General features: G+C 66.9%; 53 protein-coding genes and 1 pseudogene (1 of these 54 running past the window's edge). 36 read left to right on the top strand and 18 right to left on the bottom strand.

From position 1 onward, the window contains the following. Nucleotides 1-512, top strand: partial view of a Crp/Fnr family transcriptional regulator gene (locus BM004_RS38650; protein WP_256220268.1) — the 3' portion only. 193 nt of this gene lie to the left of the window's left edge; 512 of the gene's 705 nt are visible here — the last part of the coding sequence; the start codon falls outside the window, past its left edge; the stop codon is at nt 510-512. 4 nt (nt 513-516) lie between these two features. Here BM004_RS38650 and BM004_RS38645 read toward each other — a convergent pair whose 3' ends face one another. Together BM004_RS38645 and BM004_RS38640 are read right to left on the bottom strand one after the other, a co-directional pair. Further along, nucleotides 517-2,646, bottom strand: a complete 2,130-nt coding sequence (locus BM004_RS38645) for a PAS domain S-box protein (protein ID WP_093221924.1) — start codon at nt 2,644-2,646, stop codon at nt 517-519. Beyond that, complete coding sequence (locus tag BM004_RS38640) at nt 2,639-3,373, bottom strand: response regulator (RefSeq protein ID WP_093221922.1); 735 nt, start codon at nt 3,371-3,373, stop codon at nt 2,639-2,641. Before BM004_RS38640 ends, BM004_RS38645 begins: the two co-directional genes overlap by 8 nt. Nucleotides 3,374-3,677: 304 nt before the next feature. On the opposite strand from BM004_RS38640, the gene BM004_RS38635 reads away from it, so the two are divergent. Continuing rightward, nucleotides 3,678-4,862 (top strand): DesA family fatty acid desaturase, encoded by a 1,185-nt coding sequence (locus BM004_RS38635; RefSeq protein WP_093131409.1) that lies wholly within the window; start codon nt 3,678-3,680, stop codon nt 4,860-4,862. On the opposite strand, the gene BM004_RS38630 is transcribed toward BM004_RS38635, so the two are convergent. Genes BM004_RS38630 through BM004_RS38620 form a run of 3 tightly spaced genes read right to left on the bottom strand, consistent with a single transcriptional unit; the run spans nt 4,853 to nt 6,078 of the window. Further along, the gene (locus tag BM004_RS38630; protein WP_093221920.1) at nt 4,853-5,290 is read right to left on the bottom strand and encodes a DUF6691 family protein; all 438 of its coding nucleotides are present in this window, start codon (nt 5,288-5,290) and stop codon (nt 4,853-4,855) included. The two genes, BM004_RS38635 and BM004_RS38630, sit on opposite strands and share 10 nt — an antisense overlap. A 12-nt stretch (nt 5,291-5,302) precedes the next feature. After that, a complete protein-coding gene (locus BM004_RS38625; RefSeq protein ID WP_093221946.1) occupies nt 5,303-5,749 on the bottom strand; it encodes a YeeE/YedE family protein in 447 nt (148 codons plus the stop codon). Next, entirely contained in the window at nt 5,749-6,078 is a 330-nt protein-coding gene (locus BM004_RS38620; RefSeq protein ID WP_093221917.1) for an ArsR/SmtB family transcription factor, read from the bottom strand. Before BM004_RS38620 ends, BM004_RS38625 begins: the two co-directional genes overlap by 1 nt. A gap of 95 nt (nt 6,079-6,173) precedes the next feature. Here BM004_RS38620 and BM004_RS38615 point away from each other — a divergent pair, with 95 nt between their 5' ends. After that, nucleotides 6,174-7,085, top strand: coding sequence for an MBL fold metallo-hydrolase (locus BM004_RS38615; RefSeq protein WP_093221915.1), 912 nt, complete (start codon nt 6,174-6,176; stop codon nt 7,083-7,085). Between the two features lie 42 nt (nt 7,086-7,127). Here BM004_RS38615 and BM004_RS38610 read toward each other — a convergent pair whose 3' ends face one another. Further along, nucleotides 7,128-7,628 (bottom strand): universal stress protein, encoded by a 501-nt coding sequence (locus BM004_RS38610; RefSeq protein ID WP_093221912.1) that lies wholly within the window; start codon nt 7,626-7,628, stop codon nt 7,128-7,130. 113 nt (nt 7,629-7,741) lie between these two features. Here BM004_RS38610 and BM004_RS38605 point away from each other — a divergent pair, with 113 nt between their 5' ends. The 4 genes from BM004_RS38605 to BM004_RS41720 are packed head-to-tail and all read left to right on the top strand — an operon-like array spanning nt 7,742 to nt 10,535. Then, nucleotides 7,742-8,371, top strand: a complete 630-nt coding sequence (locus tag BM004_RS38605) for a hemerythrin domain-containing protein (RefSeq protein ID WP_093131354.1) — start codon at nt 7,742-7,744, stop codon at nt 8,369-8,371. Between the two features lie 50 nt (nt 8,372-8,421). After that, nucleotides 8,422-8,844, top strand: coding sequence for a universal stress protein (locus tag BM004_RS38600; protein ID WP_093221910.1), 423 nt, complete (start codon nt 8,422-8,424; stop codon nt 8,842-8,844). A 12-nt stretch (nt 8,845-8,856) separates the two neighbouring features. Continuing rightward, nucleotides 8,857-10,365: a trypsin-like peptidase domain-containing protein gene (locus tag BM004_RS38595; RefSeq protein WP_256220266.1), complete on the top strand. Its 1,509-nt coding sequence runs from the start codon at nt 8,857-8,859 to the stop codon at nt 10,363-10,365. Next, nucleotides 10,362-10,535: a hypothetical protein gene (locus tag BM004_RS41720; RefSeq protein ID WP_218153061.1), complete on the top strand. Its 174-nt coding sequence runs from the start codon at nt 10,362-10,364 to the stop codon at nt 10,533-10,535. The genes BM004_RS38595 and BM004_RS41720 overlap by 4 nt, the downstream gene beginning before the upstream one ends. A 36-nt stretch (nt 10,536-10,571) precedes the next feature. On the opposite strand, the gene BM004_RS38590 is transcribed toward BM004_RS41720, so the two are convergent. From BM004_RS38590 to BM004_RS38570, 5 genes are all read right to left on the bottom strand, one after another. Next, nucleotides 10,572-11,390 (bottom strand): SDR family NAD(P)-dependent oxidoreductase, encoded by an 819-nt coding sequence (locus tag BM004_RS38590; RefSeq protein ID WP_177206766.1) that lies wholly within the window; start codon nt 11,388-11,390, stop codon nt 10,572-10,574. Next, nucleotides 11,387-12,352, bottom strand: coding sequence for a Bug family tripartite tricarboxylate transporter substrate binding protein (locus BM004_RS38585; RefSeq protein WP_093131346.1), 966 nt, complete (start codon nt 12,350-12,352; stop codon nt 11,387-11,389). Before BM004_RS38585 ends, BM004_RS38590 begins: the two co-directional genes overlap by 4 nt. 490 nt (nt 12,353-12,842) lie before the next feature. Continuing rightward, nucleotides 12,843-14,726: a pYEATS domain-containing protein gene (locus BM004_RS38580; protein WP_093221905.1), complete on the bottom strand. Its 1,884-nt coding sequence runs from the start codon at nt 14,724-14,726 to the stop codon at nt 12,843-12,845. Continuing rightward, nucleotides 14,723-15,886 carry a caspase family protein gene (locus BM004_RS38575; RefSeq protein ID WP_093221902.1) on the bottom strand — a complete coding sequence of 388 codons (1,164 nt, stop codon included), beginning with the start codon at nt 15,884-15,886 and terminating at the stop codon, nt 14,723-14,725. The genes BM004_RS38580 and BM004_RS38575 overlap by 4 nt, the downstream gene beginning before the upstream one ends. 10 nt (nt 15,887-15,896) lie before the next feature. Next, nucleotides 15,897-17,027: a hypothetical protein gene (locus tag BM004_RS38570; RefSeq protein ID WP_143072658.1), complete on the bottom strand. Its 1,131-nt coding sequence runs from the start codon at nt 17,025-17,027 to the stop codon at nt 15,897-15,899. Between the two features lie 434 nt (nt 17,028-17,461). On the opposite strand from BM004_RS38570, the gene BM004_RS38565 reads away from it, so the two are divergent. Continuing rightward, nucleotides 17,462-18,397 (top strand): LysR family transcriptional regulator, encoded by a 936-nt coding sequence (locus BM004_RS38565; protein ID WP_093131342.1) that lies wholly within the window; start codon nt 17,462-17,464, stop codon nt 18,395-18,397. On the opposite strand, the gene BM004_RS38560 is transcribed toward BM004_RS38565, so the two are convergent. The 5 genes from BM004_RS38560 to BM004_RS38540 all read right to left on the bottom strand — a co-directional run bounded on the left by BM004_RS38560 (nt 18,387) and on the right by BM004_RS38540 (nt 22,896). After that, nucleotides 18,387-19,223: an anti-sigma factor family protein gene (locus BM004_RS38560; protein ID WP_093221897.1), complete on the bottom strand. Its 837-nt coding sequence runs from the start codon at nt 19,221-19,223 to the stop codon at nt 18,387-18,389. The genes BM004_RS38565 and BM004_RS38560 overlap by 11 nt on opposite strands. Next, nucleotides 19,220-19,783 carry a sigma-70 family RNA polymerase sigma factor gene (locus BM004_RS38555; protein ID WP_093221895.1) on the bottom strand — a complete coding sequence of 188 codons (564 nt, stop codon included), beginning with the start codon at nt 19,781-19,783 and terminating at the stop codon, nt 19,220-19,222. The genes BM004_RS38560 and BM004_RS38555 overlap by 4 nt, the downstream gene beginning before the upstream one ends. Nucleotides 19,784-19,823: 40 nt before the next feature. Beyond that, on the bottom strand, nt 19,824-21,302 hold the full coding sequence (locus BM004_RS38550; RefSeq protein ID WP_093221893.1) for a YncE family protein: 1,479 nt from the start codon (nt 21,300-21,302) through the stop codon (nt 19,824-19,826). A 61-nt stretch (nt 21,303-21,363) separates the two neighbouring features. Continuing rightward, on the bottom strand, nt 21,364-21,828 hold the full coding sequence (locus BM004_RS38545; protein WP_371271228.1) for a DUF305 domain-containing protein: 465 nt from the start codon (nt 21,826-21,828) through the stop codon (nt 21,364-21,366). A 141-nt stretch (nt 21,829-21,969) separates the two neighbouring features. Further along, on the bottom strand, nt 21,970-22,896 hold the full coding sequence (locus BM004_RS38540; RefSeq protein ID WP_093131334.1) for a LysR family transcriptional regulator: 927 nt from the start codon (nt 22,894-22,896) through the stop codon (nt 21,970-21,972). A 140-nt stretch (nt 22,897-23,036) separates the two neighbouring features. On the opposite strand from BM004_RS38540, the gene BM004_RS38535 reads away from it, so the two are divergent. The 6 genes from BM004_RS38535 to BM004_RS38510 all read left to right on the top strand — a co-directional run bounded on the left by BM004_RS38535 (nt 23,037) and on the right by BM004_RS38510 (nt 30,141). Beyond that, entirely contained in the window at nt 23,037-24,026 is a 990-nt protein-coding gene (locus BM004_RS38535; RefSeq protein ID WP_093131332.1) for a Bug family tripartite tricarboxylate transporter substrate binding protein, read from the top strand. Nucleotides 24,027-24,046: 20 nt separating this feature from the next. Beyond that, nucleotides 24,047-25,111, top strand: a complete 1,065-nt coding sequence (locus BM004_RS38530) for an amidohydrolase family protein (RefSeq protein WP_093221891.1) — start codon at nt 24,047-24,049, stop codon at nt 25,109-25,111. After that, nucleotides 25,108-26,019 carry a VOC family protein gene (locus tag BM004_RS38525; protein WP_093221888.1) on the top strand — a complete coding sequence of 304 codons (912 nt, stop codon included), beginning with the start codon at nt 25,108-25,110 and terminating at the stop codon, nt 26,017-26,019. Before BM004_RS38530 ends, BM004_RS38525 begins: the two co-directional genes overlap by 4 nt. 33 nt (nt 26,020-26,052) lie before the next feature. Continuing rightward, nucleotides 26,053-26,922: a fumarylacetoacetate hydrolase family protein gene (locus tag BM004_RS38520; protein WP_093221885.1), complete on the top strand. Its 870-nt coding sequence runs from the start codon at nt 26,053-26,055 to the stop codon at nt 26,920-26,922. Further along, nucleotides 26,919-28,478 carry a bifunctional 3-(3-hydroxy-phenyl)propionate/3-hydroxycinnamic acid hydroxylase gene (locus tag BM004_RS38515; RefSeq protein ID WP_093221884.1) on the top strand — a complete coding sequence of 520 codons (1,560 nt, stop codon included), beginning with the start codon at nt 26,919-26,921 and terminating at the stop codon, nt 28,476-28,478. Before BM004_RS38520 ends, BM004_RS38515 begins: the two co-directional genes overlap by 4 nt. Before the next feature lie 160 nt (nt 28,479-28,638). Then, nucleotides 28,639-30,141: a GGDEF domain-containing protein gene (locus tag BM004_RS38510; RefSeq protein WP_371271226.1), complete on the top strand. Its 1,503-nt coding sequence runs from the start codon at nt 28,639-28,641 to the stop codon at nt 30,139-30,141. A gap of 58 nt (nt 30,142-30,199) precedes the next feature. On the opposite strand, the gene BM004_RS38505 is transcribed toward BM004_RS38510, so the two are convergent. After that, entirely contained in the window at nt 30,200-30,721 is a 522-nt protein-coding gene (locus BM004_RS38505; protein ID WP_093131321.1) for an Lrp/AsnC family transcriptional regulator, read from the bottom strand. Nucleotides 30,722-30,813: 92 nt separating this feature from the next. Here BM004_RS38505 and BM004_RS38500 point away from each other — a divergent pair, with 92 nt between their 5' ends. Continuing rightward, entirely contained in the window at nt 30,814-34,428 is a 3,615-nt protein-coding gene (locus tag BM004_RS38500) for an indolepyruvate ferredoxin oxidoreductase family protein (protein ID WP_093221881.1), read from the top strand. A gap of 132 nt (nt 34,429-34,560) precedes the next feature. Beyond that, nucleotides 34,561-34,983, top strand: coding sequence for an SgcJ/EcaC family oxidoreductase (locus tag BM004_RS38495; protein WP_093221879.1), 423 nt, complete (start codon nt 34,561-34,563; stop codon nt 34,981-34,983). A 305-nt stretch (nt 34,984-35,288) separates the two neighbouring features. Here BM004_RS38495 and BM004_RS38490 read toward each other — a convergent pair whose 3' ends face one another. Then, nucleotides 35,289-42,011, bottom strand: a complete 6,723-nt coding sequence (locus BM004_RS38490; protein ID WP_093221876.1) for an autotransporter outer membrane beta-barrel domain-containing protein — start codon at nt 42,009-42,011, stop codon at nt 35,289-35,291. 406 nt (nt 42,012-42,417) lie between these two features. On the opposite strand from BM004_RS38490, the gene BM004_RS38485 reads away from it, so the two are divergent. From BM004_RS38485 to BM004_RS41110, 20 genes and pseudogenes are all read left to right on the top strand, one after another. Further along, nucleotides 42,418-43,008, top strand: a complete 591-nt coding sequence (locus tag BM004_RS38485) for an immunity 22 family protein (protein ID WP_093221873.1) — start codon at nt 42,418-42,420, stop codon at nt 43,006-43,008. Then, nucleotides 43,005-43,442, top strand: coding sequence for a hypothetical protein (locus BM004_RS38480; RefSeq protein WP_093221870.1), 438 nt, complete (start codon nt 43,005-43,007; stop codon nt 43,440-43,442). The genes BM004_RS38485 and BM004_RS38480 overlap by 4 nt, the downstream gene beginning before the upstream one ends. Before the next feature lie 106 nt (nt 43,443-43,548). Beyond that, a complete protein-coding gene (locus tag BM004_RS38475) occupies nt 43,549-45,138 on the top strand; it encodes a hypothetical protein (protein WP_093221867.1) in 1,590 nt (529 codons plus the stop codon). Between the two features lie 287 nt (nt 45,139-45,425). Continuing rightward, nucleotides 45,426-45,941 (top strand): hypothetical protein, encoded by a 516-nt coding sequence (locus BM004_RS38470; RefSeq protein WP_093221865.1) that lies wholly within the window; start codon nt 45,426-45,428, stop codon nt 45,939-45,941. A 415-nt stretch (nt 45,942-46,356) separates the two neighbouring features. Beyond that, entirely contained in the window at nt 46,357-46,782 is a 426-nt protein-coding gene (locus tag BM004_RS38465) for an NIF family HAD-type phosphatase (protein ID WP_093221863.1), read from the top strand. A 198-nt stretch (nt 46,783-46,980) separates the two neighbouring features. Continuing rightward, a complete protein-coding gene (locus tag BM004_RS38460) occupies nt 46,981-47,610 on the top strand; it encodes a LysE family translocator (protein ID WP_093221934.1) in 630 nt (209 codons plus the stop codon). Nucleotides 47,611-47,721: 111 nt separating this feature from the next. Beyond that, the gene (locus BM004_RS38455; RefSeq protein WP_093221861.1) at nt 47,722-47,997 is read left to right on the top strand and encodes a hypothetical protein; all 276 of its coding nucleotides are present in this window, start codon (nt 47,722-47,724) and stop codon (nt 47,995-47,997) included. Nucleotides 47,998-48,441: 444 nt separating this feature from the next. Continuing rightward, on the top strand, nt 48,442-49,002 hold the full coding sequence (locus tag BM004_RS38450) for a hypothetical protein (protein WP_093221859.1): 561 nt from the start codon (nt 48,442-48,444) through the stop codon (nt 49,000-49,002). A gap of 133 nt (nt 49,003-49,135) precedes the next feature. Next, nucleotides 49,136-49,492: a GNAT family N-acetyltransferase gene (locus tag BM004_RS38445; protein ID WP_093221931.1), complete on the top strand. Its 357-nt coding sequence runs from the start codon at nt 49,136-49,138 to the stop codon at nt 49,490-49,492. A gap of 87 nt (nt 49,493-49,579) precedes the next feature. Continuing rightward, nucleotides 49,580-49,897: a hypothetical protein gene (locus BM004_RS38440; protein ID WP_143072657.1), complete on the top strand. Its 318-nt coding sequence runs from the start codon at nt 49,580-49,582 to the stop codon at nt 49,895-49,897. Between the two features lie 101 nt (nt 49,898-49,998). After that, entirely contained in the window at nt 49,999-50,667 is a 669-nt protein-coding gene (locus BM004_RS41120; RefSeq protein ID WP_143072656.1) for a hypothetical protein, read from the top strand. 187 nt (nt 50,668-50,854) lie between these two features. Next, entirely contained in the window at nt 50,855-51,400 is a 546-nt protein-coding gene (locus tag BM004_RS38435) for a hypothetical protein (protein ID WP_143072655.1), read from the top strand. A gap of 585 nt (nt 51,401-51,985) precedes the next feature. Next, nucleotides 51,986-52,357, top strand: a complete 372-nt coding sequence (locus tag BM004_RS38425) for a DUF7674 family protein (protein ID WP_093221849.1) — start codon at nt 51,986-51,988, stop codon at nt 52,355-52,357. Nucleotides 52,358-52,649: 292 nt separating this feature from the next. Continuing rightward, complete coding sequence (locus tag BM004_RS38420) at nt 52,650-53,246, top strand: hypothetical protein (RefSeq protein WP_093221847.1); 597 nt, start codon at nt 52,650-52,652, stop codon at nt 53,244-53,246. Nucleotides 53,247-53,567: 321 nt separating this feature from the next. After that, nucleotides 53,568-54,005, top strand: coding sequence for a hypothetical protein (locus BM004_RS38415; RefSeq protein WP_143072654.1), 438 nt, complete (start codon nt 53,568-53,570; stop codon nt 54,003-54,005). Between the two features lie 76 nt (nt 54,006-54,081). Beyond that, the gene (locus BM004_RS41115) at nt 54,082-54,606 is read left to right on the top strand and encodes a hypothetical protein (protein ID WP_143072653.1); all 525 of its coding nucleotides are present in this window, start codon (nt 54,082-54,084) and stop codon (nt 54,604-54,606) included. Nucleotides 54,607-54,964: 358 nt separating this feature from the next. Beyond that, on the top strand, nt 54,965-55,468 hold the full coding sequence (locus BM004_RS38410; protein WP_256220265.1) for a tetratricopeptide repeat protein: 504 nt from the start codon (nt 54,965-54,967) through the stop codon (nt 55,466-55,468). A 115-nt stretch (nt 55,469-55,583) separates the two neighbouring features. Continuing rightward, the gene (locus BM004_RS38405; RefSeq protein ID WP_093221842.1) at nt 55,584-56,087 is read left to right on the top strand and encodes a GNAT family N-acetyltransferase; all 504 of its coding nucleotides are present in this window, start codon (nt 55,584-55,586) and stop codon (nt 56,085-56,087) included. Between the two features lie 111 nt (nt 56,088-56,198). After that, entirely contained in the window at nt 56,199-56,435 is a 237-nt protein-coding gene (locus BM004_RS38400; RefSeq protein ID WP_177206765.1) for a hypothetical protein, read from the top strand. Continuing rightward, nucleotides 56,407-56,528 (top strand): annotated as a pseudogene (locus tag BM004_RS41110) (IS3 family transposase); the annotation flags it as partial. The gene BM004_RS38400 and the pseudogene BM004_RS41110, both read left to right, overlap by 29 nt.

The raw sequence follows: 56,528 nt of genomic DNA, 5'->3' as shown, positions 1-56,528 counted from the left end.
TGGTGGGCCTGAGGTTTCGCGGCGACTGGCTGGGCTTCGACGGCATCGCGGGCGGGCACTGCGCCTGCGACGCGGTCGCCATGGACACCGGCGAGGTCTGGATCGTGCCGTACGACGCGCTGCTGGCCGCCTGCCTGAAGCACCCGCCGCTGCTGCAGGTGCTGCATGCGGCCATGAGCCGCGAGATCGCGAACGACCGAGAGTCGCTGATGTCGGTGTGCACGCTGCCGGCCGATGCGCGCGTGGCCGACTTCCTGCGTTACTGGGCCGAGTCGCTGGCCGAGCGCGGCATGCGCACCGACCAGATCACGCTGCGCATGACGCGCGCCGAGATCGGCAACTACCTGGGCATGACGCTGGAAAGCGTGAGCCGGGCGCTGTCGCGGCTGGCGCGCGACAAGGTCATCGGCTTCGCCGAGAAGGGCCGCCGCGACGTGCAGATTCCCGACGTGGGCGCGCTCTCGGCCTTCGTGCAGCGCTGCCTGGCGCCCGCGCCGGCCCTGCTGCAGTAAGCCTTCAGGGCAACCGCGCGGCCAGCAGCCGCGCGATGGCGCGCGCGAGTTCGGCGCGCGTGCAGGGCTTGGGCAGCAGTTCCCAGCTCTGCGGCACGCTTCGGTCGGCGTCCAGCAGTTCCGACGAGAAGCCCGACATCAGCAGGATCGCGATGCGCGGAAAGCGCTGCTGCACTTCGGCCGCAAGCTGCGTGCCGCGCATGCCGGCGCCGAGGGCGATGTCGCTCAGCAGCAGGTCGAAGGGCTCGCCACGCTGCGCGGAGACACCAGGAATTTTCGACATCGCCGACAGCGCTTCTTCACCGTTGGCCGCCGTCTCCACCTCGCAACCCAGCGTGAGCAGGAAGGTCTGCACCACCTTGCGGACCTCGGCGTCGTCTTCCACCAGCATCACGCGCAGGCCCGCCGGAATGGCTTCGTCGGCGAGTTCCTCGGCCATGGCCGAACCTGCGGCAGGCTCGTCACCGGCTTCTTCGAGCTGCGGCAGGTACAGCGTGACCGTGGTGCCCGCGGCCAGCCGGCTGTCGACGGCCACGGCGCCCTTCGACTGCTTGACGAAGCCGTACACCGTGCTCATGCCCAGGCCCGTGCCGCGGCCCGCTGCCTTGGTGGTGAAGAAGGGTTCGAACACGCGCTCCTTCACCTCGTCCGTCATGCCCGTGCCGGTGTCCGAGATGGAGATGGCGACGAAGCGGCCTTCGGCGTTCGGCTCCACGCCCGGCGCGCTCAAGGTGGGTGGCGGCGACGTGCCGGCCTCGGTGCGAAAGTGCAGCGTGCCGCCCTCGGGCATCGCGTCGCGCGCGTTGATGGCAATGTTCAGCAGCGCCGACTCGAGCTGCACCGGGTCGGCCAGCACCGGCGGGCAGCCCGGCGGCGTGTCGACCGCGATGTGGATGTGCTGGTCGAGCGTGCGGCGCAGCATGTCGGCCAGCGAATGCAGCAGCGCATGGATGTCGACCACGCCGGGCTGCAGCACCTGCCGCCGCGAGAAGGCCAGCAGCTTGCCGGTGAGCTCGGCGCCGCGCCGGCTGGCGCGCATGGCGGCCGCCACGAGCTGCTGCGCGTAGGCGTCCTGCGCGAGCGCGGGCAGTTCCTCGAGCACCTGCAGGTTGCCCTGGATCACGGTGAGCAGGTTGTTGAAGTCGTGCGCAATGCCGCCGGTGAGCTGGCCCACGCTTTCCAGCCGCTGGGCATGCGCGAGCGCCTCTTCGGTCTGCACGCGCTGCAGGCTGGTGGCCAGCAGGTTGGAGAGCGATTCCAGGAAGCGCTGCTCTTCCTCGCCGAAGCGCTTGGCCTCCTTGGAGCGCACCGACAGCATGCCGATCACGCGGCCCCGGTCCGACAGCGGCACCGCCAGCGCGCTGACCAGGCCGGCCTCCAGGTAGCCCGGCGGCACCGCGAAGCGGCGCTCCTCGCGGTAGTCGGCAATGACCACCGGGCGGCCCTGCGACAGCACGAAGCCCGGCGGCGTGTCGGGCCGGTTGGCAATGCGCGCGCCGATCTCCTCGCCGGGCACGTTGCCCAGCGCGCTCGCCACGCGAAATTCGAGCCCGCTGCTTTCCAGCAGCAGCACCATCGCCACCTCGACCTCCAGGCCCGCCGCGGCGATGCGCGGCACCTGCTCGAGCACCACGTTGAGGTCGCGCGTGTCGACGGCCAGGCGGCCGAGCTGTGCCAGGTGGTCGCTGTAGCGCGCGCGCTGCAGCGCCTGCTTCACGCGCGGGTAGGCGCCGATGTCGCGGATCGCGGCCACCACGAAGGGCAGGCCCTGGTCCTGCAGCGGGCTGAGCGCGATCTCGACCATCACCTCGCTGCCGTCCTTGCGCTTGGCCACCAGCTCCATGTCCGTGCCCATGGGGCGCGGGCGCGGCGCGCGGCCGTAGGCCTCGCGGTAGGAGGCATGGCGCGGGCGGATGCTGTCGGGCACCAGCACGTCGACGTTCAGGCCCACGAGCTCGTCGGGGGCGTAGCCCAGCAGCGCCGCGGCCGAGGGGTTGGCCAGCATGATGGCGCCGGCTTGGTCGACCAGCAGCAGCGAGTCGGGGTAGGCGATGAAGAGCGAGCGGAACACGCTGCCTTCCTCGATGCCCGAAGGCAGCGAGAGCGCGGCGAGGTGGCGCGCCGCGTCAACCATGCGAGACCGGCGGCACGAGGATGTAGCCCGCGCCGCGCACCGACTTGATGAGCTGCGGATCGTCCGCGTCGGCCTCGATCTTCTTGCGCAGCCGCCCGACCTGCACGTCGATCGTGCGGTCGAAGGGCGCGGCCTCGCGCCCGCGCGTCTGCTCGATCAGGAAGTCGCGCGACAGCACGCGCCCGGGGTGCCGCGCGAAGGCGCAGAGCAGGTCGAACTCGCCGGCGGTGAGCGCCACCTCCGCGCCCTGCGGGTTGGTGAGGCGGCGCGCGGCGGTGTCGAGCAGCCAATCTGCAAAGCGCATCTTCTCGGGCGAGGCCGCCGGTGCCGATGCCGTTGCCGCCACGGGTGCCGCGGGTGTGAGCCTGCGCAGCACCGCCTTCACGCGCGCGACCAGTTCGCGCAGGTCGAAGGGCTTGGTCACGTAGTCGTCGGCGCCCACCTCGAGGCCGACCACCTTGTCGACCGCGTCGCCGCGGCCCGTGACGATGACCAGGCCGCAGTGCCAGTTTTCGCGCATGCGCCGCGCGATCGAAAAACCGTCCTCGCCGGGCAGGCCGAGGTCGAGCAGCACCAGGTCGGCCGGGTCGGCGGCCATGAGCGACATCAGCGCGCGGCCGTCGTGCAGTTGCGTGACGCGAAAGCCGTGGCTCTGCAGGTAGCTGGCCAGGAGTTGCGTGATGTCGACTTCATCGTCGAGCACCGCGATGTGGGGTGCGGGTTTCATGCGGGAGGGGGAGCATCCGGAATCCGGGGGAGCGTAGCACGCATGTTTGCGCCGTCGGTGCGGGTTCGGCGCAGGTCAGCGCGCCTTCAGCGCCCTTCAGCGCGCCTTCAGCGCCCTTCAGCGCGGTGCCTGCGTCGTGGAAGAACCGGCCCCGCATGAAAGCGGCGGTCGCCTCTCGCATGGATGTGCGTCAAGGCCTCGGCGCCCGTGCGGTTCCCGGGCTGCGGCTGCAACGCGCTTGATCTGGCGCAAGCGTCCCTTGGCGCGCGCTTCGCAGAATCGCCTCTTCGTTCAAGAGGCACGCATGCATTCACTGCTTTTTACCGGCGCTTTCGATCTTCCCTGGTGGGGCTACGTGCTCGTTGCACTGGCGCTCACGCACGTCACCATCGCGTCGGTCACCATCTTCCTGCACCGCCACCAGGCGCACCGCGCGCTCGATCTGCATCCGGCGGTCAGCCACTTCTTCCGCTTCTGGCTGTGGCTCACCACCGGCATGGTCACCAAGCAGTGGGCCGCGGTGCACCGCAAGCACCACGCCAAGTGCGAGACGCCCGAAGACCCGCACAGCCCGCAGGTGTACGGCTTGAGCCGCGTGCTGTGGCGCGGCGTGGCGCTGTACGCGCACGAGGCCTCCAACAAGGAAACGCTGGCGCGCTACGGCCACGGCACGCCCGACGACTGGATCGAGCGCAGGCTGTACACCCGCCACCAGGTGCTGGGCATCGTGCTGATGGGGCTGCTCGACATGGCGCTGTTCGGCGTGGTGCCGGGCCTGCTGATCCTGTTCACGCAGATCGCGTGGATCCCGTTCTGGGCGGCCGGCGTGGTCAACGGCATCGGCCACTACTGGGGCTACCGCAACTGGCCCGCGGCCGACGCCAGTACCAACATCTCGCCCATCGGCATCCTGATCGGCGGGGAAGAGCTGCACAACAACCACCACGCCTTTCCGACCTCGGCCAAGCTGTCGAGCAAGTGGTACGAGTTCGACATCGGCTGGCTCTACATCCGCACGCTGCAGGCGCTGGGCCTGGCGAAGGTGAAGCACCTGGCGCCGAAGCCGCGGCTGGTGGCGCCGCGCACCGACATCGACCTGGACACGGTGCAGGCCGTCATTCGCCATCACTACGACGTGCTGTCGAGCTACACGCGCTCGCTGAAGCAGGCCTATGGCCGCGAGTTCGGCCGGCTGCGCGAGCAGGCGCCGCAAAAGGCGCGCGCGCTGCGCGGCGTGAAGTCATGGCTGGGCAAGGACGAGGGCGCGCTCGGCGCGTCGCGCCATGCGCAGCTGGTGTCGGCCCTGAGCGCCTCGCAGGCGCTGCAGACCATGTACGCCATGCGCCGCGAACTCACCGTGCTGTGGGCACGCTCGGGCGCCACCGGCGAGCAGCTGGTGCGGCGCCTGCAGGACTGGTGCGAGCGCGCGGAAGACAGCGGCATTGCGCCGCTGGCCGATTTCTCGGTGCGGCTGCGCTCCTACGCCTGAACCGGGGCGCGGGCGGCGCGGCGGCGTTCGAGCCATTCGAACACCATCATCCCCGCGAGCATGGCCGCCACGAACGCCGCGGCCTTGGCTTCACCCATGCCCAGCGCGACGAGGCCCGGGCCGGGGCAGAAGCCCGCGAGGCCCCAGCCGGCCCCGAACACCAGGGCGCCGCCGAGCAGCCGCCGGTCGATGCGGCGCGAGGTGGGCAGCTGCATCGGCGCACCCAGCAGCGAGCGCTTGCGGCGTGCCGCAATGAAGAAGGCGACCGTGCCCACGGCCACGGCGCCCCCCATCACCAGCGCGAGCGAGGGGTCCCAGCGCCCGAAGAGGTCGAGGAAGCCCAGCACCTTGGCCGGGTTCGCCATGCCGGAGACGATCAGGCCGATGCCGAAGAGCAAGCCGCTGAGGAAGGAAGTGAATGCGAGCATGGTGCCTCTCCTTCAGCCGGCCAGCAGCTGGCGCAAGACGAAAACCGTCACGAAACCCGCGGCCATGAAGGCGGCCGTGGCGGCCAGCGAGCGCGGCGAGAAGCGCGACAGGCCGCACACGCCGTGGCCGCTGGTGCAGCCCGCGCCGTAGCGCGTGCCCACGCCCACGAGCAGCCCGGCGGCCACCACGGCGCCCCAGCCCGCGTCGATGCGCGGCACCGGCCATGCACCCCACGCCAGGAAAACCAGCGGCGCCGCCACCAGGCCGCCCACGAAGGCCAGCCGCCAGGCCATGTCGCCGCGCGCGGGCCGCAGCAGCCCGCCGAGTACGCCGCCGAGCACGCCGCTGATGCCCGCAACGCGCCCGTTCAGCAGCACGAACATGGCCGCCGCGAGCCCGATCAGCACGCCGCCCGCGAGCGACGACCACGGCGTGAACGCTTGCCAGTCGATGGACATCATGCGGCGGTCTCCTTGGGGCAATAGAGGCGGTAGAGCACCGCCAGGATGTCGAGCAGCGCCGGGTCGGCCACGCTGTAGTAGATGTTCTTGCCCTCGCGCCGCGTGTTCACGACGCCTTCGTTGCGCAGCACCGCGAGCTGCTGCGACAGCGTGGGCTGGCGAATGCCGAGCTGCCCCTCGAGTTCGCTCACGCACAGCTCCTGCTGCGAGAGCTGGCACATCAGCAGCATGCGCTCTTCGTTCGCCAGCACCTTGAGGGCGCCCACGGCGCGGGCTGCGCCTTCGCGCAGGCGTTCGGGATCGATGACGGGAGGCTTGCGGGGCATGAGGTGGGCGAGGGGGCGAAGGGAATTGCGTTGACAACACTATACCAATCAATATATTGTTCTTCAATAGATCGACGATACCCCTGGAGCCCGCGATGACCCAGCGAACCACCACGCACGCCTTCTTCGACGCGCACACCGGAACCGTTTCGTACGTGGTGCACGACCACGCGACGCGGCGCGCGGCCATCGTCGACCCGGTGCTCGACTACGACTTCAAGTCGGGCCGGACCGGCACGCAGTCGCTCGAAGGCCTCATCGACTGCGTGCGCACGCAACAGCTGCAGGTCGACTGGATCCTGGAGACCCACGCGCATGCCGACCACCTGTCGGGTGCGCGCCATCTGCAGCAACTGTTCGGCGGGCGCATCGCGATCGGTGCGCACATCCGCGAGGTGCAGGCCACCTTCAAGACGCTGTTCAACCTGGAGCGCGGCTTCCTGCCCGACGGCAGCCAGTTCGACCACCTGTTCGAGGACGGCGAGACCTTCATGATCGGCGAGACGCCGGCCACGGCGCTGCGCGTGCCGGGCCACACACCGGCGGACATGGCCTACGTGGTCGACGGCGCGGTGTTCGTGGGCGACACGCTCTTCATGCCCGACGTCGGCAGCGCGCGCGCCGACTTTCCGGGCGGCGATGCGCATGCGCTGTACCGCTCCATGCGCGCGCTGCTCGCGCTGCCGCCGGAGACGGTCGTGTATGTCTGCCACGACTACCCGCCGGCCTCGCGCGAAGCCGCATGGCAGACCACCGTGGCGCAGCAGCGCGCGCACAACATCCATGTGCGCGACGGCATCGGCGAGGAAGAGTTCGTCGCCATGCGCAGGGCGCGCGATGCGACGCTCGGCGTGCCGACGCTCATCCTGCCGGCGATCCAGGTCAACGTGCGGGCCGGCCACTTCCCGCCGCCGGACGACAACGGGGTTTCCTACCTGCGCATTCCGTTGAATGCGCTGAATTCGCCGACCTCGCCGACCTCGCCTCCCTCGCCGAACCCGAAGTAGGGCCGGTGGCCTGATGGCCTGACGGCCGGCAACGCGGGTGCGTCACTGGCTCGCGACCTCGCCCACCGGCAGCGTGAACCGCTCCGACTCGGCCTTCGCCAGTTCCTCGGGCGCCCGCACCAGCAGCACCGGCACCGGCGACATGCGCAGGATGTGTTCCGCGCTGCTGCCCATGACCCAGCGGCCGAGCCCGCGGCGTCCGTGCGTGCCGATCACGATCACCTCGGCCTGCGATGCGATGGCCTGCGCGATCACCTGCTCGTGCACCGTGCCCTTGAAGCTGTCGCACAGCACCACGTCGGCGTCCACGCCTTGCGCCGCGGCCTGCGCGCGGCCCTCTTCGAGCAGCTTCGCGGCGCCCGCGCGCAGCTCCTTGAGCCAGTCGCCCGCGTAGGCGTCCATTGCGAGCGCGAACGAGAGCTCGTCGATCACGTGCACCAGGCGCAGGCGCCCGCCGGTGAGCCTGGCGAGGCGGATGGCTTCGCCCAGGCCGCGGCCGGATGTCGAACTGCCGTCGACGGGAACAAGAATTCGCTGGTACATGGCATGGCTCCTGGAGTGGATGGAAGGGTGCGCAACCAGTATCGGGAGCGCTTCGACGCGCGGGCTTGATATCCGTCAAGGGCCGGCGCGTGCGCAGCGGCGAACCTACGGGCATGCAAGCCAAGTCTCCTTCCAGGGCCTCCACGGTTTCCTCGGTCTCCACCCACGTCGCCGTTCGCGTCATCCGCCAGGAGCACGCCGCGCTGGCGGCCATGCTGCGCTCCATCGTCATGCTGCTCGAGCAGCACCGCCGCAAGCGCACGCTGCCCGACTTCGCCGTGCTGCGCGCGATGCTGTTCTACGTGGACGAGTTTCCCGAGAAGCGGCACCACCGCAAGGAGACCGAGCTGCTGTTTCCCAAGCTGCGCGCGCGCACGCCGCTGTCGCGCGAGCTGATGGACAAGCTCGACAACGACCATGCCTGGGGCGAACGCAAGATCCGCAACGTCGAGCACGCGTTGCTCGCGTTCGAGATGCTCGGCGAGCCGCGCCGAGACGCCTTCGAAGAGGCGATGGGGCGGTACGTCGACTTCTACCTGGAGCACATGGCGCAGGAGGAGCGAGAGATCCTTCCGCTGGCCGAACGGGTGCTGAGCGAGGACGACTGGCGCGACCTCGACGAAGCCTTCGCCACCAACCGCGACCCGCTGACCGGCCATGTGGCCGACCTCGAATACAGCGCGCTGTTCACGCGCATCGTGAACCTCGTGCCGGCGCCCATCGGGCTCGGGCCCGCGCTGTAGGCGCCGTGCATCGCGACGCTTTCCAACCGAAACGAGAGAAGGAAAAGACCATGAAGATCCTGCTGGCCGTCGATGGCAGCGAGTACACGGCGCGCATGCTGTCCTGGCTCCTGGCCCACAAGGAATGGTCGGGCGCCGGCCACGCGTTCACGGTGTTCCACGCAGTGCCGCCCGTGCCGCACCGCGCCGCCGCCTTCGCGGGGCGCGAGCTGGTGCAGGGCTACTACGAGGACGACGCCCGCACGGTTCTGGAGCCGGTGCGCGCGCTGCTCGCCGCGCAGGACTTTGCGGCAGGGTTCGTGCACAAGGTCGGGCACGCGGCCGAGGAGATCGCCTCGTTCGCGCAGCAGGGCGGCTTCGACCTGCTGGTGATGGGCTCGCGCGGCCACGGGTCGCTGACGAACCTGGTGCTCGGCTCGGTCGCCACCAAGGTGCTGGCCGCCTGCACCGTGCCCGTGCTGCTGGTGCGTTGAATGGCGCCCGCGATGCGCGCCGTTGCCGCCGCGCTGCTCGGGGTGAGCGCTGCCCTGGCGGGCCCGGCCGGCTGGGCACAGGAGCGTGCTTGCGCGGCGCAGGGCGCCGTCGACTTCGTGGCGGCGGCCGCGCGGCAGGGGCCGGCGGTGGTGGGGGTCAGCGTCGCGGGGCTGGGCGGGGACTGGCGCGGTGCCGCGGACAACGCCAATGACGCCGATGACGCCAGCGCCGCCGATGCCGCGGGAACTGCTGCCCGCAACCTGCGTCCTTCGGCCGCGTGGGGTCAGGGCCAAGGGCAGGGCCAGGGCGGTGGGCGCGGCATGGCATCGGGCTTCATCGTGCGCAGCGACGGCTACATCCTCACCAGCGCGCACGCGGTCATCGGCGGGCGGCAGTTCGTCGTTGCCACCGCCGACCAGCGCCGCTTCGACGCCACGCTGGTCGGCTTCGACCGCCGCACCGACGTGGCATTGCTGAAGATCGCCGGCACCGGCCTGACCGGCCTGACCGCAGTGACCATGGGCCGCAGCAGCCGCCTGTGTCCCGGCGAATGGGTGGCCGCGATGGGCGCGCCCTTCGGTTTCGAGCGCAGCGTGACGGCCGGCGTGGTCAGCGCCAATCCGCGCTACATGCCGGGCGGCAACGGCGTGCCGCTGATCCAGACCGACGTCGCGCTGAACCCCGGCAGCTCGGGCGGTCCGCTGTTCGACGGGCGCGGCGACGTGGTCGGCATGAACTCGATGATCTATTCGGCCAGCGGCGGCTACTTCGGCGTGTCGTTCAGCCTGCCGATCGACACCGCCATGCGCGTGGCGGACGAACTGCGCGCCAGCGGCCGCGTGACGCGCGGCCAGATCGGTGCGCGAACCCAGGCGCTGAGCGCGGACCTCGCGCCGGCGTTCGGCCTGCGTGCGCCGCTGGGTGCACTGGTGGTGCGGGTCGACGCGGGCAGCCCGGCCGAGAACGCCGGACTGCGCAGCGGCGACGTCGTGCTGGCCGTCGATGCGGCCGCGCCCATGGCCTATGCCGACATCCAGGAGCGCGTGTCGTCGTCGCGCCCCGGCAGCCGGTTGACGCTGAGCGTCTGGCGCCGGAAAGCCGCGCTGTCGCTGCAGGTGCCGGTGGCCGCCGGCGCGGCGGACGTGGTGCCGGCCGGCCTGGCGGGCACTGACATGGGCAAGGGCATGGGCATGGGTTCGGACGCGGCGCGCGAATTGCGCCTCGGCCTTGAATTCGCCCAGCGCAAGGGCCCGCTCGGCATCGGGTCTGCCGATGCGGGGCTCTACGTGAAGAGCGCTTCCGGGTCGGCGCAACAGGCCGGCCTGCGCTTCGGCGACATGGTGCTCGCGGTGAACGACACCGGCGTGTCGGGGCTGGACGACTTCGATGCGGCGCTTCGCTCGGTCGGCGAAGGTGACACGGTGGCGCTGCTGGTCATGCGCGGCGCCACGCGCAACTTCGTGGCGATCGCGCCGCGCGTGCGGGCCGCGGACCCGGCGCGCCAGGGAGCGGCCCGATGAGAACGCCAATGACCCGCGCCGTGTGGACCCTGGCTTTCGCCGCCGTCACCTTCGCGGCGACCGGCTTGCTCGTCTTCGCCGGCATGAAGGAAGACTCGCTGCAGGGGCAGGGCGCCCGCGCTGCGTGCCTTGCGCGGTGCCCGGCGTTGCTGGCCGGTGCGCTGAAGTAGGCGGGCCCTATGGGCCGTGTTGCGCGGCCGGCATGCTCAGTTCGCCGTATAGCCCCCGTCGACGGGCAGGATCGTGCCCGTCACGTACCGCGCCTGCGCCGACGCGAGGAACACCACCGGACCGGCAATGTCATCGGGCTCGGCGGCGCGCTTGAGAAAGGTGCGTTCGACCATCGTGCCGAAGCGGTCCGCATCGTTGGCCACGTGCCGCGTCATGGGCGTCATGACCAGGCCCGGCGCCACTGCGTTCACGCGCACGCCACGCGGCCCGAGGTCGCGCGCGAGGAACTTCGTGAGCTGCCCCACCGCGCCCTTCGACGCGCCGTAGGCAATGTGCGCGCGCGTGGCCACCAGCGTGGTGATCGACGCCACGTTCACGACCGCGCCGCGCGTGCGCTCGAGGTCGGCCACGCAGGCGAGCGTCAGGTTGAGCACGCCTTTCACGTTGACCGCCATCACGCGGTCGAGGTCTTCGCCGAGTGCGGCGGCGTCGGCCGAGGTGCTGCGCCCGCCGATGCCCGCGTTGTTCACGAGCACGCCGACGGGCCCCCAGGCCGCGTTGAGGTCTGCCACCACGGCCTCGCACTGCGCGGTGTCGCGCACGTCCAGCGCGTAGGGCCGGCAGCGGTCGGTGCCGAAGCCGGTGTCCTGCGCCGCCTGGCGGGCCGCGTCGAGCTGCGTGTCGGTGATGGCCACGCGGCAGCCGGCCTGCAGCAGCCGGGCCGCAATCGCCTGCCCGATGCCCTGGCCCGCGCCGCTGACCAGCGCCACCGTGCCGTCGAACAAGCCGCTGAACTCGTGGCTGGCCGCGCCATGGGCCACGCCGTGGGCTGTGCCATTGCGCGAGGCGCTCACTGCGCTTCCTTGGCCAGGTTCAGGCTCTGCAGCAGCGGCGCCCAGCGTTCGTGCTCGGTGCGGATGAAGCGGGTGATTTCTTCCGGCGTGCCGCCGCGCGGCTCCATGCCCATGGCCCGTGCGCGGCTGATGAACTCGGGGTCGGTCACGAGCTTGTTGACGGCGCTGTTCAGGCGGTTGACGGCGTCCTTGGGCGTGGCCGCGGGCACCGACAGCGCATACCAGAGCGGCGCCTCGATGTCGAAGCCCTGTTCCTTGAAGGTCGGCGCGTCGGGCACCTGTGGCAGGCGCTGGCTGTCCATCACGCCCAGCACGCGCAGCTTGCCGGCCTTCACGTGCGGCAGCGGGCCGGTGATGGACGTGCCGTGAATGTCGATCTGCTTGCCCAGCAGCGCCTGGATGCCCGGCGCGTCGCCGGGGAACGGAATGTGCGCGGTGCTGATGCCCGCCATCTTCTCGAACGACAGCGGCGCCAGGTTGGTCAGGATGGCCGCGCCCGGCGAGCCGCGGTTGATCTTGCCGGGGTGCGCCTTGGCGTACGCCACCATCTCCTTGATGTTGGTGTACGGCAGGTCCATGCGGCCCACGATGATCGCGGGCTGGTAGGCGATCTGCGTCACGTGCGCGAAGTCCTTCGCGGGGTCGTAGGGCAGCTTGTCGTACAGCACGGTGTTGCTGGTCATCGTGCTCAGCGACGACATGAGCACCGTCAGCCCGTCGGGGCGCGAGCGCGCGACGTAGTCGGCCGCCACGATGCCGCTGGCGCCGGGCTTGTTCTCCACGATGACCAGGTTGCCGCGCTTGGTGAGCTCGGAGGCGAGCAGGCGCACGTACTGGTCGGTGCCGCCGCCGGCCGAGAAGGGCACGACGATGCGGGTGGGTTGCTGCGCATGGGCGGTGCCGAGGGTTGCGGCGCAAGCCAGCGCCATGGCCAGCGCGGGCAGGAAAGTCCGACGGATCATTCCAGGTGTCTCCTTGTAGTTGTCGATGGGCCCCGGATGGCGTATTGGCGTCGTCCGGGTGCTCGCGTCGGTCAGTCTATGGGCGCGTGCGGCCGGTGAAACAGCAGGGAACGAAAAGCTGCTTTGCGCGCGCTGCAGGCGCCGGCTTCGATGACCTGCGCCGATCGCTTGGCCGGCGGGCGACCGGTACGCGCGCCATCGTTGTGCGGCGCGTGCAAGCATGGCGACACCAACGGAAAGTAACGGCACGAATGACGTCGCTTCCAGCACGCGGACTCTCGATCGACAGCAGGGAGTCGACCGCAAGGTGGGCCGGGGAAACACCGCAAGCCGCTGGCCCCGTTCGCGGAACTGCGTCCGGCCCTGGCGACCGCGCCCATTGCCGCGACGGCGACGTCGAAGCCCGCCATCGACAACGCAACTTCCGACAAGCCGCCGAAGCCACCTGCTGTCCGAAGCTCTCGCCCTGTACAGCCCGGCGGTTCTTCAGCTACCGGAGCCTGATGATTCTTGGGGCTCCTTCGATCTTGGCCAGGTCGAGTTCAAGTTCGACACCTGCCTTGGGCAGCCACACGCCCACCGTGAATCCTCCCCATGCCTCGATGCTCATTCGCGCCCGGCCTGCACGAAACGTCGCCTTCAGAACCGCAGGCGAGAACGTGGGATGAAGAATGAACCACGCGACGTCGGCGAGCGCGGTTTGCTCCAGCCGCTCGGCCTCCACCGTGAGGTTGATCGTGACCCGATCACGGCGTTTCGTCGACGCGAAGTCCGCCGTCAGGTGAAATCCCCCGCGACTTGCAGCGCCACCAAACCGGCCTCTGTTCGGATCGGCCGGAGGCCCCGGAGCCCGGCCGAGGGCCGGCATGCGAGAAAGTTCGTCCCAGGCCAGCGCATCTTCCGGATGCCCCGGAACTTCGGAGGCAAGAGGACCTTCTGAAAGCAGGTGTTGAAGAGCGCCTGGAGTTCCTCCGATGAACGCGACCTGGCCCGCGCTTACCTGTCCTTCGAATATGACCAAGGTGTCTCTCGGACGCAGTCTGCCGGACGAGGATCGATTGGGCGTCAGAATCTTGTGCGCCTTCAAGGCCGCTTGATCGCGCGCAAGCCATGTGAACATCGATCCCGCGCCGCGTTGAAGCGGGAGCTCGCGCCGCCAGCGCCCGTAGATTTGTTCGAATCGCTTCACGCAGACCGGATCGACAAAAGGCCTGTTGGTTCTGAGGTATTCAACGATGCCGGAAGCCATCTCTGCGAAGAGCTGGTTGGTGAAGCGGTAGTAAGGTGATCCCGCGACTTGAGCCCTGGCGAGAAATGCAACCGCCTCGGCGACCGCTTCATTCTGGCCTTCCGATGAAGTACCTCGTCCCGCGTTGAGCGCCTGGCTGGCCCGGATGACATGCGTGTCAAAGGCCCAGCCTGCCCGCTCCACGAGCAGGTCGGCCCATGCCCGATCGATTGGCTGAAATATCTCCGGAAAGCGGATCGCGAGAAGGCCCACGAGAATGGCAGCCCAGGGGTCGGCGTGAGGGGACAGCAGGGAGTCCGGATCATCCTTGTCGAGTACGTCGTCGCGAACCGCGGTCACTTCGGCTGAGGTTCCGGCATCCAGCGCCCGTACGAGCGCCCGCAACCTGGGATCGATCGGCACGATGCCGAACTCAAGATCTGACGGAGCGAAAGGCGGAGCCGTTACCGTGATCCTCGTCCCACCGCGATACAGAGGGAGAAGGCATCTTTCGATCCGCACCTTTTCGATGGCGGCCGAAAGCCTCACCCGATGGCCAGCCCAGTGATCGCGCTTCGGGTCGGCAGGGATCTCGATCTCCACCCGGCCGGAGAACAGCTCGATCCTTGGCTGGCCGCAAAACTTGTCGAATGTCTCCCGGCCGCTTTTCTCTTCCGACAGGCCGATGGTGATGCGCCGCTGCTCCTTCGAAATGGGAACCGCCTGCGACTGTCGGAAATCCGAAATGCTCTCGCGTGCGAAGCGAGAGTACGTGGCAGTCCGATGCGCAGCTTGATCCAGGTTTTCTCCGGCATCCGCATTCGCCAGATACGGAGCTTCCGCAACGTTTTTCTGGCTGTCTGTGTCGTAGAAACTCGTGTTGCTTCCCGACGAAGACAGTGCTGAAAAAGGTGGCAGAACCACATTGTTGGCCCGGCCCTCGTGAATCTCGAAAACCACGGACTGAGGAGAGACTCCGGCGGGACCGATCTCGGCCGAGTAGAAGCCCGGTTTCAGATCGTCCTGCTGGAACATGCGGTTGTCAGGGGTCGCGACCCATTCGGCAATTGTCTGACCGTTGCCCTGGATCTGGACACGCCCAACGGAAAGGTCGTTTGGCGCTTCGAAGTACAGGCTTGTTGTCATGGCACTGACACCCACTGGTCGAACAAGGGTTCTTTCGGCTGGAAAAGCAATGGGTAGTGGTTCTGCCCTTGCACCGCGACCGCGTAGAGAGCATCAAGGCCCGGAGGTACGGTTGTGTTCCACGCGCTCGCGTGACCCGCATCCCTGTTCTGCAGCCATGGCGGTGTCGGGTCGTTCTTCTTGCTGATGATGAAGTTGTAGTGCGACATGCGCTCGGGCGGGTCCGTCATGATGACGAGCGGCAATTCGAACTTGTCTGGAAAAACGATCGGAATCGGGTCCGTTTGAGTGACGGATTGATAGGGCTCGAAGGGCTGGTTCTCGCCCCAGTGGCTGAAGAAGACGCGGCGCAGGGATTTGAGATCGCCAAGCAGATCGCGACTGCTGACACCCCATCTGTTCTTGGACCATCGCGCGGAGGAGCCGCTCAGCCCCTTGATCAGCGCCTGCGTGAAGCGCCCGAACATGAGGTCGCTGCCTCCTTTGTCGGCGCCCTCGTAAGCCAGTTGCCCCTCGGGAGCGGCGCATAGCAACGACACCTGGTTGCGGGATATCTCGAACAGGTTCGGCATAGCGAAGAACCGGCAGTCCTGCGCCTTTCCAAGTTCGAACTCAGGCACGAATTGACCGCATGCATCGGAAAACAGGAAGGCGGCCGAGATGGACTGGTTCTTTTGCAACGAATGCGCGAGCATGCCCAAATTGATGTGCGTCCAGACATTCGTCAGGTTCTGATTCAGATCCTCGAGAAACAACGTAGGTTGCTGCAAATGCGATGCGCCATGGCCGCAACAATAGAAAAGCGCCACGTTGCCGGGCTCCGCGACAACACGATTGAACCATTGGAGTCCCCTCGCCGCGACGTTGGCCTCGGTGGCTGCGTCGACTGGCCCCCTTGCCCACGGGTAGCGGTGGTTGGGAGTGATGGGGTCCGATATCAGCACGTCCAGAGTGCCAAGCGGGGCGCAAAGCCGGTCCTGGTTGTCGAGCAGCCAGTTGCACATCAGTTTCGCGCTGTCCGCCGCACTGGGAAGATCGGGCACCCTGCGAAGGTTGTCCTGTACGCCCATGCCTGTCTTTGCATGCGGATACTTGCCCACCCCAATGACAAAAGCGTGGGTCTTCGGGCCCTGAACGGGGCGATCAAGCAGCATCGTCATTGGCGCGGCTTCAAAGAACCCCGAAATCCTGAAGCCGCTTGCGCGCGCGTGCGTAGAACTGCGGGCGTTGGAAGTATTTCGTATGCGCCTGCGTGATTCCCGCTACAGAATTGAATTCGAGGTCGACTGCATTCTCGTAAATCATGTCCGTTCGAAAAGCGAGAGGGTCGATCGGGTCGAAAACATTGAGCCAGTGCCCAACGCAGTCAGGCTTGCGGCGCGCCGACCCGAGCGGCAAGTTTTGCTCGAGGAGATCGAGGGCGGCGAAGAACCCCGGTTGTGACCCGACAGTCAGAAGGGCATCGACGCTGAATCCGTCCGGGAGATTCGCCGAACCGGGATTTGTCAGCATGTCGACAAGAATGACACCCCCCATGCTGTGCCCGACCACCACGAAGGGACCGTTCTGCGCCTTCGTCTTCTCATGGGCCTGGATGAGGGCCTTGCAGATCTCGCTTCTGATTTTCTCGCGGTGCTCGCCTTTCTTCAGGTAGACGAAGACGTCGCTCATGAAGAGACCAATCGCCGGGCTGAGTCTTCCTCTTACGGCGTCGAAACCAAGCGTGGAAGCCGCGTTGCGCACCCGGTCCGTGACAGCCGAGACGGCATCTCCAATCAGACTTCCGAACCCGTATGCTTTGGCCGTCTCCACGGTCAGTTGATCGGCGATCGTTTGAGGACTTGCATCGCCTGCGAATGCCGTTGCGGCACTGTCTGAGGCGATGAGTTCGAACGCTCGACGGAATGCGTCGAGTTCTTCGGGGTTGAGGTGCCGATTCTCACGGTCGGCCCGATCGACAATCTCCGAGCAAATGGCATCAAGGGCCGCCACCGGATCCTGTTTGCCAACGGCACCGATGGAAACATCGGACGCAGCCGCGGCTTGACCATCCCCCATCAGGCCGCCGCCAAAAGCTGGAGGAGCGCCTACATTGATGGAAAAGGTCGCGACTCCTCCGTTGGTGTCGAAAACCCCACCCGGAATCGCCGGCACGAACTGGCCCCACATCGGCGAGTGGATCGTGGCATCGTGTCCGGCAAACAGAAGCTCTTGAAAAAGCTTGTCGCGATTCTTGACTGCCGTCTGATATTCCGGTGTGTCGCGAGTAGCGACACCATGAACAAAAACCAGTTGTGCCATCTGCAGCTCCCTCAGTGTGGATTGGGATCCGTGCGCTCGGATCGATGCTTCAAACTTCTTCCGTCGTATCTGTGATCTCGGCGGCAGCAAGCGTCTTGAAGCACTTCAGTTGGTGCAACACCGCTCGCCTTCTTCTCGCGCCTCCGGAGCTTGCAGGATGCATGCACAAGCCGCAATCCCTCGAACGTGGGAGTACTTTCAGCCACTGGAGGCGCATCGCGATGAGTGATTCCCCCAATTACCTTGACGATCGCGGCGATCGCTTCTGCGATGGGGAGATGAAGGGGTGCCCGAGGGTTCGATCGGCGCAGCACCGATTCCATGGCATGCCAAGCGCCCAGTCCTTCACAGGCCAGGTGCTCGGCTGCCGCGCCGCCCTGCCCCGGGCCCACGAACACCGCAGGCGCGCACCGCACTTGCGCTAGCCTCGCGCCATGAATCTGCGCCAGATCGAAGTCTTCCGGGCCGTCATGACCACCGGCTCCACCACCCATGCCGCGCGCCTGCTGCACGTGTCGCAGCCCGGCATCAGCCGGCTGCTGCGGCATTTCGAGCTGCAGCTGGGCGTGGCGCTGTTCGAGCGGCGCAACGGCCGGCTGGTGGCCACGCCCGAGGCGCACACGCTCTACGCGGAAGTGGAGAAGGTCTACCTCGGCGTGCACCACCTGCAGGACGTGGCGGCGCACCTGCGCTTCGGCGACCACGCCACCTTGCGCGTGCTGGCCAGCGCCAACACCGGCCTGCAGCTGGTGCCGCGCACCACCGCGCGGCTGCTGGAGCGCTTCGCCCAGTCGAAGGTGTTCTTCGAGACATTGCCCACGCGCGAGATCGTCAAGCTGCTGGTGGCCGAGGAGGCCGACGTGGCCATCACCAGCGCGCCGCTGGACCACCCCGCGCTCGACGTGCGCGAGATCGGCCGGTGGACCTTGCTGTGCGCGCTGCCGCAGGCGCATGCGCTGCTGCAGACCCGGCCTTTCGACCTGGCCGCCGCGTTGCGCCAGCGGCTGGTGGTCTACAGCCCCGAGGCGCCGCAGACCCGGCTGATCGACCAATGGCTCGAACAGCAGGGCATCGCGCGCCAGGTGGGCGCCGAGGTGCGATCGGGCTACGCCGCCTGCGCCATGGCCGCGGCGGGCGCGGGCATCGCGTTCGTCGACGACCTCTCGGCGCGCGCGCACCGGCAAGAGGGCCTGGCCTTCGTCGAGGTGCCGGGCGCGCCGCAGTTCCCCATCTACAGCGTGAGCAACGTCAACCGGCCGCTGTCGCAGCTGGGGCAGGGGTTCCTGGCGCTGGCCGAGGAGGAACTGGCCGCGTTGCAGGCCACGGGGCTCGGCACCGCACGCGGGCCTGGCCAGCCAGTTAGCTCTTGACCTTGACCTTGAGGTCCGCGCCGATCTGGCGGCGCATCTCGTCCGCCAGCGGGTGCAGCGCGTCCGCCTCGTTCGCGCCGACCACGCCGTAGCCCAGCCCCTGGTCGGCCCATGCATAGCCGGCGCGCGGGCCGTCGATCTTCCGCATCACGGGTGTGTCCTGGTCGACCGCCATTGGGCGCACCATCAGCGCCAGCCGCGTGCCGCCGGCATCGTCGTACATGAAAAGTCCGGCCGGGCCGTGCTCGGTCATCACCAGCCGCCCGCCCATGAAGCTGTAGCCCGAGGGCGTGAGATCGGGAATGGCCACCTTGCGGCCCAGGCGTGAAGAAACCCAGCTGACCAGCTCCGCGCGCTGCGACGGCCCCATCTCCACGGGCCGCGCGGTGTCCGATGCATAGACGTCGTAGCTGCGCGCCGCTTCGCGGCCCAGCGCGAAGATGCCCGCGTCGCCGCTGCCCGGCGCGCCGCGCACCGACCATCCCGCGCCGGCGCCCACGCCGAGCGAGAGCACCACCGCCGCGGCCATGCCCCAGGGCCAGCGGCGATGCGGCGCGCGCCGTTCGTCCTGTTCATGCCGTTCATGCTCGGCCACCATGCGCGCAAGGTTCAACCCGGGCGGCAGCGGCTCGTCGGCAATCGGCGCCAGCGCGGCGCGCAGTTCCTGCCGGTGCAGCGCGTGGGCCTCGACCTCGCGCGCGGCTTCGGGGTGTTCCAGCAGGTAGTCCCGCACCTCGCGGCGGCGCTGCGCATCGAGCGCCTCGTCGACGTAGGCATGCAGGTCCTCTTCGAGGATGGGACGTCCGTCAGGAGGATCGCCGTTCATTTCAGTCTCCGCAGGTGAGGGTGTGCCGAGGGTCCGGTCGTCGGTGGGCCGGCCGCGGGCATCGCGTCGACGCCGTCGAGCATGCGATGCAGCCGCTGGCGCGCGCGGGCCAGGCGCGACATCACGGTGCCCACCGGAATGTCGAGCGCCGTGGCGGCCTGCGCATAGGACAGGTCTTCGACCGCGACCAGCAGCAGCACCGCGCGCTGGTCCTCGGGCAGGCCGTCGAGCGCGCGCATCAGCTCGTGGTGCCGCACGCGGTGCTCCTGCGGCGCGGGCGTGCTGAACGCGGCCTCTTCGGCCTCGTCGATCTGGTCCATCGCCAGGTGCAGGCCGCGGCGCGACTGCTGGCGCATGCGCTGCACGGCCAGGTTGTGCAGGATCGCGAAGACCCACGAGCGCGTGTCTTGCGCATCGCGGCGCTGCGCCCAGCGCGCGATCACGCGCTCCAGGCAGTCCTGCACCAGCTCGTCGGCCAGGTCGCGGTCCCGCAGCAAGGCGCGCGCATAGCGCCGCAATGCGGGGATCATCGGCTCGACGAGCAGGATCAGGTCGCTCATGGACGCACGGTGCCGTCAATCGCGCGAAAGCGCAATGCCCTCAAAGGGCCTGCACCTGCACCGGCGCCGCCGGCTTGCCGCCCGCCTGCGGCGCGATCACCAGGTAGCGCCGCGCTTCGCCCGCGGCGCCGTCCTTCACCTGCTGGCGGATCGGCCCGATCGCGTTCACGATCGCGGCGCCCGCCGGGTTGGTCGTGAAGTTCGCCAGCGGCTGCAGCGCGCCGCTGCCGTCGGGCTTGTCCGCCAGCGCCAGCACATAGGGCTGCCTGGGTTCCAGCCCGGTCGCGGAGGCCTGCAGCACCTGCAGCAGGCCCTGGTCGAACAGCGAGACGCTGGTGGGCGCATTGGTCGTGGCGGCTTCCTTGCGCGCCGCCACCGGCACCAGCGTGAGGTGCGCGACCTGGCCGGCCAGCCCCGGCGGCTGCAGGCCCTGCGTGCCGTCGCCCGCATCGGCCGGCACCGCGTTGGGCACATAGGCGATGGCCTGCGGCGCCTGGCCGACCGGCACGTTCGCCACCACGGTGTTCGTCGCGGTGTCGATGGCGGCCAGCGCGTCGGCGTTCTCCAGCCCCACGTACACACGCTTGCCGTCGCCCGAGGGCCAGATGCCGTGCGGCAGCTTGCCCACGGGAATGGTCGCAACCTGCGAGAAGTCGTCGGTGCGGAACACCTTGACGACGTTGAGGCCACCGATGGTGACGTAGGCGAAGCTGCCCCTGGCGGTGGCCGCAAAGTTGACGTGGTTGGTGATCGGTCCCGTGTCGAACGACTTGATCACCGCGAACGGCGGCTTCGCGTCGAACACCATCGTGCGGCCGATGTCCTTGAGCGTCATCCACACCTGCTTGCCGTCGGGCGTGGCGGCGATGTTGGGGCAGAAGGGGCTGTCCTGCTTCACCCGGCCGACGATCTGCTTACTGGCCGTGTCGATCACCACCGTCTCGGGGTTGAACGACGAGCACACGTAGCCGTACCTGCCGTCGGGCGAGAAGATCTGCATGCCCGGCCCGTTGGGCGTGGTGATGCGGGTCTTTTCCTCGAAGGTGGCCGCGTCGAGCACCGACACGTAGTTTTCGCCGCGCACCGTGACCCACACCTCCTTGCCGTCGGGCGTGAAGAAGGCCTCGTGCGGCGAGCGGCCCACGTAGGTGGTGTGCTTCACCGCGTTGGTAGCCGTGTCGATGAAGCTCACCGAGTTCGAGCCGATCGACACGATGGCCAGCGTGCGGTGGTCCGGCGAGAAGCCCATGCCGTGCACCAGCACCTGGCCGCGGTACAGCGGGCTGAAGTTGCCGGGCGCGGGGTCGCCCAGGCGGATCACGCCCAGCAGCCTGTTGTCGACGGGGTCGGTGACCGACACGGTGTTGGAGAACTGCTCCGCCGTGTACACGCGGTCGCGGTGGCTCATGGGAATGTCGGCATCGGCCGCCGCGAGCGGCGCCTGGCCGGCCTGGGCGCAGGCGGCAATGGCGGCCAGCGCGGTGGCGGTGAGCCAGCGGGAGAGGGTGTGCTGTTTCATGTTGTGTGGTGTCTTGCGTCGAGGGGATACGGTGGGGGTACGGTGGGGATGCCGCGGGTCTTCAGAGGCGCCCGGTCTGCGTGGGCGCGGGCACGGAGGGCGGCAGCGGCTGGCCGAGCGCCAGGCGCATCGCGGCGATCTCCTGCTGCTGCTCCACGATGATTTCCTGCGCGATGCGCCGCAGCTGTTCGTTGGCGCCGTGGCGCAGCTCGGCCTGCGCCATGTCGATGGCGCCCTGGTGGTGCGCGATCATCATTTCGGCAAAGTCGCGGTCCACGCTGCCCGACGGCTTGATGCTCATGCCGGCCATCATCCGGGCCATGGCCGCATCGTTCTCGGCGGCAAAGCCCGCCAGCGCGGGGTCGCCGGAGGTGCAGACGTCCATGAAACGCGAGATGGCATTCGCCGCCGCGGACTCGGGCGGCGCGTGCATCGCGGCGAAGGCGGCCGCCGCGCAGGCGAATGCCGCGGCGCCCAGGGCCAGTGCGCCGGGGCGCAGCAGCCGGCGTGGAAACTTCATCTGCATCGGGTGTCCTCGTCGGGTCGGCTCAACGGGGTTGTTGGTGGGCCGTTGCAGACGTAGACGCCGCAGGGGGCGGCTTATTCCGGTGCGATGAAAATTTTTTCGATGAGGCCTGCGGCTCCATCGAAAGCGCCCGGAAGGCGCCTACAGCGGCATCTCCGCGTTGGCGTCCCGCCGGTTCACCTCGTAGAACACCTTGCGCAGCCAGCGGTTGGCCGGGTCGCTGTGCAGCCGGCGGTGCCAGTACTGCTGCACCTGGATCTGCGGCGGGCGAAACGGCAGCTCGATCTTCTTCAGCGGCACATGCCGCCCCACCACGGTGGCGATGTCGTCGGGCACGGTCGCGATCAGGTCGCTGCCAGGCAGCAGCGCCAGCAGGCTCATGAAGTGCGACAGCTCCATGGTCACGTGCCGCTGCCAGCCCTTGGCCTCGATCAGGCGGTCGATGTGGTGCTCGCGCCCGTCGGGGCGCACCACCACGTGGCGCGCCGACAGGTACTGCTTGAGCGTCATGCGCGGCCCGGCGGCGCTGTTGCGCGCGCAGGCGATGCATGCGTACGACGTCTTGAACAGCGCCTGCTGGAAGTAGCCGGCCTTGTGCAGGTCGGGGAAGAAGCCCACGGCCAGGTCGGCCTCGCCCGCCTCCAGCGCCTGCGCCGCCGCGAGCCGGGGCTTGGCCAGCGCGCGCAGCGTGACGTGCGGCGCCTCCTGGCGCAGCCGCCGCAGCACGCCCGGCAGGAAGGCCACCTCGCCGATGTCGGGCGTGAGGATGGTGAAGCCGCGCCCGGTATGGGCCGGCTCGAAACCGGCGGGCTGCAGGATGTCCGACTGGATCATCTGCACCACGCGCTGCACGGCAGGCGCGAGTTCCTGCGCGCGCGGCGTGGGTTCCATCTGCGCGCCCGCGCGCACGAACAGCGGGTCGTCGAACACGGCGCGCAGCCGCGCCAGCGCGGCGCTGGTGGCGGGCTGGCTCAGGCCCACGGCCTCGGCGGTGCGGTTCACGCTGCGGTGCCGCGCCATCGCTTCGAAGATCACGAGCAGGTTCAGGTCGATCGATCGAATATCCATGGCGTGGATTCTATGTATCCGTCTTATCTACTTACCGGATTCGGTCCGCGCTCCTACGATCGCCGCTGACCGCTGCAACAAGGCGCGTCGCACGACTTTCTTGAGGGCGGTCCACGCCCCGCCAGACCGGAGACAAAGACATGAAACGCAGAGACTTCGCCCGCGCGGCTTCGCTGTTGCCGCTGCTGCCCATGCTGCCGATGGCCACCCGCGCCCTGGCGCAGGGCGGCGCATGGCCGCAACGCCCCGTCAAGTTCATCCTGTCGCAGCCGGCCGCCTCGGGCCCCGACATCCTGGCGCGCTTCATCGGCGACCAGCTCGCCAAGAAGTGGAACCAGCCGCTGATCGTGGACAACCGCCCCGGCGGGCAGAACGTGATCGGCGCGCTGGCCGCCGCGCGCGCGCCGGCCGACGGCTACACCTTCTATTACGCGACCACCGCCGCGATGGTCACCAACGTCTTCACCTTCAAGCAGCTGCCCTACGACCCCGCGAAAGACTTCGTGCCGGTGCGCCTGGTCGGGCGCAGCCCCTTCATGCTCGCGGCCGGCGCGAACTTTCCGGGCAAGGACCTGGGCGAGGTGCTGGCCCGCGCGAAGGCGCAGCCGGGCCAGGTCTCCATTGCCACCGAAGGGCCCAAGACCTTCTCGGGCATGCTGGCAGACAGCGTCGCCCACATGGCCGGCGTGAAGCTCAACCACGTGCCCTACACCAAGGCCACCGACGCCATGCAGGACGTGATCGGCGGGCGGGTCGACCTGGTGTGCCTGCCCGACGCGGCGCTCACCGCCTACCTGAAGGGCGGGCAGGTGGTGCCGCTGGCGGTGAGCACGGCCAGGCGTTCGTCCGAAATGCCGAACGTGCCCGCGCTGTCGGAGCGTTTCCCCGGTTTCGAATACACCGGCTGGAACGGCCTGTTCGCACCCGCCGGCACGCCGGCGGACGTGGTCTCGCGTTTCAACGCCGACCTGGAATCGGTGCTGCGCCAGCCCGAGGTGGTGCAGCGCCTGCTCACGCTGGGCTCGCTGGCCGAGCCGCGCATGTCGGTGCCGGAGTTCGAGGCCTTCATGCGCGCGGAGCGCGAGCGCTGGGGCAAGGTGGTGCAGGCGCTCGGCATCGTGGCGGAATAGGGCGCAAGGCGCAGAGCACGATGGCATCGCTCATGTCCTGCACCTGCGGCATCGACGTGCACGCGCACGTCGTTCCGGAGAATTTTCCCGCCTACATCGGCCGCACCATGCCGGCCGACTGGCCGTCGATGGCGCCCGCGCAACCCTGCCACCGCCACGTGATGATCTCGGGCAAGGTGTACCGCACCGTGTCCGACAGGTGCTGGGACACGGCCCGCCGCCTCGAAGACCTGCCCGGCATGGGGCTCGCGCTGCAGGTGGTCTCGCCCATGCCCGAGCTGCTGTCGTACTGGATGGCGCCGGCCGGCGCGCAGCAGCTGCTGCGCTACCTCAACGACCAGATCGCCGCCATGGCCGCGCAGAGCGGCGGGCGCATCGCGGGGCTGGGCGCCGTGCCGCTGCAGGACGTCGACCTGGCCATCCGCGAGCTCGAGTACGCGGTGAAGACGCTGGGCTTCGCGGGCGTGGAGGTGGGCAGCAACATCAACGGCGTGCCCATCGGCGCGCCGGCCTTCGACCCGTTCTTCGAGGCCTGCGAGGCGCTGGGCGCCGCGATGTTCGTGCATGCGATCCGGCCGGCCGGCATGGAGCGGCTGGTGGGGCCGGCGCCGCTGCAGCAGGTGCTGGGCTACCCGGGCGACGTGGGCCTGGCCGCGGCCTCTGTCATCACCACCAACCTGCTGGTGCGCCGGCCCGGGCTGCGCATCGCCTTCAGCCACGGCGGCGGCACGCTGGCTTCGTTGCTGCCGCGGCTGCAGCAAGGCTGGGGCGTGTTCCCGGCGCTGCGCGACGGCATCCACGAATCGCCGCAGGCCCAGGCGCAGCGGCTGTTCTACGACACGCTGGTGTTCGACACGCCCATGCTGCGCCACCTGGTCGCCACCTTCGGCGGCACGCAGCTGCTCATCGGCACCGACCACCCCTTCAACTTCCATGACCGCACGCCGGTCGAGCGCATCGAGGCCGCGGGCTTCGACGCCGACACCACGGCGCAGCTGGTCCACCGCAATGCCGAGCGCTTCCTCGGCCTGCAGCCGACACAGACAGCAAGGACGGAACAAGCGATGAAAGGCCCCACCCCATGAGCTCTCCCTGGATCGCGGGCCTGCGCAGCGTGGCCCTGAACATGCCCGATCTCGCGCAGGCCGAACGCTTCTACACGCAGGTCTGGAACCTCGACGTGGCCGACCGCCGCGACGGCGCCGTCTACCTGCGCGGCAGCGGCAGCGACGCCTACCTGCTCGCGCTGCACCAGGGCGGGCCGGTGCCGCAGATCCGGCACGTGAGCCTGCGCGCGCGCAGTGCGCAGGCGCTTGCGGCGGTGGCCGAGGCGGCGGTTGCAGCCGGTGCCGCCTTGATGTCGCCGATCGCGCCGATCGCGCCGTTGACCGAAGATCCCGCAGGCGGCCAGGGCTTCACGCTCAAGGACCCGCACGGCCGCGTCTTCCAGGTGGTGCATGGCGACCTTCGACGCGCCGAAGCCGCCGAGGTGAAAGACCGCCCGCTGCGCCTCACGCACGTGGTGCTCAACAGCCACGCGGTCGACGAGACGCAGGCCTTCCTGGGCCGCGCCTTCGGCTTCACGCTGGCCGACCGCACCGTGGCCATCGCCTTCATGAACTGCAACCACGACCACCACACGCTGGCGGTGGGCATCAGCGACAACGACGCGCTCAACCACATCGCCTTCCTGATGCCCGACTGCGAATCGGTCATGCGTGGCGGCGGCCGCATGAAGGACGCGGGCTTTCCGATCCAGTGGGGCCCCGGACGCCATGGGCCGGGCAACAACCTCTTCAACTACTTCATCGACCCGTTCGGCGTGGTCATCGAGTACACGGCCGAGGTCGAGCAGGTCGACGCGCACTACCAGCCGCGCGGCCCCGAAGACTGGAAGTGGCCGCCCGGGCGCGTCGACCAATGGGGCATCTCGCCCCCGCCGGGCCCCGGCCTCAAGGAGGCGCAGCGCCGCGTGCTGTTCGCGCCCGATTGATCCCCCACCGATTTCCCTGAAAGAAGCACCCTCATGAAATTCACCACCTACCTGCGCGACGGCGCACCGCGCCTGGCCGTCGTCGACGGCAACGACCTGATCGACCTGAACGACGCCCAGCCGAAGGTGCCCGCCGACCTGCGCGCCGCGCTCAAGGCCGGCACTGATTTGCACGCCGCCGCGCGCGCGGCGCTCGGCGACAGCGCCGCCAGGCGCGTCGCCCTGGCCGGCGTGCCGCTCGCACCGCTCGTTCCCGAACCCGGCAAGACCGTGTGCCTGGGCCTGAACTACTTCGACCACGCCAAGGAAGGCGGGCGCGAGAAGCCCGACTACCCGTGGTTCTTCTTTCGCGGCGCCTCCTCGCTGATCGCGCATGGCGACGACGGCGTTGTGCCCTCGGTCTCCGCCAGGTTCGACTACGAGGCCGAGCTGGCCGTGGTCATCGGGCGCAAGGTGCCGCGCCACACCCGGGAGGCCGATGCGCTGGCCTACGTGTTCGGCTACAGCTGTTTCAACGACATGAGCGTGCGCGACTACCAGAAGCGCACGCCGCAATGGACCATCGGCAAGAACTTCGACGGCACCGGCGCCTTCGGCCCGCTGCTGGTGACGGCCGACGAACTGCCGCCGGGCGCGGCGGGCCTGAAGATCCAGGGCCGCCTGAACGGCCAGGTGATGCAGGACGCGAACACCAGCGACATGATCTTCAACGTGGCCGAGACCATCGCGCTGCTGGCCGACGTGCTCACGCTGGAGCCGGGCGACGTGATCGTCATGGGCACGCCCGCCGGCGTGGGCCAGGCGCGCACGCCGCCGGTGTGGATGAAGGCCGGCGACACCTACGAGGTGGAGATCGAGCGCATCGGCACGCTGGCCAACGCGATCGTGAACGAGGCGCGATGAGCGGGCCGGTCTACGACGTCGCGATCGTCGGCTACGGCCCCGCGGGCCAGGTCGCCGCGGCGCTGCTGGGGCAGCAGGGCCTGAGCGTGCACGTGAGCGAACGGCTGCACGACGTGCACCAGATTCCGCGCGCCATTGCGCTCGACCACGAGATCATGCGGGTGTTCCAGCAGCTCGGCGTGGCGGAAGCCGTCGCGCCCTTCTGTGAGCCCTTCACGCCGTCGGAATACTTCGGCGTGGACGGCCAGCTGGTGCGGCGCATGACCATGGTGGCGCCGCCGTACCCGCAAGGCCATGTGCCCTCGATGGTGTTCACGCAGCCGCCGGTGGAGCGCGCGCTGCGCGCGCGCGTGGCGCAGTTGGCGAACGTGACGGTGGAGCTCGGCGCCGAGCTGCGCGGCGTGGCGCAGGACGCGCAGGGTGTCTCGCTGGACATCACCGGCGCCGGCGGCGCCGCGCAGCAGGTGCGCGCGCGTTATGCCATCGCCTGCGACGGCGGCTCCAGCACCGTGCGCACGCAACTGGGCATGCCGCTGGAAGACCTCGACTTCGACGAGCCCTGGCTGGTGGTCGACGTGCGCGTGAACGAGCGCGGCCTGGCCAAGCTGCCCCAGGTGAGCGTGCAGTACTGCGAACCCGAGCGGCCCTGCACGATGGTGATCGGGCCCGGCAACCACCGGCGCTGGGAAATCTCGCTCAACCCCGGCGAAGACCCGGTGGCGGCGGCCACGCCCGAGCGCACCTGGGCGCTGCTCTCGCGCTGGCTCGCGCCGGAAGACGGCGAGCTGTGGCGCCAGTCGAGCTACCGCTTCCATGCGCTGGTGGCCACCGACTGGCGCAAGGGGCGCGTGTTCCTTGCGGGCGACGCGGCCCACATGCAGCCGCCGTTCCTGGGCCAGGGCATGTGCCAGGGCGTGCGCGACGTGGCCAACCTGTCGTGGAAGCTGGGCGCCGCGCTGCGCGGCGACGTGGTCGGGCCGGCCGCGCAGGCGCTGCTGGACAGCTACGGCGCCGAGCGCAAGGCGCATGTGCGCGAACTCACGAGCCGCATCAAGGGCGTGGGCGCGGTGATCTGCGAGCGCGACCCGGTGAAGGCCCGCGCGCGCGACGCCCGGCTGCTGGCCGAGGCCGGCGGGCAGGTGAAGGACACGCCGCGCCAGGACATCCTGCCGGGGCTCACGGCGGGGCTGCTGTCGCGGCAGGCGCATGCGGCGCGCGGCAGTCTCTTTCCGCAGCCCTGGCTCGAGGCGGACGGCGGGCGCCGCCGCATGGACGACGTGGCCGGCCACGGCTGGCGGCTGGTGCTGGCCGAGGGGGCCCGCTTGTCCGATGGTCTTGACGGCGGCCTGCTGCCCGGCCTGCGCACCGTCGACCTGGGCGCCCGGCGCGAGGCCGACGGCGTGGCCGCGAACTGGTTCGCGCGCCATGCCTGCACGCATGCGCTGGTGCGGCCCGACAACTATGTCTACGGGGTGGCGGGGTCGCCCGAAGACGCAATGGTGCTCGCGCGCGAAGCCGCCGCCGCGCTGGGCCTGCTGGCGGACCAGCCGGCGTAGCCCTGCGGCCCGTCGTCCCGCTGCCTCGCCGGTCGGATAGAGTCCGGGGCTGGTCTGCGCGGCGATGCGCAGCGCGAGGTCGGCGCGGCATGGGGCCGTGCGGCGCGGGATGGGTGTCTCAGGGAAGCATGAAAGCAAGTTCGTTCGAGGGGTCGCCCCAGTGAAGCGCGACGTTCGCCTTGCCACGTTCTTGCTGTGGGCGGTCGTGATCTCGGTGTCGGCCGCCACCGCGTGGCAGGTCTGGTCGGCGCGCAAACGCACGCTGGCCGAGATCGACACCAACAACCTCAACCTGGCAAAAGCGCTGAACACCTATGCCGAGGGCATCTTCTCGCAGAGCGCCATGCTGCTGCTGGGGGTGTCCGAACGGCTGGAGACCGAGGGCGCCGGCCCGCAGAACCTGCGGCGCGTGCAGTTGCTGGTCGGGCGCCAGGAGCAGCTGCTGAACCAGCTCGACGGCCTGTGCATCATCGACGCCCGCGGCGATTGGGTGATGCAGTCCACCGCGGACCTGCTGGCGGTGGCCGGCAGCGCCGAGCGCGCCGCCTACTTCGTTCACCATCGCGACAACCCGTCGCGGGAGGTCTTCATCGGATCGCCGGTGCGAAGCCCGTCCGCCGGTGCGTGGGTGATCACGGTCAGCCGGCGCATGGAAGACCGCAGCGGCAAGTTTGCCGGCGTGGTCGTCGCGGCGCTGGGCATCGAGAACTTCCTGCGCCCGTTCGGCGCGATCGACATCGGCAGCAGCGGCGCCATCAGCCTGGCCACCACCGGCGGGCAGCTGCTGGTGCGCTACCCCTACCGAGAGCAGGACGTGGGCCGCGACTTCTCCAGGTCGCCCAACTTCCTGCGCCACTACGCCGACACGGCGTCGGGCACGGCGTCGTTTCGCTCCACGCTCGACGGCATGCAGCGGCTCTACGCCTTTCGCAAGAGCGATCACTATCCGGTGGTGACCACCGTGGCGCTCGGCAGGGACGACGCGCTGCTGGCATGGCGGCACCAGGCGCTGCTGACACTGGGCGTGGTGGCGGCCCTGCTGGCGGCCATGGCGGCCGGGGGCCGGCGGCTGGTCGTGAACATCAAGCGCCGCATCAGCGCCGAGGCTTCGTTGCTGGCCGCGCGCGAGGATCTTCTGAAGGCCAACCGGCGGCTCGAGCTGCTTGCGGCCGAAGACCAGCTCACCGGACTGGCCAACCGCCGCAGCTTCGACGAGGCGCTGACGCTGGAATGCCGCCGCGCCGCGCGCGAGGGCACGGCCGTTTCCCTGCTGCTGTTCGACCTGGACTACTTCAAGCGCTTCAACGACACCTACGGGCACGTGGCCGGCGACCAGTGCCTGAAGGCGGTTTCAGCGGTACTGAGCAACGGCGTCAAACGCCCGGGCGACCTGGTGGCGCGCTATGGCGGCGAGGAACTGGCCGTGATCCTGCCCAACACCGACCTGCAGGGCGCCCGCAGCGTTGCCGATCTGCTGCTCGAGCGCATCCGCGCTCTGAACATCCCGCACCGCGCCAGCCCCCATGGGCGCGTCACCTCCACCGTCGGCGCCGCGAGCCTGCAAGGCGCACGGGCGCAGGAAGGGGAACGGCAACTGGTGGAAGCGGCCGACCTTGCGCTCTACAAGGCCAAGGAGAGCGGGCGCGATCGCGCGATGACCTGACCCGCGCGCCGCGGGGCGCGGAGCGGGTGTTGGGGAACGGGCAGCGGCCCGTGCCTGGTCAGCCCCGCCGCGGGCTGGCCACGCCCGCCTTCGCCGCCAGCAGGTGCCCCAGCGGCAGCGCGGTTTCCGACTTGATCTCGCGCAGCACGATGCTCGAGCGCACGTGCGTCACGCCCGGCAGGCTGAACAGCACCTCGTGCAGAAAGCGCTCGTAGTGCTTCATGTCGGGCACGGTCACGTTCAGGATGTAGTCGGCCGGTCCGGTGGCCGACACGCAGCGGATGATCTGCGGGCTCGCGGCCACCGCCTGCTCGAAGCGCTGCACCATCTCCTCGCTGTGCCGGTCGAGGTTCACCTCGGCCACGGCCGACACGTGCAGGCCCACCAGCTCGGGGTCGACCAGGGTGGTGTAGCCGCGGATCACGCCGGCGGCTTCCATGTCCTTGATGCGTTTCCAGCAGGGCGTGGGCGAGAGCCCCACGGCCTCGGAAATCTGTTGCACCGTCTGGCGGCCGTCGTGCTGCAGCGCAGAAAGAATCTTGAGGCAATGCTCGTCAAGAGAAACAGAACCAACATTCATCGCGGTTTCCGAGAGGATTATTCTTCAAACAAGGGTCTGCGCCAGTGTATTGAAGAAACACTTCCTCGGGGTGGGGCAGAACAATTCGGGGCATGAACGCCCCACTTCCCACGGCCGCACTCAGACGGCCCGACTACCAGCTTTCCGACAACCTCTGGGCCGACGCCGGCTCGGTCTTCCTCACCGGCACGCAGGCGCTGATCCGCATCCTCGCGATGCAGGGCCAGCGCGACGCGGCGCGCGGCCTGCACACGCAGGGCTTCGTCAGCGGCTACCGCGGCTCGCCGCTGGGCATGGTCGACCAGGCGATCTGGAAGGCCGGCGAGCGCTTCAAGAAGACCGGCATCCGCTTCGTGCCGGCCGTGAACGAGGAACTGGCCGCCACGCAGGTGCTGGGCACGCAGCGCGTGGAGTCGGACCCCGAGCGCACCGTCGACGGCGTGTACGCCATGTGGTACGGCAAGGGCCCTGGCGTGGACCGCGCGGGCGACGCGCTCAAGCACGGCAACGCCTACGGCTCGTCGCCGCGCGGCGGCGTGCTGGTGGTGGCGGGCGACGACCACGGCTGCGTGTCGTCGTCGATGCCGCACCAGAGCGACCACGCCTTCATGGCCTGGCGCATGCCCGTGATGCAGCCGGCCAGCGTGGCCGAGTACCTGGAGTTCGGCCTGTACGGCTACGAGCTGTCGCGCTACTCGGGAGCCTGGGTCGGCATGGCGGCGCTGTCCGAAATCGTGGAGAGCGCGGGCACCGTGGACCTGGACGCCGTCAACGCGCGCGTCGCGGCCTGGGAAGACGCCGACGCCGTGCGCGCGGCCACCGGCCACCGCGCGCCGCCCGACGGCCTGCACTACCGCTGGCCCGACCTGCCGTCGCTGCGCATCGAGTCGCGGCTGGAGGACAAGCTCGCGGCCGTGGCCGCCTTCACCCAGCGCAACAGCATCGACCGCCACGTCATCGTGAGCCCGCATGCCAAGGTGGGCATCGTCACCTGCGGCAAGGCGCACCACGACCTGATGGAAGTGCTGCGCCGGCTCGAGCTCTCGCCCGAGCAGCTCGCGCGCGCCGGTGTGCGCCTGTACAAGGTGGGCCTGAGCTTTCCGCTGGAGCAGACGCGCCTCAAGGCCTTTGCGCAGGGGCTCGAAGAAATCCTCATCGTCGAGGAGAAGGGCGCGGTGGTCGAGTCGCAGCTGCGCGACATCTTCTACAACGCCCCCGCCGACGCACGCCCCGTGCTCGTGGGCAAGCACGACCGCGAGGGCCAGCCGCTGGTGTCGGCGCTGGGCGAGCTGCGCCCCTCGCGCCTCATCGAGCTGGTGGCGCACTGGCTGGCCGTGCACTTCCCCGACAACCGCGACCTGGGCGACCACCTGCAGCACGTGCGCGACTTCACGCCGCCCGACCTGCTGGGCAACGCGAGCGACGCCGTCAAGCGCCTGCCGTACTTCTGCGCGGGCTGCCCGCACAACACCAGCACCAAGGTGCCCGAAGGCTCGACCGCGCGCGCGGGCATCGGCTGCCACTTCATGGCCAACTGGATGGACCGCAGCACCGCGGGCCTGATCCAGATGGGCGGCGAGGGCGTCGACTGGATCTCGCACGCCATGTTCACCAAGACGCCGCACGTGTTCCAGAACCTGGGCGACGGCACCTACTACCACTCGGGCTATCTCGCCATCCGCCAGGCCGTGGCGGCCAAGGCCACGCTGACCTACAAGATCCTGTTCAACGACGCGGTTGCCATGACCGGCGGCCAGCCGGTGGACGGCGTCATCAGCGTGGACGCCATTGCGCGCCAGGTGGAATCCGAAGGCGTCACCAAGGTGGTGGTGGTGAGCGACGCCATCGGCAAGTACGACGCCATCAGGAACCGCTTTCCGCAAGGCACCGAGTTCCACGACCGCGCCGCGCTCGACGACGTGCAGCGCCGCCTGCGCGAGATGGCCGGCGTGACCGTGCTGATCTACGAACAGACCTGCGCCGCCGAGAAACGCCGCCGCCGCAAGAAGGGCGAACTGGCCGACCCGCCCAAGCGCCTGTACATCAACGAAGCCGTGTGCGAAGGCTGCGGCGACTGCACCGTGCAGAGCAACTGCGTGGCCGTGCTGCCGCAGGAAACGCCCATGGGCCGCAAGCGCAAGATCGACCAGACCAGCTGCAACAAGGACTACTCCTGCGCCAAGGGCTTCTGCCCCAGCTTCGTGGGCGTCACCGGCGGCAAGCTGCGCCGCAAGAGCGGCGCGCTGGCGGCCGGGCGCGACGCCTTCCTGCACCGCGTGGCCGCACTGCCGCACCCCGCGGCGCATGCCTGGACCGCGCCGTACGACCTGCTGGTGACCGGTGTGGGCGGCACCGGCGTGGTGACGGTGGGCGCCGTCATTGCGATGGCCGCGCACCTCGAAGGCAAGTCGGCCAGCGTGCTCGACTTCATGGGCTTCGCGCAGAAGGGCGGCTCGGTGCTGAGCTTCGTGCGCCTGGCCGATGCGCCCGAGCGGCTGAACCAGGTGCGCATCGACACCCAGCAGGCCGACGCCATCCTGGCCTGCGACGTGGTGGTGGGCGCCTCGCCCGACGCGCTGCAGACGGTGCGCCACGGCCGCACGCGCGTGCTGGCCAACGTGCACGAGATTCCCGTGGCCGAGTCGCTGCGCAACCCCGATGCCGACCTGCACGTCGACCTGCTGCTGGAGAAGATGCGCTTCGTCGCCGGCGAGGAACAGGTCGAGACCTTCGACGCGCAGAGCCTGGCTGAGGAGTTCCTGGGGGACACGCTGGCCTCGAACATCGTGGCCACCGGCTATGCATGGCAGCGCGGCCTGGTGCCGCTGAGCCTCGAGGCGCTGATGCACGCGATCGAACTCAACGGCGTGGCCGTGGCGGCCAACCAGTCGGCCTTCTCGCTGGGCCGCCTGGCCGCCGGCGATGCCGCGGCGCTCGACCAGTTGCGCGCCGCGCCGGCCGCAGCGCCGTCGCAGCAGGCCGACGATCGCCCGCTGGAAACGCTGATAGCCGATGCTCGCCTTCACCTCACCGGTTACCAGAACGCGGCGTGGGCGACGCGCTTCGAAACCCGCATTCGCGCGCTGCAGGCGGTCGAGTCCGCGCTGCCGGGCGGCGATGCGAGCCTGCCCTTCACGCGCAACGCGGCGCGCAGCCTGCTGAAGCTCATGAGCTACAAGGACGAGTACGAGGTGGCGCGCCTGTACACCGACGGTGCGTTCCTGCAGAAGCTCAAGGACCAGTTCGAAGGCGACCTGAAGCTCGAGTTCCACATGGCACCGCCGCTGATTTCGCGCCCCGCGAATGGGCAGGCGCCCGCCAAGGTGCGCCTGGGCGCGTGGATGCTGCCGGCGATGAAGTGGCTGGCGCACGGCAAGCGGTTGCGCGGCACGGCGTTCGACCTGTTCGGCCACACCGAGGAGCGGCGCACCGAGCGCGAACTGATCTCGCATTTCGAAGGCCTGCTGCAGGGCATGTCGGGCGAGCTGACGGCCGACAACCAGTCGACCGCCGCGCGCGTGGCGGCCCTGCCGATGTCGGTGCGCGGCTTCGGGCACGTGAAGCTTGCGAACCTGGAATCGGCGCGCATTCGCGAGGCCGAGTTGCTGCACCGCTTCGCGCCGTTGCGCTATGCGAAGCCGGCCACCGCTGCTGCGGCGGCGGGGCAGATCCGGGGCATTGCGATCGTGGCCGGTACGAGCGTCTGAAGGGGCGGGGGCTTGTCCGAGGTGTCGGCTTGCCCCTGAAGCGCTCACGAAGATACTCTGGAGGTACGCGCAAGGAAGCCGATCGCGCAAGCGCTGAATTGCATCGTTGCTTCACATGTTCGGAGGATCCGGATGAGACAACCCGAAGACGTTCCCCAGGCGTTTCAGACCGCCTGGAACAGCCACGACATGGCGTCCCTTGGTGCCCTGTTCCATGACGACGCGACATTCGTGAACCGGTTCGGGCACTACGTGCGCGGCGTCGACGCCATCGTCGCCCTGCATGCCCCCATCCACTCGACCATCTACAGCGACTCCACGCTCGAGAACGAGCTGATCGACGTGACCGCCATCAACGACGACGCCGCAGTCGCGCACTTCTGGAGCCGCCTCACGGCCGGCGCGGCTCACCCGGCAGGTCCGCACGCGGTCGACACGTTGATCCTTGCGGTACTGACGCGCCAGAGTGGCGAGTGGCGCATCAAGGCGCTCGAGAACGTCACCTTGACGGATCCTCGGACGGGAGAGACGGTGTTGAGGCAGCGGCCGGCCTGATCGCAGCTCGAACCCCAAGCCACGCAGGAAATTGCAGAGGCCGCGGGATCTCAGGCCACCGCACACGACAAGCGCAGGTATCTGGCCGAAGCGAAGCCGGCTGCCGCATCACTGGAGCCGCAAGCGCTGTGCATCGGCTGTCCCGACGGTGCTCGAAGCAGCGCAGCAACGTCTTTCCGCCTTACACGTGCGTCTTTCGCGTCGACGTCGAGCCAGCGGTCACAGGCGGTTCGAATACCGCGACGTCGACAGTCCTGACGCCTTCGTGTGCCGGGCTGTAGACAGCCCTTCACCACTTCGCCACTTCACCACTTCACGCGAACGCCGAGCGAGCCGTTGATCGAGCTCTTGACCTTCGCATTGCCACCCGATGACCAGAGCTTGCCGATTTCGCCGTAGAGACTGGTCGACTGGCTCAGGGCCAGCGTGAAGCCGCCGGCCAGCTCGGTGCTGGTGCCGCCGGTGGGTGCCGCGATGTCGGTCGTGGTCGCGCCGCTCACGAAGCGTGCGATGTCGGTGCCGCTCGAAGTCTTGTAGACATTGAAGCGGCCGTAAGGCTGCAGCGTGCCCATGCCGGTGTCGATCTGGCCCTTCACGCGAACACCTGCCCGCGCGATCCAGCCGCTGTCGGTTTGCGGTTGCGCAATGGCGCCGGCGATGGCCGAATTGTTCAGGTCCATGTGGTGATGGATCAGCTGCAGCTGCGGTTCGACAGTCCAGCCGCTGCCGCCGATCGCGAAGGCTTGTCCCACTTCGATGGAGCCCAAGAGGCTGTTGCCCTTGCCGCCGACGCCGGCACTGGCGAGCGGCTCGACCGTGTAGCGGTGGCGGCCCGACTGCACCACGGCGTCGGCGTAGAAGCCGCTGTCGCCGGTGTAGGTGCCGTAGATGCCCACGTACTGGCTGCGAAGATCGCTGCGGCCGACGCCCAGGTTCTGGATGCCGCTGGCGAAACCGTTGACGCGCGCATCGCCGTCGAGCTGGCCGACGTAGATGCCGGCGCGCCAGTTAGGCGTGGCCAACAAGTCGGTGCCGGCCTGGAAGCCCGTCAGGCGGCCCTTGCTCTTCGGCGACACGGCCCCGCCCTGCTGGATGTCGATGTCCGCCGAGAGCACGCGCGCCCAGGCACGACGGTCGGGCCCGGCCTGCAGGGTCGCCCCGCCCTTGACGTCGTCGTCACCCACGCGCTTGCGCACATCCCCCAGCATCGCAAGGCTGCCCTGGCGCAGCTGGCTCGGCAGCGCTGCGTACAGCGAAGCCTCCGCGCGATAAGTGACCACCGGGACGCCTGGGGTGCCGGGCGTCCCGGGCACCCCCGGCGGCGTGGCCGCGTTGGTGCTCGAGCGCAGGAACCAGTTCTCGCCGGCGCCGCTGGCATCGGCCGCGTACAGCCGGTACTCGTACGCGCCGGCATCGACGTGGCCGCCTGCGAGCGCGAACGCGTCCTTCGTCGTCTGCGCCGTGGTGGTCGCGCCGCTCTGCGCGCTGATCACCTCGATGCCGTTGCCCACAGTGAGCGCCCCCAGGCCGCCGAGGTTCGCGACCTGCACGCTCGTCTTGCCGGTGGCCGTGCCGCCGTTGATCACCAGGCGGTCCGACGGACCCGTGCCGCTCAGCGCGGTGCCGAGCCGCAGCACGCCGTTGTTGCCGGCGTAGTTGCCGTTCACCGTGAGCGTGGCCCCCGCCGTCGCACCGGCCAGCGATACCGTGCCGCTGTTGGCAAGCGAGGCCACGCTCTGGCTCAGGCCCGCAAGGTCGAGCGTGGCACCCGAAGCCACGCTGTGTGCCGAAGCCGCGCTCAGCGTGTTCACGGCACCGGCCTTCAACGTGCCCTGCGCCACGTTCGTTGCCCCGGTGTAGGTGTTGGCCCCCGACAGCGTCAGCGTGCCCGTGCCCTGCTTGGTGATGAAGCCGCCGCCGCTGATGCCGCCGCTCAGCGCGCCGTCGAAGGCGCCGGTGTCGATGACCGGGTCGTTCTGCCCCGTGAGCCGGATCGCGTTGGCGATGGTCACGTGGTCCGCGCTGAAGCCCAGCGTGGTGTCGTCGTCCATCGTCAGCGCGCCGGTGCCCAGGGCCTGGCTGTGGCCCACGTCCAGGCGCCCCTGCCGCAACGCCGTGCCGCCGGTGTAGCTGTTGGCGCCCGAGAGCGTGAGCGTGCCGCTGCCGACCTTGACGATCGCGCCGCCGGTGCCCGCGCCGGGTTGGGCGAACTGGCTGCCCTTGTCGCTGATGGCGCCGGCAATCACGTCGTTGCCGTTCGCGCGCCCGAGCGTGAGCTGCGTGGCGCCCAGCACCACGGCGCCCGCGCCGGAGAGCTCGCCCACCTCGAAGCCGCCCTTGGCGGTCACGCCCGACACGTCGAGCGTGCCGCCCTGGGCATTGGCGATGGTGGCCTTGGCGGCCGACGCGGTGTCCGCGAAGTACACGGTGCCGCCGCTCAGGTTGTCGATCTTCGCGCTGCCCGCGGATGCCGCGTTCGTGAAACCCACCAGGCTCTTGTCGCCGTTGACGATGGTCGCGCTGCCCGCGCTGCTGCCTTGCAGAAAATTCACACTGCCGCCGAGGTTGGCGACAGTGGCGCCGGCCGCGGTGCTCGTATCGCCGAACGACAGCGAGTTTGCGTCCGCCGCCTGCCAACCCGCACCGTTGACCGCGAGCTTCGCGGTGCCTGCGGTCGAAGCGCCAGCGAACGCCAGAAGGTTGCCGCCGTCGGTGCCGCCCGCGCGGCCGACCGTGTAGCTGTTGGCGCCCGCGTCGGCCGCGTTCGCGAACACCAGCCGGGTGCCGTTGCCTTGCTGCTGCACCGGGCCCGTGCCCAGCGTGCCGCCGGTGCCCACAGAAATGGTGGCGCCGCCTTGCAGGACGGTGCCGCCGATGTAGTCGTTGGGCGTGGCCACCGCCAGCGTGCCGCCCTTGCCCGTGACCGTGAGCGCACCCGGCCCCGTGATGCCGCCGACCGCGCCGAACACGCTGCCCGCCACGTCCAGCGTGCCGCCGGAAATGCCCAGCGTGATCGCCCGGTTCGACGTGACCGGCCCCGCCGCGCCCGCGATGCGCAATGCGCCGCCGTCCAGCGTGAGCCCGCCGCTGGCCGCGCCCAGGTTGGTGTCGGCGCTGATCTGCAGCACGCCGCCGTGCACCGTGGTTCCGCCCGTGTAGTCGTTGGCGCCGCCCAGCACCAGCGTGCCGCCGTCTTCCTTCGCGATGCCGCCCGCGCCGGTGATCTTCGAGCTGATGGTGGCCGTCATGCCCGCGCTGGCGGCGGTGCCGTCGCCCACGCGCAGGTTGGTGCCGGCCGTGGTGATGGTGAGCGGGTCGCCCGCCACCGTGTAGCCGTCGATTGCGAATTGCGCGCCGCCGATGCGCACCGCGCCGCCCGCGCCCGTGTTGTCGACGGTGACGGTGCCGGCGGTGCCGCCGAAGACGGCGAAGCCGCCCTGCGCCCAGGGCGCGTTGGCGCTGCCGGCCACGTCGGTCCAGCCGTCCGCGGGCGTGCCGGCGCGCCAGGTGCCGCTGCCGCCGCTGACCTTGCTGTCGTTGTAGTTGGCGCTGTTCCCGCCGTCCCACATGTTCAGCACGAGGCCCGAGGTGTTGATCAGGTTCACCTGGTTCGCCACGCTGGTTTGCAGCACCAGGTTGCTCGCGGCCACCGGCGCCGTGCCGATGGCGATGCCGTTGTCGGTCAGCGTGCCGGTGTAGTTGATGAGGCGGTACAGCCCCGCGCCGAACACCCCGCCCGCCGACTGCGTGACATTGACCGAACCGCCCAGCACCAGGTTGCCGTCGACGTTGAGCAGGTCGTTCAGCGGCCCGCCCGCCATGCCCGCCTGGCCCAGGTCGAAATCGATGTTCGAGCCCGCGGCCAGCGTGAGCGCGCCGGTGCGCATGGCGCTCACGCCGTTGCCCACCGACAGCCGCGCGCCGCTGGCGATGGCGACCGGGCCGGCGATGCTGCCGCTGCCCGTGAGCTGCGCGCCCGAATTGACCTGCACGGCACTGGCACCCGTGGCGCTGCCCGCCGTGTTCATGACCGACAGCGTGCCGCTGTTGACGGTGGTGCCGCCGGTGTAGAGGCTGCCCTGCGTCAGCACCAGCGCGCTGGCGCCGTTTTTCACCAGCGACCCCGCGCCGGTCAGCTTGCCGCCGAATGCCAGCACGTCGCTGGACGCCAGCGTGAGCGTGGCGTTCAGCACCATGTCGTTGGCCAGGGAGAGCGCCGTGCTCCCGTCGAGCGTGGCCGCGCCGCCCACCGTGAGCGCGCCGCTGCCCAGCGCCACGTTGCTGCCCAGCCGCAGCGTGCCGGCGTTCAGCGTGGTGCCGCCCTGGAAGCTGCTGGCCGCGCCCATGAGCGACAGCACGCCCGCGCCGTCCTTCACCAGTGCGCCGCCGCCGGTCACGTTGCCGGCCAGCGTGAGCGCCGATGCGTTGGCCAGCGAAAGCCGGCTGCCCGCGTTCAGGGTCACGTCGTTGGCCAGCGTCATCGCGCCCGGGGTGCCCAGCGCCACGTTGCCGCCGATGGTCAGCGCACCCGTGCCGAGCGCATTGGCCGCCGCGATGTCCACGCGGCCCGCGTTGGCCGTGAGCCCGCCGCTGAAGCCGCTGTTGTTGCCGTCGAGCGCGAGGGTGCCGGTGCCGTTCTTGACCAACGTGCCCGACCCTGTGACGGTGCTGGCCAGCACCGTGTCGGCGGCCGTGCCGAAGGTCAACCGCTTCGCGCCGAGCGCCAGGCCGGAGCCGGCCACGCCTTGCAGGTCGCCGATGGTCTGTGCGCCGCCCGCACCGATGTCGAAGCTCGCGCCTGCCGCGGCGATGTTGACCGCCGTGGTCAGGGCCAGGTTGCCACCCGCGCCCAGGGCCAGCGTGCCCGCTTGGATGGTGGCGGTGACCGGGGCCAGCGGCCTGTCGATCGTCCAGGTGCCGCTGCCGGCCTTGACCAGGTCGCCGCCGAAGGTGGTCGCGCCCGTGACCGCGTCCGAATAGGCCTGGCTGCCGGTCCCGTCCAGCGTGAGCGTGGACCCGGACACGGAACCGATGCTCAGGTAGCCGGCAATCTGCCCGCCGCTGTGCAAGGTCACCTGGTTCGCCTTGCCGGTGTTCAGGTTCACGCCGCCGTTGATCTGCCCGGCGTTGCTGATGTTCGACGTGCCGCCTTGCACCACGACGCCGATGCTGCCGGAAATCGTCGAGCCGGCCGTGTTCGTCACGTTCGCGTTCCCGATGATTGCCAGCCCCAGGTCGTTGGTCGAAACGATGGAACTGCCGCCGCTGTTCAAGACCGTGCCCCCGGCGAAGAAGACCGCGGCGTAGCCGGACGCCCGGACCGATCCGCCCAGCGTGTTGTTGAGCGTGCTCGTCGCCGTCTGGGCCTGTATGCCGCGGTCGACGCCGATGATGCTGCCGCCGCTGTTGTTGACCGTGCCTCCGCCGTCCAGGGGCATCGCCAGGTGGCCGTAGACGGTGCCGCTGTTGTTGACGGTGGCCGTTCCCGCCGCGCCTTGCACGCCGTAGCCGATGCCGGGCACGCCGACGGTGCCCGCGTTGGTCAGCACCCCGCCGTTGTTGACGATGACATGGCCGGTCACCGCCCCGGAGGCCAGTTGCAGCGTGGCGTTGTTTCCCTTGGTGTCGTCCACCGTCGTGGAGGCGTTGACCAGGCCGTTGCCCGTGGCCAGCATCGTGCCGCCCGCCACCGCCGCCGCCTGGAGGCCGGGGTTGTCGCCGGTCACGCGCGTGATGCCCGTGCCGTCCTGGATGAGGCGGGCGGCGCCGGCGATGGCGCCCGACAGCGTGAGGTCGCGGGCGCCCCGCACCGTCAGCCTGCCCGGCAGGCTCACCGCGTTGGTCAGCACGATGCCGTCCGCGGTCGGCTCGATGGCGCCGCCGCCGCCGATCAGGTTCGCCGCGCCGAAGGCCGTGGCGGCGCTGAACTGGGCCAGGCCGCCCGAGAACTTGAAATCGGCGGTGGCGGGGGTGGCCGCGCCGCTCAGTGCCCAGGTGCCGCCGGTCACGGCGACGTGCTGGAAGTTGAGGTACTTGTCCATCGCCAGCGCGCCGGCGCCGGTGGCGGTCGCGTCGCCGCCAGAGGCGGCATTCTGCAGGCGCAGCGTGTTGCTGCCCGCGGCCCCGCCGTCGACGAAGCCGGTCGGCGCAAAGGCCAGGTCCATGCCGGTGACGGCCAGTTGCGGCGCACCCGCGCTGTCGCCCATGTCCACCACCGAGCCGGTGACGGCGGCAAAGGTGTTGCTCACCCCGCCGCCCATCGACAGGCTCCCGTGCAGCGTGCCGGCATTGACAAAGGTGTTGCCGGCGCCGCCGTCGAAGCCGATGCGGCCGACCACGATGCCGGTGCTGGTGTTGGTGAAGCTGATCACGCCCTTGCCGTAGACGGCGATCACCGGCGCGTCGGCGGACGAGGTGGCAGGAGGCGCACCTGCGATCAGCCCGGTATCGATCAGCCCTGCATTGGTGATCTGGCTCGCGCCCGCGTTCTGCATGTCCACCGCGACGCCGTCGAGACCGCCCAGCGGGGTGCCGAACGGGCCGCGGCCGCCACGGATGGTGCCGTCGTTGAAGATCGTGCGGTTCGACGCGCTGGCGCTGCCCATCTGCACGCCGATGCTCGAGCCGCTCGGCGGCCCCATCAGCCCCACGTCGATCGTTCCGGAATTGTTGAGCCGCACGTTGTCGCCAGACAGGAACATCGCGGTGCCGCCCGCCCCCAACAGCACGCCGACCGTGGCCCCGCTGTTGACATTGACGGTCTGGTTGTCGAGCGCGGAAGAATACGAAGGTGACAGGAGATTGGCCGGGCCGACGCAGTTCACCACGCCCCCCACGGGGAGGCAGACGGCCCACGAAGGCGGCGCCACCGCGCACAGGCCCGCCGTCAGAAAAAGGGCGGCCGTGTTGCGCGCACCTGATGTTGCGGCGCGGCCGCTGCTGCGCTTGCCACGCGCACGCGTGATTTCAGAAGCGGCGACCCAGGCGCCCAGCGTGGCATTCCAGACGGACGTGAAGGTGATGTTCATGCCCCTGCAAGGGGCAACATGCGTGCCGTTGCGTGAACCTTCACAACGGCACGGCGCGCCTAGACCTAAAGGGTTCATTCGTCCGAAAAGCGAGCACCTTCGAATTCGTCTTTAAGCGCCGTGTCGGCAGATGGCGGCGGCGTGTTACGTGACGGCACACGGGTTGCACGACGTAACGCCGGCGGGCGCGAGGTGTGCCACACCAAGCAGGGAAGGGTTGCGATGCATCGCATGGGTTGTGCGCCGGCTGTGTCTTCACCTTCGCAGTCATGGGAATGCCTGCCGAAGCTGCACGCCAGAGCGCTGTGTCCGACGACTATCATCGCCACGAACAAAATTCCCGGGAACCGATTGCGAGCGTTGGCGCCGCAGCGTGCGCCGGCTCACAGTGATTGGAAGAGGACACATGACCAAAGATCGCCATTCGGATGATTTCAAGCGCCAGCTGGTGGACGAAGCGCTCAACCGCACGCCGACCGGAGGTTTCCCCGAGCTGGAGAAACGGCACGGATTGAAGTCCGGCACGCTGTTCGACTGGGTCGAGACCTACGGTCCGCCGAGTCCCCCCGCACCGTTCTCGGCACTGCATTTCTGGATCGGCACGACGACGATGTCCGAAGCGGATTTCGGCGCCTACTTCGATGCTGCGGACGACTACTGGTCGCACGAAGTCGAGGACATCGAGGACTCCGATGTCGATCTGACCGGCTGCGGCTTCTGCGTCGACATGGGAATGCGTTTTCTCTACGACGAAGACCTGCTGCTCGTCATTCGGCTGGACGCACCGGTTGCCGTCAGAGAGCTGGTGGAGATGAGCACGCTGGAATCGGAAGAGTCCGTGCAGGCGATCGTCGCAGCCTGTGCCGGCCAGCGCATCCACACTGCGAACGCGATGTTCGCCTATGCGGATCCGACCGAGCCCGTCGAGAACGCAACAAGGCTGTACAACGGCGTGCCCTACATCGGCCTCTTCCAGAGCAAGGACGCGAAGAAGTGACGAATTTCGATTTCGAGGCACTGCTGGGGCTGCAGCTGAAAGACGACAAGGTCATCGAGCTGTTGGAGCTGCGGGACATGCAAGTCGTCTACGACTTCGACCGGACGCACGAGAACCTCGAGGACGTGTATTGGGCCGCAGCCCCCAAGTCCGGCTTTCAGTTTCGATTCGACCAGGAGCAGAAGCTGGACGTCGTTTTTCTCTACATCGCAGCCAGCGAGGGCTTCGAGCCGGTCGCGCGCGATGAGGTGGGCATTCCCCTGTTCGAAACCTTCGACGAGGCCAGGCAGGCACTCACGCAGGCGGGCATTTCGCTGAAAGAAAGCCCGGATGAAAAATGGTGGATCAAAGGCGATTTCGGGGCCAACACACGGCACTACGAATTCCGGAAGGACGCGCTCTTCCGTGTCACGTTGAGCAGCAAAGCGGCTTAGCTCGCAAGCCTTCCCACGCAGGCAAGAGCCCGGACATTTTCACGAAGCCGGCTTGTAGACTCGTCGGTCCGGCGCGAGCACGCCACCTCCATCGAGTACGACATTCATGACACAGCAGGTGCTGTCGCCCGGCGATGTGCTGGGCTTTCCGATCGAGCGCATCGGCCGCTTTGGTGCCTGCCAGGTCGTGGCAAAAAATGCCGCGAATGACCAGGTCACCGTCACGCTGCTCGATTGGGTCGGCGAAGCAATGCCGACGCTGAACGACGTGGCCGATGCGCCGCGGCTCGTGAAGAGCTTCATGTTCTGGCAGCCACGCGAGATCGTCGACAACGTGCCGCTGCCAGCGCCCTCGAAGTACCGTGCAATCGGCACGCTGCCGGTACGCGGGAGCACGGAGTCCAACAGCCATGGCGGCTGGAACTTCGACGACATCGTCGCTCGGCAGCACCGTTGGAATACCTTGCCCGCCGAGCTGACCGCCGCGTTCAAGGCAAGCCTCGACACCGCGCAGACGGCCGTGATTCCTGGCCTGGAGTGCACCCGCAGCGGCGAGCCCATGCAAACGCGTCTTGCGGCCGCACGCAGCTTTCGCGACGACGGCGGCTACCGCATCGCCGACGAGTTCCGCATGGCGTCGCTGTGCGCGTGGCCCGCGCTGTACCAGGTGTTTCTGCAGCGCTGGCGCGACGACCTGGTGCCGTTCCTGGAGTCGGCCTCGCTGGTGTCGGAGCTGTCGCTCGTCGGGCATGGGCAACGCGAGATCGACCTTTCGCGCACGCATATCGACCGGCTTGTCATCGACATCGACGGCCTCGAGCGGCTGGTGCTTCCGCAAAGCCTCAGCATGCTGATCGTGCACGGCAAAAGCGGGACCAACAGCTACACCTCCGTCGATGAGCTGGTGGACGTGCCCAGTGCAGAGACCCCCGATGCGAGTGCGCTCACGCACGTCGTGGCCGAGCAGAACGGCCGCTGGATCTCGGTGCAGGCCCATGGCGCGGTGCCGCCCTTGCATGGACTCGACCAAGCGCGGGGGCTGCGCCTGGACGCGGTGAGCAAGCTCGACCTCTGTGACGTGGCCGACAGCTTTCCCGACATCGGGTACCTGCATCTGTTCGGCGCCCCCGGCGAGTTGACTGAACTGGCGGCGCTGGCGGAATTGCCGAAGCTCGAGGCGCTGTGGCTGTGCGACCTGTTCGGCTACGGCCCGGAAGACTTTCCAGCGCCCGACGCGCTCCCGGTGCTGACGAGCCTGAGCCTGGACAGCGTGCCTGCCGAGGTTGCGGCCGGCGTGCGCAAGGCGTTCAAGAAAACGCCGCGCGTTGCGCTGTCGGTGCGCAAGCCGCGGTCGCCCGAATGGCTTTCGGAGAATCTGGAAAACCCGCTGCGGCATTGGGATGGCCGAGAGGGCATTCCGGCTGCCGTGGTCAAGAAGACGCGCGCGGCCTTCGTGTCCGCGCTGCGGCAGGTGCGGGAGGCCGACGCAACGCGAACCGACGATGCGGCATACACCGCCCGCGTCACCCAGGCAGCCGCGGACTTTCTCGCGGTAGTCGGCGGGCTGAACCGCAAGCACGGCTTTCTCTACACGCTGGAGCGCGACGAGGTGGTTGATGCGGTGAACATGCTCACGGTGCGGCTTTCTCACGAGGCACGAGCGGCGCTGGATCTCGAAGAGGCGTTGGACGATTGAGCCGGGCGGCCCCTTCAACGAGGTGAGCTCGGTCAACGCGAATGTCGAGACGCGCGACTGACAAGGGGCAGATTTCGATCGCGGCGTTTGGCCCGGTGCACGGGCCGCGCGAAGAACAACTCCGAAGTTGTGGGCGCTCTGGAAGTTGCGCCGCGGCCCACATCGGCTTGAGTCCATGACCACTCTCGCACAGATCGAGAGACCGCTTCGCAGCGCACGCCAGCTAAAGTTGCCGGCCAGAAACCGACTTTCTACTTCGCCTTTCACCCAGCCAATGAGATCTTTCCATGCATAAAGTGTCCCGCCTGCGAGCTCTCGTCCTCGGCCTCTTTGCATTGACCACCCTGCACGTATCGGCCGGGCAGGACAGCAATCTGGAGGACGGGCTCGCCAATGCGTTGCGCCTGAAAAGTGGCTCTGCCCAAAGAACCGGAACATCCGGAAAGGCCATCCAGGCCTACATGCATGCCGGGCTGATCGGCAAGAAGCCGACTCAGCGCATCGACTACACCGACTACTACCTGCTCCGCAAACCCGCGGGCTTCATGGGCCACGAGTTGGTGGTCATCGAGGAAGAGTACATGGCCCAGTATGTGGGGTGCTGCGTCAGTCCGGGTGCGGGCGTGTCGGTGAAAGTGAAGGGCCGCACAGACAACCTGGAGGCCTTTGCGCGCCAGAACAAATGCGCCTTCACCGACAAGGTCGACCTTCAACGGACGCTTCGCGACGTGAGCGTCAAGGTTGCACTGCCCGCGGCCAGGTATGCGACCTTGAGTTGCCGAGAGCGGGATGCCGAGCGTTGATGCTGGAAAGAGAATGATCTCTTTTTCTTCAGCAGCGGCGCGATGCCGCCAGAGGAAGCCAGTCGCCGCGATGGCGTCGATGAGGTGTGCAAACAGCAGGCCCGGGTCGATGGCACTCCAGCGCAGTCACCGCGCATTGAATGAACCCAGAGCTTCGATCGAGCAAGGTGGTCTTGCCTCGCTGCTTCGTGATAACGCGTTTCCGCGCCAGGCTGCATTCAGGCCGACCAGACGCGTGTCTGGCCCTTGCGAGTCAGTGTGAAGGCAAGCGCTGGCCCTGTACCGGGCCTTCATTCAGACGTTCATGAAGTGAACTGCCTGGACGCGCAGGCTGCTGCCTTGCGTTGTTCGGTTGGGCGCACGCTTGAATCCGCTGCCGCAGGCTGCCTTTCGCCAACCAAACCGATATCTGCTCATGACCAACTACGTTCTTGCCCTCGATCTCGAAGGAACCTTGATCTCGAATGCGATGAGCCAAATTCCCCGCCCGGGTCTGGCAGATTTCCTGACGCGTTGCGCCGAGATTTTCCCTCGCATCGTCATGTTCACCACCGTCAAGGAAGATCGATTCAGAACGATCGCGCGCTTGCTGGTGGATGAAGGGGTCGCACCCGATTGGTTTTCGGCTGTCGAATACATCACTTGGCACGGGGAGACAAAGGACCTTCGGTTTGTCCCCGGTGTGCCTCCGCACCAGGTGTTGCTGGTGGACGACTTTGAGAAATACGTACATCCGGGCCAGGAAGCGCAATGGCTGCAGATCGAGTACTTCGACTATCCCTACAGTTCGACAGATAACGGGCTTGCCAAGATGCTTCAAGTCCTGGAGGCGCGTGCTTGACTTATGGCCGTGTGAAAGTTCTGAGGCGCTGAACGCGTTTGCGTTGTTTGAAGAATCAAGGCTCAAGCTGTACGTCCGATTCGGCCCATTCTTGATGCTTGCGTGACTGGCAAAGCCTTCGCGGCTTGCCTTTGGCGCGGCTCGGCTATCTTGCTTTCCCTCTGAAGCTGCACGCAAACAAGTGCTAAAACGATGTCCATGTTCACCACCAACACCATGCTTGCCTACGTCGCCGCCTGCCTGCTTGTTGTCGTCTCGCCGGGACCGGACAACATTCTTGCGGTCAGCCGCGGGCTGAGCCAGGGGCGCGCGGCCGCTGCGCTCACTTCCATCGGCGCGGGGCTCGGCATCATGTTCCATACATTGGCCGCCACGGTGGGCCTGTCGCTGATCATCCAGAATTCGCCAGGCGCCTTCTGGGTGGTGAAAGCCGTCGGCGCGCTCTACCTGCTGTGGCTCGGCTACAAGGCGCTGGCATCGGGCAACCTGATCTCGTTCGCACCCACCGCGAAGTTGTCGCTGAGCCGCGTGTTCCTTACTGGCGTGATGTCCAACGTGTTGAACCCCAAGCCTGGCCTGTTCGTGCTGGCCTTCCTGCCGCAGTTCGTGGATGCGGCGCGAGGGTCGGTGCAAATCCAGATGCTGGTCTATGGTGCGATCTTCGCGGTGCTCACCGCGCTGATCTTCACGGCGATAGGCAGCTTTGCCTCGAAGCTCGCAGGCTGGTTGTCTGCTCGTCCTCGGGTCATCAAGGGAATGAACGTCGGCGCCGGGCTGACGTTCATTGCCGCCGGGCTGTCGGTGCTGACGCTCAAGAACCGGGCGTAGCTTCGCGGATGCCAAGTAGGCTCGGCGCGACCGGCCGAATGCGGCCATGACTGGACTGTCGCTGCCGACAGCCGATGGGGTCTCCTTCACGCTTCACGGACAATCTGGACCATGATTTTTTCCTGGGTAATGCTCACTGCAGCTGCCGTCTTTGGATATCTCGCCTATGACGCTGCGCGCCTTTCGACGCCGGGGAAGGATGTTCCTTACTCTCTGACCGCAAAGGGTTGGGCTGAGGACGTTGCCCATGTCTCGCTTGCAGAACAACAAAAGCGAAAGCAGTACAACGCCACCCGCGGCATCGGCGACCTCGGCCAGTCTGTCTGGCTCTTCGGCGTCCTATGCGTCGGCTGCCTGGCGTCAGCGGGTTGCTCCTTCTATGCTTGACTAAGCGGCTCAGAACGGCCATACCGGTCGTTCGCTTCGGCGGCAAAATGCGGTGAGACGGAGCCTAGAAGCAGAGCGTCATCAGTAATAGCGATAAAAATGCAACGCGGTCAAAAATCCTATATTTGCATCCACGTTTTCGACGACGTGAAGCCGGTCCTCCTTGTCTCGAGAGAGGGCGGCAGCTGGTGCTTCGTCTGCGGCGGGGAGCACGATGACAATGCTTCTGAATATAGGGTTGTCGGGATGGGGCATTTGCTCGATCGCGACCCTAGCCTGAATGCATTGCTAGATTTGGCTTCCGAGTGGGAGGCAGAGCGGGCCGATGTTCACTCTCCTTGGATTCGCACGAGGTGCGCGCTTGATGACTAGCGTCTCAGGAAGACGACTCTCGGCCAAGAGCAGCCCCTCGCCGCGGTCCTTCAATACACAAGCTGAGCCACGATGAATAGATACGAAGCTGCCGCTGTAGCCGTCCGCACTGAATTGGTCCTTGCGCTTCGGGACGCCCGCGCGGACTTCGAGGCCCTGCCGGGGCCGACCACAGGACGGCCCATTTCGGGAATGTCGCTCGACTTGCACATCCAGCACGGCTATGTCGCAGTCTCGCTGCGCACCGATGAAGAGAAATGGGAACAGACCCATATTGGCGACTGGCAACACGCGCAGTTCCTTTCGTCGTTGCAAGACTCCCCTGATACAGCCATGTCCCGTTTGGCTGCCGTCGTAGTCGAGCTGTACAACGAGGTGAGGGAGGACGACGTCTTGGGGCTCGCCGACCGACGTCACATGTTGTACTTGGTGGCTGCAGAAGCTGTGCTGAACGAGGAGGTCGCAATCGTGCTCAACGAATTGGGAATCGAAGCGCCTGTGTTTGGCGAGGAGCTTGGCTCCGCGCCCTTTGCATTCTTTGTGTACGACGCAGACGAAATGCTGACGGTGAACTACTGTGATGTAGTGCGCGCCCACCGGGTTACCGCTCGAGTTCTGCGCAACGAGGCTTAACGGCTTGCGGCCACAAGCAGGCGGTCGCGAACACCACTCCTTTATGAAAACTTTGTCTTCAGAAATTCGGCCTGCCTCTGTCACAGACGTGAGCGCAATGTTCAAAGTCAGGGCATCGGTCGGAGAAAACACGATGACTGCCGACGAGCTTTCGGCGATAGGCGTCACGCCGGAAGCCGTCGCCCTTGCTGTCCGTAGCGCGCCTTGTTCGTGGGTTGCGACCATCGATGAGGAAGTCGTTGGTTTCGCCATGGTCGACTTGGACGACGCGTGCCTGTTTGCCCTGTTTGTGTTGCCCGAACATGAGGGTTGCGGGATAGGCACGCGCCTGACCCGGACCTGTGAACGCGCGTTGTTCGAACGGCACCCTGCCGCGTGGCTCGAAACCGCGAACAGGAGTCGCGCTGCGCGGCTCTATCGTCACCTCGGATGGGGTAGCGAAGTGGAGATTGGTGACGGAGACATCCGGCTGACGAAACAGCGGCCATGACCACTTCAGGCCGAGAAGCCTTTAGGCACGAGCGGCTACAGTCGGCCAGAAGCAGATCTTGCGCCCTAACCCTTATCACCATCGACCATGGCATTCAATCTGACGCACCGTTACGGCAGCATGGACTCGGGCAGTTCCAACTCTGACTTCCTGGCGTTGTTGCGCGAGCTTGACGATTGGCCGGAAGATACCGAGCATGGTTCAGTGGCAGTCACCCATGAATCCGAGTGGAGCTTGGCTGCATCACGGGGCGGCTACATCACCTTCGAGAATCTCGAAGCTGAGGGCAGAGGCGAACGACACATGGACGAGGTGCCAGCAAGCAAGATTCTCGAGCTGTTCCGACATCTGGTTGAGGGAAATCTTGCGGCTATCGAGCAGGAGCCTTGGCTACCCGGCTACTAGCCAGCACAGACGGAAACCGGCCACAACCGGTCGGTCGCGCCGCGGGAAAAAATTCGCCTGAGACCAGACTTTCAAACGACAACGCAAGCCGTACCCGATCCATGTTGAAGTTGCGCCGCATATTTTTGATTGACCGCAGATTGATGATCGCTGCCCTATCTCTCGCGTCGAGCTTGTCATCACAGGCGGGCAACAAAGAGAAGCAGGAGGTTCTTGAGATAGCTAGGACGGAACGGGCTGCCTTCATCGTCGGGTTTGGGGGCGCTTTAAAGGACTGGTGCAAACGGAAAAAACAGTCTTGTGTTTCGGAGGTGCTAGTCCGACCTAACGGTATGACAGTACCTACACCGTACGATCAACTGCGTGTCGACTTCATGTCGAACCTCAACGGGAAGACCGAGGTCGGGCGGTTCGTCCAGCCAGCCCCCGCGAGCCGCTTCAAACCTCGCGAAGTCAATTTCTCAGATCGAATGCAAGTTGCCCTGAGCCCATTCACCTGGGATCGTCTGGAGATTCGAGCGAACAGCGCTCCGAGTCAGATCGAACCGCTTACGGCATGGGCAACTCGTTGGATAGACCTTGGTGACGCCAAAGCTGTCGCCAGCGGTAAACAGCAGAAAGTCATTCATTCTGTGGTCTACCCGTCGGTGGAGGGAGGCCGCTGGAAAACAGAAATCGACTTGGGTACTGCTCCGCCAGAAGCAATAGTTGACCTACTGGACGCCCTGGGTCAGATGGGGCTCAATCATGTTCAACTCGGTACGTTTTAAAGAAAATGTCGCATGCGGCAGTCTGCTTAGGGCCCCGCCCGGCAGCCGCCGCCAGGCTCCAGCCGGCCAGAACCGGTCGCTGGCAATGAGTGCTCAAATTACCGACAAGCGGACGTTCGAAGTCGGTTCAACGACAAGCAGGAACCGCGGCCATCCGTACATTAGCAATATTCCGATCGTTTGACCCATGACAACCTTCGCAGAACGCCGGAAGTCACTACCTTTGCAGCTAGCACTCGAAGGGCGGCGGTGGACGCTGTATCAGTTCAAGTCTGCGGAGAATGATCAGGTGAACTGGGGAATGAAAGTGCTGCGGCGTTTCATCTCTGTCGACGATTTAGTTCTCTGGGAGAATGGACGACAGCAGGTCAAGAGATTCATTGAAAGCGATGAGCTGCTTTCCTCACTGGTTAAATTCGTTCAGGCCGATGAGGTTGGTGAGGACTATTTGATCTACACGAAGCCGCCATACGACGGCGGCTACTCGTTGGCAATGCTGCACGATTGGCGCGCCCACGCAGACGATGGCGCTCCGCCCTCCGGGTGTATGAAGGCCGGCAACGCCGTTGCAACCTGCACGACAGATGCGATTGCAAAGGCCCTGCGTAAAGGGCACGAAGTAGATCGACCTTTGATCGAGTCGGCGCTCCTAGGCCCAGGCGATGACACCTTCTATTTTGCTGACGGCATCTGGTACGTTTATGACGTCACGCCGACGGGCGCGGCGAACTGAAGTCGGGGCTGATCCGTCGCAGCGTCAGGCTACAGTCGGCCACAACCAGTCGTTCGCCATGCGGGCACAATGCGACGAAATCCGGCCGTACTGCGGCCCTGCGACGTTATGAACGACCCGGTTCACATCAAACAGCTTTCAGTGGCTCACGCGCATCTTCGTTCTGCGAAGCGGTACGTTTCCCTGCGCCTGCCATCGGGCATACCGGATAACCATGTCGCTCTGGCGGAGGTGGAAAAGAAAGTTCCCGAGGAGGTATTGCTCACTTGCATGGACCTCCTAGCGGCGTGCGGTGTTCAGGAGCGCCCCCGAGGCGGCTTCTGGCGAGATATGGAACGAGCGGCTGAGACGCTTGGCCAGATGGAGCGAGCCACGACGTACCGTGCCCACTTCCTATTCACCCTCGGTAGTCCGCCCGACGAAACGAGCGAGGTACTGGGTGGCTAAGATTCCCGTCGCGGGGACGAAGCTCCGAAACGACGACCGGCTACAGTCGGCCATGACCGGACTTTCGCTCACGCCACCCAGTTTGCGATCTCCCTAAGGTCAGCGAGAACCCGGTCAGTCGCACACGAGACCCATTGAATGAGCAACACTTGCCGTACCTTGTTCGAGGACCTGGCCGCTGAGTCGCCGGCGCTGAAGGGAGCCTTTCAGGATGCGAAGAAATACTGGGCACCGGACGAGCCGCCGGTGACTTCGCTCTTAGCGACCTTTGCGAACTGTCTGGTAGATGCCTCTGCCGACCCAATGGTCCCCGGAATGGAGCGCGCTTTGCGCATCGTCGAAGCAGCAATGGTGAGCGGAGATGTCGACTTGGTCACCGCTGTCTCGACCGGCTTCATCGAGGGACTGGTCGCGTCGGCGGACCGGCATGGTGTTCTGACACAATTCCTCGCCGCACTTGGCCCGGTTTCTCGCAGCCACGCTGACCGGTGGCTATCCTTCGAGGGCTGAGATCGGCCGAGGCTGTGTGAAAACTCCCCGGAGTCATCTTTTCAGGGGTCCTTGACCCCTCGGCACATCCAAAAAGATGCAGCCTGGGCCCATCTGAGAGGTCGACTTTCGGATTGATGGCGATGGAATTGAGTTTTCATACAGCCTCGGCCAGCAGCGGACGGTCGGACATGCCGCCCAATCTGTAGCCTTTGCCCGCCATATGGTGTGGAATCCAACCGATATCCGACTGGCAAATTGCGGCTGACGACAGCCGAACACTGCCACTTTCTTGGAGCGAACGTTTTTAGCCATGCCCTACTACATTCGCGTGCTCAGCACGACCGAACGAACGCTACCGGCAAGCGATGTCGCGCGCTCACTCAAGAGTTCAACGCTGACCGTCGAGGCAGGAACGGATGACCAATGGGACGAACTGCTGCTGGTACACAAGACTGGGCGAGAAATTGCCGTGATTGAACGAAACCCTGTGTCCGATGGTTCGATGGCTGCAGAGGAGCTTGAGGAGTTCATTGACGAGCTTCAGGATGCCGAACCAGCGACGGGGGCTAAATGGCTTCGAGACTACTTGCCGAAGGTGAAGACCATCTATGCGATTCAAGTGTTGTCTGGCACAGATGAGGCTGAAGGTTGGTCCGAGCTGGGCTCCGTCAAGACTGCACTGTGGAACAAGCTCGGCGGAATTCTCCAAGCCGATGGCGAGGGCTTTTCCAACGAAGACGGCTATCACGTCGTCTGGCAGTTTTCCGATACAGCGTCAGGCCCGTGGTGGATGGGGTTGCTCAGGGAAGGTGAATGGGTGCACTTCGAGATGGAGCTGAGCGACAAGCGCCAGCGCGAACAGTTTTTGCAAGGAGAACTGCCCACCGGCGCTAAGCTCGCGACATAAACTGTGATGGCGGACCGTTTCGCAACACCCACGAGGGGCGTCTTTGACGTGATACACAGATACGCTGGACTCCGGTGGAGCGACGCGCCACCATAGGTGTCTACAGTCGGCCGAGGCTGTGTGAAAACGCTGGCGCTGTACCCATTGCATGAAAGCCGACCTCTCAGATCGCGCCAGGATCGACGATCAAGGGTTCGGGAATGGTTTGGCTACTCCCAAAAACACGATCTTCGAACGTTTTCACACAACCTCGGCCAGGACCGGACGTTCGGTCGCACCGCACCGCACGACATGTGTTGCAACTAAGTCAGGAGTTCGAAGTTGTTCAATCTGTTCGGCAGGAAGCCGCCTCCTCCTTCCCAATCAATCGAAGTGAGTGCTGGTAGTGGTACTACACGGGCAGATGCACTGGAAGACATCTTTTCCGATCTCATGTGGAACGCCGCGGGCTTGGTTTCCTACGCAAACGCACGGCATGGATACGGATGCGATGGTTACCAGGTTACCTACCGCACGGACCTTGACGAATATCTCATCGAAGTCGAAGGCATTGAAATCCCGGAAGGGTTCGTTCAGGTAAGCCACGGTCTGCAAGATGAACTCGAGTTCCAGATTACAGAAGATGAATATCTGACGGCTCTTCGTCGGTACCTGTTGATCCGGGGAAAGAACGAGTTGGCCCTAGAACTGAAGGGTGGGCAGCCCGTCACACTTACGCTGGCCGAACGCGTTCAGTGCATCGTGCGCGGCTATAGCTAGACGACTGTCGGCCAAGAGCGGACCTCTCCTCGCGTACTCAAAGCCTCAACGAATGATCAAAACGGATGACTGACACATGCTCGTCTCCACACCGCTTGGAGACCTCGCTTTTCAAGCGGACGTCGAGTTTGGACGGTCCCCGGTCGAATTCAGTTTGACGGACTTTCCTTTTCAGCCCGCGCTACCTTTGGGATCGGTGGTCGATGGCTGTATAGGCGTTGTCTTCAAATGCCAATCAGCCACTCAAATGCGTGGACTCCACTTCGAATGCGCGTGGTACGGAGCGTCGCCGTCATCTGGGTCCCCCGCCAGTGGTGAATGCTTGGATGCCCAGGAATGGTCGGACGAGAAACATGTCGTCCTTGTGGGCACCGAGGACTTCGACATTCTGCGCGATAGGCTAACGTCGGAGATCGTAATCCGTGAACGTCCGCATCCATACTTTATCGAATACAAGCATTCCGGTTTTGTGATCACGGTCGATCAAGTTCCTGCAAAAACAAGTCTTTCCCTGCATTTGTTGTTGCGTGGAACCGGTTACCAGAGCCCAGTGAAGCAGCCTGTTGGCTCGCAGTCGACACCCCGCATCGCGTTCTTCTGACATCAGCAGGCGCCAAGCCCACAGTGGCTTGGACTGCGAGTTCTTCCACAAAAAGATTCTGGTGATTCCGAGAGGCCACACTGTCGGATTAAGAATGGATGTTTACGGCATGGAACGCCTGCGCGAAGCCATTCAAGCCAAACAGCTGCGCGAGTAACTTTCTATGCGCGCAACGTTGCTCGATGATGAGGAAGCGACGTCATAGAGAACCCGCCAGAGCAGCTGCTTTTCAGTAAGACCTACTGTCGCTTCGGGCTCGTGGCTGCCGCTGATACGATGGCTGCCATCGGCCACAAGCAGCCGGTCGCGTCACCGGCACAATCCGGCTAAAAGGCGTCGTTCACAGCGGAGAGATGGCATGGTGTTTGGATCGTTCAGGAAGGACAAGAAGCCCACGCCGGCCCGAGCGGATGAAGCCGCCTCGCGGGCCGCTGCCGGACTGGAGCTCACTGACGAGATCCATGGCGAAATCAAGCGCCTGTGCGCGGTGGGCGATCAGCAGGCAAAGCGCGCTGAGTACGGCCTCGCCCTGACGTCTTACTGGGAAGCGTTTGACCTGGTGCCAGAACCCAAGACGGACTGGGACGCGAGCACATGGATCCTGGCCGCGATCGGCGACGCCAACTTTCTCGGTCACGACTTCACCGCAGGGCGAGACAACCTCTCGTTTGCGATGCGGTGTCCGGATGCGATTGGAAACCCGTTTCTGCACCTTCGACTTGGGCAGTGTCAGTTCGAGCTCGATGCACTGGACAGAGCCGCCGATGAACTGACGCGCGCATACATGGGCGGTGGACTAGGACTGTTCTCAGCGGAGGAGCCGAAGTACTTGGCATTCTTGAAGACCAGAATCACGATCTAGCGCTACAAACCTCGAAAACTCACGTCGACGACATTCGGCCAAGACCGGTCATTCGTGATGCTTGTTCGATCGGGCAAGATGTCGCAGCCTCCCTCAGATATTGCTAACACCTGAAATGCGGCAGCCTGTTTATCTTCGGCCATTTAAGTCGTCTGACGAGCGCGAGTTCCTTGCCTCGGTTAAGAAGAGTTGCGACCTTCACAGCCCTTGGACCTTGCCGCCATCCACGCCTGAACATTTTCGAGCGTACCTGGAACGAATGTCTGCTCCTGAAAATGCAGCATTTCTTGTTTGCCGGCATGCTGACGATTGCCTCGTCGGCGTCTTCAACATCACCAATATTGTCAGGGGCGCGTTCCAAAGTGGCTACCTCGGCTACTACGTTTTCGCCGGTCACGAGAGACAAGGCCTGATGCGAAAGGGGTTGGAAGCGGTAGCTCGATTTGCTTTCCAAAACCTCGAGTTGCATCGGTTGGAGGCCAACATCCAGCCGACCAACGTCGCCTCAATCGCGCTTGTGAAAGCCTGCGGCTTTCTGCAGGAAGGGTACTCACCTCGCTACTTGAAAATCAACGGGTGTTGGCACGATCACGAGCGATGGGCGATCCTCGCTCCATAGAAATTCAGCTGGCAGTGCTTCGACACCAGTCGGCCACAAGCAGACGGTCGCGACCACCACTCCTTTATGAGAATTTTGTCTCCAGAAATTCGGCCTGCCTCTGTCACAGACGTGAGCGCAATGTTCAAAGTCAGGGCATCGGTCGGAGAAAACACGATGACTGCCGGCGAGCTTTCGGCGATAGGCGTCACGCCGGAAGCCATCGCCCTTGCTGTCAGTAGCGCGCCTTGTTCGTGGGTTGCGACCATCGATGAGGAAGTCGTTGGTTTTGAATCGCCCCGGATTTTGTGGAGGCTCAACACTCTGAGAGGATTGAGCCATGAAGAAGTCGAACAAGTTTTCACCTGAGGTGCGTGAGCGCGCGGTGAGGATGGTGCAGGAGCACCGTGGGGAGTACCCGTCGCTGTGGGCGGCGATCGAATCGATTGCACCGAAGATCGG

Source organism: Variovorax sp. OK212 (assembly GCF_900112425.1).
Taxonomy (GTDB): domain Bacteria; phylum Pseudomonadota; class Gammaproteobacteria; order Burkholderiales; family Burkholderiaceae_C; genus Variovorax.
Note: the sequence above shows the minus strand (reverse complement) of the source record. Positions and strands in the feature narration are given on the sequence as shown.

Coding starts and splice junctions, on each gene's coding strand:
- BM004_RS38450 (WP_093221859.1), top strand. CDS start 48,442: ATGAATAGATACGAAGCTGCCGCTGTAGCCGTCCGCACTGAATTGGTC.
- BM004_RS38405 (WP_093221842.1), top strand. CDS start 55,584: ATGCGGCAGCCTGTTTATCTTCGGCCATTTAAGTCGTCTGACGAGCGC.
- BM004_RS38610 (WP_093221912.1), bottom strand. CDS start 7,628: ATGTACCAGCGAATTCTTGTTCCCGTCGACGGCAGTTCGACATCCGGC.
- BM004_RS38585 (WP_093131346.1), bottom strand. CDS start 12,352: ATGATCCGTCGGACTTTCCTGCCCGCGCTGGCCATGGCGCTGGCTTGC.
- BM004_RS38515 (WP_093221884.1), top strand. CDS start 26,919: ATGAGCGGGCCGGTCTACGACGTCGCGATCGTCGGCTACGGCCCCGCG.
- BM004_RS38595 (WP_256220266.1), top strand. CDS start 8,857: ATGCGCGCCGTTGCCGCCGCGCTGCTCGGGGTGAGCGCTGCCCTGGCG.
- BM004_RS38535 (WP_093131332.1), top strand. CDS start 23,037: ATGAAACGCAGAGACTTCGCCCGCGCGGCTTCGCTGTTGCCGCTGCTG.
- BM004_RS38620 (WP_093221917.1), bottom strand. CDS start 6,078: ATGCCCCGCAAGCCTCCCGTCATCGATCCCGAACGCCTGCGCGAAGGC.
- BM004_RS38600 (WP_093221910.1), top strand. CDS start 8,422: ATGAAGATCCTGCTGGCCGTCGATGGCAGCGAGTACACGGCGCGCATG.
- BM004_RS38420 (WP_093221847.1), top strand. CDS start 52,650: ATGCCCTACTACATTCGCGTGCTCAGCACGACCGAACGAACGCTACCG.
- BM004_RS38605 (WP_093131354.1), top strand. CDS start 7,742: ATGCAAGCCAAGTCTCCTTCCAGGGCCTCCACGGTTTCCTCGGTCTCC.
- BM004_RS41120 (WP_143072656.1), top strand. CDS start 49,999: ATGTTGAAGTTGCGCCGCATATTTTTGATTGACCGCAGATTGATGATC.
- BM004_RS38520 (WP_093221885.1), top strand. CDS start 26,053: ATGAAATTCACCACCTACCTGCGCGACGGCGCACCGCGCCTGGCCGTC.
- BM004_RS38455 (WP_093221861.1), top strand. CDS start 47,722: ATGATTTTTTCCTGGGTAATGCTCACTGCAGCTGCCGTCTTTGGATAT.
- BM004_RS38625 (WP_093221946.1), bottom strand. CDS start 5,749: ATGTCCATCGACTGGCAAGCGTTCACGCCGTGGTCGTCGCTCGCGGGC.
- BM004_RS38445 (WP_093221931.1), top strand. CDS start 49,136: ATGACTGCCGACGAGCTTTCGGCGATAGGCGTCACGCCGGAAGCCGTC.
- BM004_RS38410 (WP_256220265.1), top strand. CDS start 54,965: ATGGTGTTTGGATCGTTCAGGAAGGACAAGAAGCCCACGCCGGCCCGA.
- BM004_RS38530 (WP_093221891.1), top strand. CDS start 24,047: ATGGCATCGCTCATGTCCTGCACCTGCGGCATCGACGTGCACGCGCAC.
- BM004_RS38425 (WP_093221849.1), top strand. CDS start 51,986: ATGAGCAACACTTGCCGTACCTTGTTCGAGGACCTGGCCGCTGAGTCG.
- BM004_RS38495 (WP_093221879.1), top strand. CDS start 34,561: ATGAGACAACCCGAAGACGTTCCCCAGGCGTTTCAGACCGCCTGGAAC.
- BM004_RS38560 (WP_093221897.1), bottom strand. CDS start 19,223: ATGAACGGCGATCCTCCTGACGGACGTCCCATCCTCGAAGAGGACCTG.
- BM004_RS38440 (WP_143072657.1), top strand. CDS start 49,580: ATGGCATTCAATCTGACGCACCGTTACGGCAGCATGGACTCGGGCAGT.
- BM004_RS38645 (WP_093221924.1), bottom strand. CDS start 2,646: ATGGTTGACGCGGCGCGCCACCTCGCCGCGCTCTCGCTGCCTTCGGGC.
- BM004_RS38570 (WP_143072658.1), bottom strand. CDS start 17,027: ATGGCACAACTGGTTTTTGTTCATGGTGTCGCTACTCGCGACACACCG.
- BM004_RS38555 (WP_093221895.1), bottom strand. CDS start 19,783: ATGAGCGACCTGATCCTGCTCGTCGAGCCGATGATCCCCGCATTGCGG.
- BM004_RS38505 (WP_093131321.1), bottom strand. CDS start 30,721: ATGAATGTTGGTTCTGTTTCTCTTGACGAGCATTGCCTCAAGATTCTT.
- BM004_RS38565 (WP_093131342.1), top strand. CDS start 17,462: ATGAATCTGCGCCAGATCGAAGTCTTCCGGGCCGTCATGACCACCGGC.
- BM004_RS41115 (WP_143072653.1), top strand. CDS start 54,082: ATGCTCGTCTCCACACCGCTTGGAGACCTCGCTTTTCAAGCGGACGTC.
- BM004_RS38485 (WP_093221873.1), top strand. CDS start 42,418: ATGACCAAAGATCGCCATTCGGATGATTTCAAGCGCCAGCTGGTGGAC.
- BM004_RS38490 (WP_093221876.1), bottom strand. CDS start 42,011: ATGAACATCACCTTCACGTCCGTCTGGAATGCCACGCTGGGCGCCTGG.
- BM004_RS38580 (WP_093221905.1), bottom strand. CDS start 14,726: ATGACAACAAGCCTGTACTTCGAAGCGCCAAACGACCTTTCCGTTGGG.
- BM004_RS38635 (WP_093131409.1), top strand. CDS start 3,678: ATGCATTCACTGCTTTTTACCGGCGCTTTCGATCTTCCCTGGTGGGGC.
- BM004_RS38465 (WP_093221863.1), top strand. CDS start 46,357: ATGACCAACTACGTTCTTGCCCTCGATCTCGAAGGAACCTTGATCTCG.
- BM004_RS41720 (WP_218153061.1), top strand. CDS start 10,362: ATGAGAACGCCAATGACCCGCGCCGTGTGGACCCTGGCTTTCGCCGCC.
- BM004_RS38640 (WP_093221922.1), bottom strand. CDS start 3,373: ATGAAACCCGCACCCCACATCGCGGTGCTCGACGATGAAGTCGACATC.
- BM004_RS38550 (WP_093221893.1), bottom strand. CDS start 21,302: ATGAAACAGCACACCCTCTCCCGCTGGCTCACCGCCACCGCGCTGGCC.
- BM004_RS38575 (WP_093221902.1), bottom strand. CDS start 15,886: ATGACGATGCTGCTTGATCGCCCCGTTCAGGGCCCGAAGACCCACGCT.
- BM004_RS38525 (WP_093221888.1), top strand. CDS start 25,108: ATGAGCTCTCCCTGGATCGCGGGCCTGCGCAGCGTGGCCCTGAACATG.
- BM004_RS38500 (WP_093221881.1), top strand. CDS start 30,814: ATGAACGCCCCACTTCCCACGGCCGCACTCAGACGGCCCGACTACCAG.
- BM004_RS38540 (WP_093131334.1), bottom strand. CDS start 22,896: ATGGATATTCGATCGATCGACCTGAACCTGCTCGTGATCTTCGAAGCG.
- BM004_RS38615 (WP_093221915.1), top strand. CDS start 6,174: ATGACCCAGCGAACCACCACGCACGCCTTCTTCGACGCGCACACCGGA.
- BM004_RS38470 (WP_093221865.1), top strand. CDS start 45,426: ATGCATAAAGTGTCCCGCCTGCGAGCTCTCGTCCTCGGCCTCTTTGCA.
- BM004_RS38475 (WP_093221867.1), top strand. CDS start 43,549: ATGACACAGCAGGTGCTGTCGCCCGGCGATGTGCTGGGCTTTCCGATC.
- BM004_RS38630 (WP_093221920.1), bottom strand. CDS start 5,290: ATGCTCGCATTCACTTCCTTCCTCAGCGGCTTGCTCTTCGGCATCGGC.
- BM004_RS38435 (WP_143072655.1), top strand. CDS start 50,855: ATGACAACCTTCGCAGAACGCCGGAAGTCACTACCTTTGCAGCTAGCA.
- BM004_RS38460 (WP_093221934.1), top strand. CDS start 46,981: ATGTTCACCACCAACACCATGCTTGCCTACGTCGCCGCCTGCCTGCTT.
- BM004_RS38545 (WP_371271228.1), bottom strand. CDS start 21,828: ATGCAGATGAAGTTTCCACGCCGGCTGCTGCGCCCCGGCGCACTGGCC.